The following is a 57,671-nucleotide window of genomic DNA, read 5'->3' as shown; positions in this document are numbered from 1 at the left end:
TGCACTTGCTCCAGCCACTGCCGGGTACTGACCGGGCGACTGATCAGGTAGCCCTGCACCTGATCGCAGTTCATCTCCCGCAGCCGCTGGAGTTGCCTGGCCGTCTCGACTCCCTCGGCCACGACCGTGATGTTCAGTTGCCGCGCGAGGTTCACGACCGCGGTGGTGATCAGCCGTTGCCGCGCGTCGTGTTCGAGGCCCTGCACGAAGGACCGGTCGATCTTGAGCTTGTTGACGGGCAGCTGCTGAAGGACTGCCAGTGAGGAGTACCCGGTGCCGAAGTCGTCCAGTGCCACGCTGAGGCCCTGGGCCTGCAGGACTCCCAGGGTGTGTGAGACGCCCGGCAGGTCGTGAATCAGGGCCTGCTCGGTCACTTCGAGTTCCAGGTAGTGCGCGGCCTGCGGGTGGTGGGTCATGAACCGGCTGACGCGTTCCCGAAAGTCCTCGCTGTGCAGTTCGGCGGCGCTGAGGTTCAGGGCGACGCGGAAGTTCCGGCCCAGCAGGTCGCTGGTCGTGCGGGCCACGCGGTAGGCGCGCAGCAGGACCAGCCGGGTCAGGGCCGGCATCAGGTTGAGTTCCAGGGCCAGCGGAATGAACTCGGCGGGCGGGACGGGCCCGCGTTCCTCGTCGGTCCAGCGGGCCAGGGCCTCGGCGCTGCGCAGTTCGCCGGTGCGCAGGTCCACGACCGGCTGGTAGTGCACGGACAGGCGGCCCCGCTGGAGGTCCCGGCGCAGCCGCTGCCCCAGCCGCAGCTGCTCGGTGTGCTGCCGCGCCCGTGACTGGTCGATGATCAGCGCGCGGTTCAGGCCGCTCTGGGCGGCGCTGCGGGCGGCGGCTTCCGCGTCGGCTAGGGCCTGCGAGGAGGCCGCCCCGTCGCTCCAGAGGCGCTCACCGGCCGACAGGTGCGGGTGAACCTCGGCAAACGACAGTGGGAGCGGCTGCGTCAGGACGCGCAGCAGGTCGCGGCTGCCGGGCGGCGTGGGGGCTGGGTCCTGTGCTGGCGCGGGCGCGAAGGCCAGGGTGTTCGCGCTGACGCGCCCCAGCAGCGTGCCGGCTGGCATCAGGGCCGCCAGCCGTTGCGAGAGGGCCAGCAGGTACTCCTCGAACGCGGCGTCCCCGTACAGCGAGCGGACCGGGCCGCCGTCCATCAGGCGCAGCGCCGTCATGGTCCGCGCCGGCGCGGGGGAGAGGTGCGAGGTCAGGCTGATGAACTGCGCGCGGTTGGGCAGCCCCGTGACGGTGTCGTGCTGCGCGTGAAAGTCCAGCTGGACCTGCAGGGCGCGGGTGCCGGTCACGTCGGCCAGGGTCAGCAGCGCGGCGGGCTGACCGTCCAGGCCGGTCACGCCGCGCTGAGATACCTGAAGCCACACGTCACCGGACGGGCGGCGCAGGGCGATCAGGATCAGCGACACAGGGCCGGGCTGAATGCCGTTCAGTCCATGCTGGATGATGTCCCCGGTCAGGACCCGGCCGTCTGCCGTCAGGATCTCCCACGGGAGGCGCTGGAAGTCCAGGGCGTCCAGGTCGGCCGGGACGCCCAGCAGTTCGGCCGCGCGTCCCGAGAGCGTCTGAATCCGGCCGCTTCTGGAGATCATCAGGACGCCGTCGTTCAGGGATTCCACGATCAGGCGGTGCTGCGCCTCGCTGCGCTGCAACCGGTCCTGAAGGTCCGTGTGCGCGGCCGTGGTGGCGCGGCTGAGTTGACGGGCCAGTTCGCCGCCCAGCGCCAGCAGGCGCCGCTGCGTCACGGACGTGCCGGGCCCGGCCGGGCGGCTGGCCCTGTTCCCTGCGCTTTCTTCTGCGGCGTGGGTGCCCGGAGGCTGCGGCGCGGGTGGCGGGCGTGGCTGGGCGCTTCTCAGACTCCAGTTGGTGTACGCGCTGAGGATCAGGGCAGCCAGATCCTCCTCGGTGTCTGGTGGCCCGGCCGCCTGCCCGAGCAGTGCTGACAGGTCGAGGAGCAGGGTGTGCAGCGCCGCGACCGGGTCGGTGTCCGCGCCCGTGACGCGCCGCTGCACCATGCGTTGAACGACGGTGAGCAGTTCGGTGCTGGCGTCAGTGTCGTCCAGCGGCCGGGAGTCCAGTGTGCCTGACACCGCCAGGGGCGGGTTCTGGAAGTTCAGATGAACGGTTTCGCCGGGCAGGGTCAGCAGGGCGTGCACCCTGGCGGGGTCTGTGGGCGCGTGCGGGCCGCTCAGGGTGGCGCGGATTCCCGGACCCTCCGACGCTGGCCGGCTCAGGTCGTCGCAGAATTCCTGCAGAACGCGGCGCAGGGCGTGGTCTGGCGCGGCGTGCAGATGCCCGTGCAGTCGGATCAACCCGGTGATCAGAGGGACGGTGACAGTCGTCGGGCGGCCAGGCATGAATGTGCTCATGATGACACCGTTTGAGGATGAGAGCGTCAGTACGGCGGCGCAACCGCACGGTCCACAGGCCCAGGGCACGACCGGTAAGGGATGCAGAAAAACCATCTGCTGAACCCTGATGTAATTTGTCATCGAAAATCTGAACGCATCGTTTGAAACGATGGCCCTAACCAGAATCCTGTCGATTTTCTCTGCATATCGCGCAACAATCTGGAAACGATATGCAGCCTGCTGTGAGGCGAGACTGTGGTGCAGAAGTGGATTTTGGTCGAACAGCACGATCGTACACCCCTGCGCGGCGTAAACAGAGAAATGAATATTTATTCGTATTATTATTCATTTTCGACTGCCCGCGGCTTCCTTTGACCAACAGGACAGAGTGTCAAAATATGCGCCAGAAGCAGAAAAATTGTCGACTCTTCCGGAGGCGGCCTGTCTTGACGACAGAGTATAAACATCCGCCAAGTGATTGACTCTATGCAGAGTGACGGCCTACAATCATGATCATTCGGTTAAATCTGCTCCCGAGAGGGCCGAACCGACCCCGCCCCCACGTCACGCGATGCGAGGTCAGTCATGGAATCAGCTCCCAGTTCCCCCCCAGCCGCCCACCCCACCCCGCCGCAGGAACTCCTGCCGCCCATGACCGCGCACGAGGCCGCTGTCGAGGCCGACCGCTGCCTGTACTGCTACGACGCGCCCTGCCTGCAGGCCTGCCCCACCCACATCGACATCCCTGGCTTCATCCGCAAGATCAGTACCGGGAACCTGCGCGGCTCGGCCCGCACCATCCTGGAAAGCAACTTCCTGGGCGGCACCTGCGCCCGCGTGTGCCCCGTGCAGGAACTCTGCGAGGGAGCGTGCGTGCTTGGCGCGGACCACACGCCCATCCAGATCGGCCGCCTGCAACGCCATGCCGTCGACCACGTGCAGGAACGCGGGATTCAGCTGTTCACGCCCGCGCCCGCCACCGGGCACCGGGTCGCCGTGGTCGGCAGTGGCCCCGCCGGGATCAGCGCCAGCGCCGAACTGGCAAAGGCCGGGCACGAGGTCACGCTGTACGAGAAACGCGAACTGGGGGGCGGCCTGAGCACCTACGGCATCATCGTCCTGCGCGAACCGGTCGAGGTGGCGCTGCGCGAGGTGCAGGCCGCGCGTGACCTGGGCGTGAACGTCGTCCAGGGGCATGAACTCGGCAGCCGCGCGGGCCTGGACGAACTGCTCGGCACGCACGACGCCGTGATCCTCGCGCTGGGCCTGGGCGCCGTGCCCGCCATCGGCATTCCCGGCGAGGAGTACATCCTGGACGGCCTGGACGTCATCGAAGCCAGCAAGATGGAGCGGCCCACCGGCGTCGGGGCGAGCGCCGTGATCATCGGAGCGGGGAACACCGCCATCGACGCCGCCACCATCGCCCGACGCTCCGGGGCGGACACCCTGATGGTGTACCGCCGCACCGAGCACGAAATGACCGCTTACCGCCACGAGTACGAGTTCGCGCTTCATGAAGGCATCCGCTTCAGCTTCCTGACGCAGCCCGTGGAAGTCCTGCACGAGAACGGGCAGGTGACGGGCCTGAAGTGCGTCCGCATGCGCCTGGGCGCGCCCGACGCCTCGGGGCGCGCCCGCCCGGAACCCATGCCCGGCAGTGAATTCGTCATCCCGTGTGACACGGTCATCAGCGCCATCGGGCAGGAGAAACCCGCGCTGGCCGCCGCGCTGGGCCTGGAACTGGACGGCGGGTACATCCGGGTGGACGACGCCCTGCAGACCAGCCTGCCGCGCGTGTATGCCGCCGGGGACTGCGTCCGCGCACGCGGGAACGCCAGCACCGTCATGGCCGTGCAGGACGGCAAGATCGCCGCCGCCAGCATCGAGCAGGCCCTGGGCCGCACGCCCCGCGTCACCCTGAAACCCACGCCGCCCGCCGAGGTGCGCGACCACCCGCTGTACCTCGCGGCGCACGGCCCAGTTCCGAGAAACGCGGCCCCGACCGGCCCAGGCCAGACGCCCACGGGCCACGCGCCCGCCACGGAGGCCCACCATGGCTGACCTCAGTATCGACTTCGCCGGCATCCGCTCCCCCAACCCCTTCTGGCTGGCCTCGGCTCCACCCACGAACAGCGGCGCGCAGATCCACCGCGCCTTCGAATACGGCTGGGGCGGCGCCGTCTGGAAGACCATCGGCGCGCCCGTCCTGAACATCAGCAACCGCTACGGCAGCCTGAGTATCGGCGGGCAGCGCATGCTCGCCATCAACAACGTCGAACTGATCAGCGACCGACCCCTGGACGTCAACCTGCGTGAGATCGCCGAGATCAAACGCCTGTGGCCCGACCGGGCCGTGATCGTATCCGCCATGGTGGACGCCGACCCACAGGCCTGGAAAGACATCGTCATGATGATCGAAGACACCGGCGCCGACGGTATCGAACTCAACTACGGCTGCCCGCAGGGCATGAGCGAACGCGGCATGGGCGCCGCCGTCGGACAGGTGCCCGAGATGTGCCAGCTGAACACCCACTGGGTCACCAGCGTCACCCGCCTGCCCGTCATCGTGAAACTCACGCCGAACATCACTCACATCGTGGACCCCGCCCACGCTGCCCTAGCCGGGGGCGCCCACGCCCTGAGCCTCATCAACACCATCAACTCCGTCACCCGCGTCGACCTGGACACGCTGCTGATCACGCCCAGCATCGGCGGGCGCGGCACGCACGGCGGGTACGCCGGCCCGGCCGTCAAGCCGATTGCGCTGAATATGCTGACCGAACTCATGACCGATGAAGGCGTGCTGCGCAGCGGCGTGCCCATCAGCGGCATGGGCGGCATCGCCACCTGGCGCGACGCCGCCGAATTCCTGCTGCTGGGCGCCAGCAGCCTACAGGTCTGCACGGCCGCCATGCAGCACGGCTACCGCATCATCGATGACCTCACCGACGGCCTGAGCAACTGGATGGACGACCACGGCTTCGCCACCATCGCCGACGTGACCGGCCGCAGCCTCCCGCAGATGAGCACCTTCGGCGGCCTGGACCTCAGCCACCAGTCCGTCGCGCGCATCGACCAGAACAAATGCATCGGCTGCGACCTGTGCTACGCCGCCTGCAACGATACCGCCCACCAGTGCATCGACCTCGTCAGCCCCGGCGGCGTCACCGTCGACCCCGGCTACGACATGAGAACCAACGGCCGACAGGTCGCCGACACCCGCCCCCGCCCTGTCGTCCGCGAAAGTGACTGCGTCGGCTGCGCCCTGTGTGCCAACGTCTGTCCCGTCGACGGCTGCATCACCATGGTCACCGTCCCCAGCGGCAGAGAGAGCGTCACCTGGGACGAACTGACCGCCCAGCGCCCCGAAATCGCGCAGAGCTGGGCCGCCATGCAGGCCTACCGCGAAGAAGTCGGCATCGAGATCCACTGAGTATGGAAGAGAGGTCGTTTGAATTTCTAATTCAGGACGCCGAAAACGGCTGGTTTGAATGGAGTCCGGCCCGCTACCCAGAGCTGTTGAGGTTGCCGCAGACCCCCTCCGCCGACGGTCCCGGCCCGGGACACAGCCTTCAGGTGGATGATGCCTCTCTGCGGTTTTACGACGAGATGGTCGGTATTCAGGTCATCGTGTCCGGGAACGTTACCTATGAGCGGGCACATGCCCTGGTCACCGAAGTGGCTGACCATCTGGTCCGGCTCACTCAGCAGAGCGTCACCGTGTTTGAAGTCGAGGTTGAGTTTAAGGGACGACCTGTCCGGTTCGTCAGCCAAGAGGAGTGAACTGCATGATCCTACTCATTCAACACGGCGAGATTGTCACGGATGGGAAACGCTTCAGGGCGGACGTGCTGGTGGAAGGGGAGACCATCACGCAGATCGGGGAGAACCTGAGCGTGCCGGACGGCGCGACCGTGATCGACGCGAGCGGGAGGTTCGTGTTCCCCGGTTTCATCGACCCGCACGTGCACATCCACCTGCCGTTCATGGGAACGTTCGCCAAGGACACGCACGCGACCGGGTCGCAGGCGGCGCTGATCGGCGGGACGACCACCTTCATCGAGATGCTCGCGCCGGGCGGCAGTGAGAACCTGATGGACGGATGGCGCACCTGGACAGGCATGGCGGAAGGAAACAGCGCCTGCGATTACACCTTCCATATCGGCGTGACCCGCTGGGACGCGGAGACGGAGGCGACGCTGCGCGAGCTGGTGGGGGAGGGCATGAAGTCCTTCAAGGTGTTCCTGGCGTACAAGGGCGCGTTCGGAATCGACGACGCTGCGCTGTACGGGGTATGCCGGCTGGCGGCGGAACTGGGTGTGGTCGTCACGGCGCACTGCGAGAACGCCGATCTCGTGTCGGAACTGCAACAGAAACTGATGGCGGAGGGGAAGACCGGCCCGGAGTGGCACGAGCCGAGCCGCCCTGAGAGCGTGGAGGCGGAGGGCACCGCGCATTTTGCGACGTTCGTGGAGATGACGGGCGCGCACGGGTACGTGGTGCACCTGAGTAACGCCCGCGCGCTTCAGGCGGCGCTGGACGCCCGGTCGCGCGGCGTGAACCTGGATGTGGAGGTGGTGATTCCGCACCTGACGCTGGATAAGACCTACGCGGAGCGGCCCGGCGTGGAGGGCGCGAAGTACGTCATGTCCCCGCCACTGCGCGACAAAGGCAATCAGCCTCCGTTGTGGGCGGCGCTGGAACGCGGGGACATTGCCACGGTCGGCACGGACCACTGCCCGTTTGATGTGGCGCAGAAGCACATGGGCGACGGGAACTTCACACTCATCCCGAACGGCATTCCAGCCCTGGAGGACCGCGTGAACGTCCTGTACACGCAGGGCGTCAGCCGCGGAACTTTGAGTGTGGAGCGTTTCGTGGACGCCGCAAGCACCCGCGCCGCGCAGATTTTCGGCCTGTACCCCCGCAAGGGCACGGTCAGCGTGGGGAGCGACGCGGACCTCGTGATCTACGACCCGGCGTACCGGGGCACCATCAGCGCCGGGAACAGCCACATGAACACCGACTACAGCGGCTACGAGGGCTGGGAGATCGACGGGCGCCCCGAGGTCGTCACGGTACGCGGTCAGGTGGCCGTGCAGGGCGGTGAGTTCGTGGGCGACCCGGCGCGCGGACAACTGCTGCGGCGGTAAATCGTGAGTGACAGTTCGCTGATACAGAGTCTGAAGGAGGAATCGTGACGTACACCAGCCCGACCCCGCAGGCCAGTCCACCACAGAACGAGCCGCCCATCGTGTCCATCCGCGACCTGCAGAAAGTGTTCCCGGTGCCCGGCGGGCAGACGGTGGCCCTACAGGACGCGAACCTCAGCATTCAGAAGGGTGAGTTCATCAGCCTGATCGGCCCGAGCGGCTGCGGGAAGACCACGCTGCTGCGTCTGATGGCCGACCTGGAACAGCCGACCGGCGGGGAACTGCTGATCGCGGGCCGCACCGCCGACGAGGCCCGCCGTGAGCGGCAGTACGGGTACGTGTTCCAGGCCCCGGCGCTGATGGAATGGCGGACGGTACTGAAGAACGTGCTGCTGCCGCTGGAGGTCATGAACGTGCCCGGCGACCGCCTGGCCCGCGCCCGCGAGATGCTGAAACTGGTGGGGCTGGAGAAGTTCGAACGGAACTACCCCTGGCAGCTGTCCGGCGGGATGCAGCAGCGCGTGAGCATTGCCCGCGCGCTGGCGTTCGATCCGCCGCTGCTGTTCATGGACGAACCGTTCGGGGCGCTGGACGAGATCACCCGCGAGCATCTGAACCTGGAACTGCTGCGGCTGTGGCGCGAGACGGGCAAGACCGTCATCTTCGTCACGCACTCCATTCCGGAAGCGGTGTTCCTGAGTACGCGCGTGGTCGTCATGACCGCCCGCCCGGGCCGCATCGAGGGCATCGTGGACATCGACCTGCCGCACCCGCGCAGTGACGACACCCGCGAGGACCCGCGCTTCTTCACGCACGCCACCGAGATCCGCGAACTGCTGAAAAAGGGTCACGCTTGAACCGGGGACAGCCGTGACTGCTGCCCGCCCCTCGTGGCTGGCGGGCCTCGGGCCGATGCTGATCGTCGCGCTGATCGGCGCCGTGCTGTACTGGCCGCTGATGCTGGCCGCGAACGTCGGCCCGGCCGGACGCACCCTGGCCAGCGGCGCGGAACTCGACTGCCGGACCGCGCTGGCCTGCGCCTCGCAGCTGCGCAACCCTGTGGTGCCCGCCCCGGCGCAGCTCGCGCAGGGCTTCGCGCGCCTGAGTACGCCGGTCACGTCGCCGCTGGCGCTGCCGTACAACGTGGGCGTCACCGCCGGGGAAACGCTTCTGGGGCTGGTCCTGGCGACCGTGACGGGACTGGGGCTGGCGCTGCTGCTGGTCGCCAGCCGCTCGTTCGAGCGGGCCACGCTGCCGTGGCTGGTTGCGTCTCAGACGGTGCCGGTCGTGGCGATCGCGCCGATGCTGGCAGTACTGCTGGGGCAGTACGGCGTGCAGGGCTTCCTACCGAAAGCGATTATTGCGGCGTACATCGCGTTCTTTCCCATTGCGATCGGCATGAGCCGGGGCCTGCGCAGCGCCGACGCCCTGCACGTGGACCTGATGCGCACCTACCATGCCAGCGGCGTGCAGACCTTCCGCCTGCTGCGCTTTCCGGCCAGCCTCCCTTACCTGTTCACGGCGCTGAAGGTGTCGGTCACGGCGGCGCTGGTGGGCAGCATCGTCGCCGAGATCAGCACCATCTCGTTCTCCGGGCTGGGCAAGATGCTCGCCGAGAACTCGCGCGCCAGTGACACGGTGGCCCTGTGGGTGATCATGGGGTACGGCGCGCTGCTGGGCGTCACGCTGGTCGCGCTCGTGAACGCGCTGGAGAGGTGGGTGACCCCGTGGAGCAGACGATGACCCCCGCCCGTCCCCCCGCCCGCACGGCGGCCGCCCGCCCCGGCGCGGCGCTGCTCACCGCCGCCGCGCTGCTCGTTGGCGTGGGGGGCCTGCTGCTGGTGTGCCTGACCCTCCCCGCCCCTGGCGAGGGCACGGCCCCAGATGCGCGGGCGTGGCTGACGGGCATCCTGGCGCTGCTGGCCGTGGGGGCGCTGGGCGTGCGCGGCGCGGCGCAGGGAATGTCACGCGCCGCGCGGGTCGCCCCGCCCCTCCTGACCGGCCTGCTGGCCGTCCTGGCTGCCGAGGGCCTGCTGCGCGCCTACGCCGTGCCTGCCGGGCTGATCCCCACGCCCACCCGCGTGCTGGCGGCCCTGTGGAACGCCCGCACGGTGCTGCTTCAGGACACCTACACCACCTTCGTCCTTGAGGCGCTGCTGGGCTTCCTAGCGGGCACCGTGCTGGGGCTGGCGCTGGCGCTGCTGGTCGTGCGCTTCCGGTTCCTGGAACGCGGGCTGCTGCCGTACGCGGCGCTGTTCAGTTCCATTCCCATCGTGGCGCTGGCCCCCGTGATCGTGAAGGCCATCGGCCTGGACTGGCCCAGCAAGACGGTCGTCGTGGCCGTCACGGTCCTGTTCCCGGTCGTGGTGGGAGCGGTGCGCGGCCTGCAGAGCGCCTCGCCCCTGCACCTGGACCTGATGCACACCTACGCCGCCGCCCCCACCCGCACCTTCCTGGACGTGCGGGTTCCCACCGCGCTGCCATTCGTGTTCGGCGCGCTGAAAGTCGCCAGCACCCTGGCCCTGATCTCCGCCATCGTCGCCGAGTTCTTCGGTACGAACGGGCACGGCCTGGGTTTCCGCATTCAGATCGAGGTGGGCCGCTTCGGACTGGACGTCGTGTGGGCCGCCATCGTGCTCGCCAGTATTGCCGGTATTGCCTTCTTCTCGCTGGTCAGCGCCGCCGAAACGCGGTTCCTGCCGCGCCGCTCCTGACCCCCGTTTCACCCGAACGCGCCCCCCCACTCCCCGGAGGTTCCCATGAAACGCAGCACCCTGATCCTGGCCGCCCTGCTCCTGACCGCCGCCTCCAGCGCCTCCGCGCAGAAACTCGTGCCCGTCAAGGTGCAGCTCAAGTGGTTCCCGCAGGCGCAGTTCGCCGGGTTCTTCGTCGCGCAGGCCAAGGGGTACTACAAGGCCGAGGGCCTCGACGTGCAGTTCCTGCCGACCGGCGACCAGAGCCCCATCCAGACGGTCGCCACCGGCACCGCCGACTTCGGCACCACCTGGATCACCGACCTGCTTACCGCCCGCCAGCAGGGCATCCCGGTCGTGCACATCGCGCAGCTGTTCCAGAAGAGCGGGTACACCCTCGTGTCCCTGAAATCCGCTGGCCTCAAGACCCCGGCCGACTTCAAGGGCAAGCGCGTGGGCGTGTGGCCCAGCGGGAACGAGTACCCCGCCGTGGCCCTCCTGAAGAAGTACGGCCTGACCACCAGTCTGGATAGCACTGCCAGCAACCCCAGCGTGCAGGCCGTCACGTACCCCTTTGATCCCAGCATCGTCTTCCCTGACAAGGTCGATCTGGTGTCCGCCATGACCTACAACGAGGTCGATCAGATCGTCGGCCTCGGCTACCCGCTCGACAAACTCCAGATCTTCAACGCCAGCGATTACGGCATCAACCTGCTCGAAGACCTGATGTTCACTACCGAACGCACCCTGGCGAACAAGAACTTCAAGGGCAGCGGCCAGAGCGGTGAGGACATCGCCGCCAAACTCGTGCGCGCCACCATCAAGGGCTGGAACTACGCCGTCAAGAACCAGAAAGAAGCCGTGCAGACCGTCCTGATCAACTGCGGCAACACCTGCAAGGGTTCGGGCACCCGCTCCAGCGCCGCCGGACACCAGACCTGGCAGATGACCGAGGTCGCCAAGCTGTACAACGCCGGCCCCACCCTGAAGGGCCGCGCCGGGTACCTCGACCCCGCCACGTACAAGGCCAACGTGACGCTCCTGAAAAGCCTCGGCATCCTCAAGAGCGACCCCAGCCCCGCCGCCGTCACGTACAAGGTGTGGGAAAAAGCCACCGGCAAGAAGTAGATGGTTGATGGTTGAAAGTTGATAAGTAACTGCCGGGTGATGATTGCATCATCACCCCGAGCGGAGCGAGAAGGCAATAGGAGCTCTGGGCGGAAGTGGAGCGGGTTCGGGCGCTTCTCCCGGACACGTGTAACTGAAGCCCAGAGCTCTTAGAGGGTGGTTCTCCATCACCTATCGACTTTCAACCTTCAACTGTCTTCGAAGGAGACGCATGCTTGATCCACAACGCACCATCGACGAACTCAAGGCCCTTCGTGAATTGACTGGGGACGAGCAGGGCGCGCAGCGGGTGGCGTTCACGGACACCTGGGTCGCGGCCCGCGCGTTCCTGAAAGAGCGGCTGGACGCCCTGCCTGTCACGCAGCACATGGACGCCGCCGGGAACTGGTGGGCGACCCTGCCCGGCGAGAGCGAACGCGCCCTGCTGATCGGCGGGCACCTGGACAGCGTCCCGAACGGTGGGTGGCTGGACGGGTGCCTGAACGTCCTGGCGGGCCTGGAAGTCCTGCGGCGCGTGAACGAGCAATACGGGGGCCGCCCGCCCGTCACGCTGAAACTCGTGGACTGGGCCGACGAGGAAGGCGCCCGCTTCGGCCGTAGCCTGTACGGGTCCAGCGCCGCCGGGGGCAACCTCGACGTGACCGAGATGCGCAAACTGAAAGACCGCGACGGCGTGGGCCTCGAAGACGCACTGGCCCGCGTGGGCGTGACCCTGGCCGACGCCCCGAACGCCCGCACCGAACTGGAGAACGCCGCCGCGTACCTCGAACTGCACATCGAGCAGGGACCCGTCCTCGAACACCTGGATCTTCCGCTGGGTGCGGTGCTCGGCACGGTCGGCGTCGAGCGGCACACCGTCACCTTCCACGGGCAGGCCGCGCACAGCGGCAGCACGCCCATGAACGTCCGCCGGGACGCCTTCCTCGCCGCCGGACGCTTCGGGCAGGCCATCTACGACATCGCCGCGCGGCACGGGGGCGTGTGCACGGTCGGCAGCGTGAAGACCCTGCCCGGCATCGTCACCAGCGTCGTCGAGACCTGCGAACTCACCCTCGACCAGCGCCACCTCAACGCGGGCAGCCTCGCCGCCATGTGGCAGGACGCGCAGGACGCCGCCACGCAGTTCGCGCAGGATGCCGGGTGCACCGTCACCTTCGGGTACCTCTGGAATATCGAACCCATCCCCTTCCATCCCATGCTCATCGACGCCGCCGAGGCCAGCATCCTGACCGTCACGCCCGCCACGCACCGCCTGCCCAGCGGCCCCCTGCACGACGCCGCCGAGGTCGCCCGCGCAGGAATTCCCACCGTCATGCTGTTCGTGCAGTCCCTGCGCGGCATCAGCCACAACAAGATCGAGGACACCCGCGAGGACCACCTCGCCCTGAGCGTGCAGGCCCTCGACGACCTGACCACCCGCACCATGGACTGGATTGCCCGGAGCTCCTGACGTCCGGGCCGGAAAGGCGCACACTGAAGCCACCATGACGCCTGTTCGACTGGAGGATCCGATGTTGCCGACGCTGGCGGAACTGTTGACGCTTCCGGCGTTCGCGGGCGCGGAGGTCGTGAGCGGGCAGGCGCACCTGCATCAGCCTGTGACCTGGGTGCACGTGTCCGAGGTCGCGGACGCCGCGCGGTTCCTGACGGGCGGGGAGCTGCTGCTGTCCACGGGCTCACTGCTCGCGCGGATGGGTGACGGCGAACTGGAGGGCTTCGTGGCGTCTCTGGCGCAGCGGGGCGCGCACGGGCTGGCGCTGGAACTCGTGCAGGTGTTCCGTGAGGTGCCCCCGGCGCTGCTGGGCGCGTCGCGCCTGCACGGGCTGCCGCTGATCGTGTTCCGCGAGGAGGTGAGTTTCGCGGCCCTGACCCGCGCGGCGCACGCCCGCATCCTGAACCACGGCGGCCCCGCGCTGGACCCGAGCCTCGCGCCGCTGCTGGACGCGCTGGCCGAGACGGGGCGCAGCGTGGCGTTCCTGCGTGCGCAGCTGGGGCCGCTGCTGGCACTCCCGGCCCGCCCGCGCTCGACGCTGCTGGGCACCCTGGACGCGCTGCTGAACACGAACTTCAACATGGCCGAGGCCGCGCGGCGCCTCGGCGTGCGCCGCCAGACGGTGTACTACCGCCTGGAGCAACTGCGCGCCATGCTGCCGGACCTGGACGAACCCCGCCGGCAACTGGGCCTGCATCTGGCATTGGAACTGACCCGTAGCGAGGCGGGCGAGGCCCTCAGCGCCGCCGAGCGGACGTAAACCACGCGACTGGACAGACTGTCTCTTGCCGCTCCAGCACGCAAAAAACTACACTCCGGGCAACATTCGGTTTCCGCTTTGCTTTCTAAAACCTGCTCCCTGCACACTGCCGGGTTCACCCTGTCATTCCGGAGGTTTCACCCATGCCAGACGCTCACCCAGACACGCACGAGGTCATCCAGCAGAACCGCGAGCACACCCTGTTCTCGTGGAGCGTGCAGACGCAGACGAACCCCATTCACATGACGGGCGGCAAGGGCAGCCACTTCTATGACGGGGACGGCAACACGTGGTTGGACTTTTCCAGTCAGCTGATCAACATCAACGTCGGGCATCAGCACCCGGCCGTCCTGAACGCCATCAAGGCGCAGGTGGACACCATGTGCTTCGCCGGGCCGAGCTTCGCCACCGACGTCCGCGCGACGCTGGGTAAGAAATTGCGCGAGGTGACGGGCCTCGGCAAGAGCTTCTTCACGCTGGGCGGCAGCGAGGCGAACGAGAACGCCATGAAGATCGCCCGCCTGTACACCGGCCGCGACAAGATCATCACGCGCTACCGCAGCTACCACGGCGCCACCATGGGCAGCATGACCGCCAGCGGCGACCCCCGGCGCTGGCCGGTCGAGCCCGGCGTGCCCGGCATCGTCCGCGCCTTCGACCCGTACTGCTACCGCTGCCCCTTCGGCCAGCAGGTTGAGAGCTGCAAGCGCGAGTGCGTGTCCCACATCGAGGAGATCATCCAGATGGAAGGGCCGCACACCATCGCCGCCATCATGGTCGAGGGCATCACCGGCAGCAACGGCCTGCTCGTCCCGCCCGACGACTACTACCCCAAACTCCGTGCCCTGTGCGACAAGTACGGCATCCTGCTGATCGACGACGAGGTCATGAGCGGCTTCGGACGCACCGGCACGTGGCTCGCCACGCAGCATTACGGCATTAAGCCCGACATCGTCACCTGCGCCAAGGGGCTGACCAGCGGGTACATGCCGCTCGGCGCGGTCGTGGTCACGGACGCCATCGCCGATTTCTTCGAAACGCACTTCCTGGCGGGCGGCCTGACCTACAGCGGCCACCCCGTCTCGCTGGCCGCCGCCATCGCCAACCTGCAGGTGTACGAGGACGAGGGGCTGTTCGAGCACACCCGCGAACTCGGCGAGTACCTCGGCCAGCGCCTGGAAGCCATGAAAGCGAAGTACGCCTGCGTGGGCGACGTGCGCTACAAGGGCCTGTTCAGCGTCATCGAACTCGTGAAGGACAAGGCGACCAAGGAGCCGCTGGCCCCCTTCAACGGCACCTCGCCCGAGATGGGTCGCCTCGCTGCGCATCTCAAGAGCAGGCACGTGTACGCCTACAGCCGCTTCAACTTCCTGTGGGTCTGCCCGCCCCTCGTGGTCACCCGCGAGGAACTCGACGAGGGCCTCGCCGCGTACGAGGAAGCCCTCGCGCTCGTGGATCAGCTGATCGGCGCGCCCGTCGCCGCTGACTGACGCCGCCCGCCTGTCCCAACCTGCCTCATCTCCCACTGCCCCAGGAGTCCCCATGACCGACACCGCTATCAAACCCGCGCCCATCAACCACTGGCTGAACGGCAAGCTGACGCCCGGCACGTCGGGCCGCACCACCCGGGTGTTCAACCCTGCGACAGGCGAAGTGCAGGGCCTCGTGGATCTCGCCAGCGTGGAAGAGATCGGCGCAGCCGTGGAGGCCGCCAGCGCCGCCGCGAAGGCATGGAGGACCGTGCCGCTCAGCAGGCGCGCCGAGATCATGTTCCGCTTTCGGGCGCTGCTGGACGCGGGCCGTGACGATCTGGCCCGCATCCTGACGCGCGAGCACGGCAAGGTGCACGGCGACGCCCTGGGCGAGATCGCGCGCGGCATCGAGAACGTGGATTTCGCGTGTGGGATTCCCAACCTGCTCAAGGGCGGCTATTCCGAGGGTGCGAGTACCGGCGTGGACGTGTACTCCATCCAGCAGCCGCTGGGTGTGGTGGCGGGCATCACGCCGTTCAACTTCCCGGCGATGGTGCCGCTCTGGATGATCGCCAACGCGCTGGCCTGCGGGAACGCCTTCATCCTGAAACCCAGTGAGAAGGACCCCAGCGCCAGCCTGTTCATCGCGGACCTGTTGCAGCGCGCGGGCCTGCCGGACGGTGTGTTCACCGTCATTCACGGCGACAAGGTCGCCGTGGACGCCCTGCTGGAACACCCGGGCATCGCCGCCGTGAGTTTCGTCGGATCCACCCCGATCGCCCGGTACATCTACCAGAAGGGCACCGAGCACGGCAAGCGCGTGCAGGCGCTGGGCGGCGCGAAGAACCACATGCTGGTCCTGCCGGACGCGGACGTGAACATGGCCGCCGACGCCGCTGTGAGCGCCGCGTACGGCAGTGCCGGGGAGCGCTGCATGGCGATCAGCGTGGTACTGGCCGTGGGGGACGTGGCGGACGAACTGGTGGACGCCATCGCGTCGCGCCTGCCGGCCCTGAAGGTCGGGCCGGGCAGCGACGCCGCGAACGAGATGGGGCCGCTGATCTCCCGTGAGCACCGAGACAAGGTCGCCGGGTACATCGGCAGCGCCGCCGAGCAGGGCGCGAAGATAGTGGTGGACGGCCGGGAACAGCAGTTCAGCGGGAACGGCTTCTTCCTGGGTGTGTCGCTGCTCGACCACGTCACGCCGGACATGGACGCGTACCGCGACGAGATCTTCGGGCCGGTCCTGTGCGTCGTGCGCGTCCCCAGCTACGAGGCGGGCCTGAAGCTCATCAACGACAACGAGTTCGGGAACGGCACGGCCATCTTCACGCGGGACGGCGGCGCGGCCCGGCAGTTCCAGTTCGAGTGTCAGGTCGGCATGGTCGGTGTGAACGTCCCCATTCCCGTGCCGGTCGCGTACTATAGCTTCGGCGGCTGGAAGGCCAGTCTGTTCGGTGACACGCACATGTACGGCCCGGACGGCGTCAAGTTCTACACGCGCACGAAGGTCATCACGTCCCGCTGGCCCGACCCGGCAGGCAGCAAGGTCGACCTGGGCTTCCCTCAGAACCGCTGACCGATCCCGCCGCCTGAAGCGGCTGAGCGCGCCGCTGACTGTATCGTTGGCGCGCTCAGCCGCTTCAGGCGGGCCGGGTGTCGCCGGCGCGGTAGGGCACGCTGAACTGCACGGCCGTGCCTCCCGCCGCAGGTTGTGACAGCCAGATGGTCCCGCCGCGTCCCTCGACGATCTTGCGGCACAGGGCCAGCCCGATGCCGTTCCCGGCGTAGTGGTCGCGGGTGTGGAGGCGCTGGAAGATCACGAACACCCGGTCGTGGTACTCGGGTTCGATGCCGATGCCGTTGTCGGTGACGGTGAAAATCCAGCCGTCCTCGCTGGCGTGGGCCTGCACCTGCACGACCGGCGGCTGGTCGGGGCGGCGGAATTTCAGGGCGTTTCCGATCAGGTTCTGGAACAGTTGCGTGAACTGCGTGGCGTCCACCATCAGTCTTGGCAGCGTTCCGACCTGCACCTGACCGCCGGTCTCGTCGATCAGGGCCTGAAGCTGCGCGGTGACGTGCCCGACCAGGGTGTTCAGGTCGGTCAGGGTGGGGATGCTGGGCTGGGTGTTCAGGCGACTGACGGCCAGCACGTCCTCGATCAGGGTGGACATGCGCTGCGCGCCCGCCACGGTGAAGTCGATGTAGCGCCGCGCCCGGTCGTCGAGTTGCGGGCCGTACCGGTTTTGCAGTAGTTGAGTGAAGGAACTGATGGTCCGCAGCGGTTCTTTCAGGTCGTGGCTGGCCACGTACGCGAACTGTTCGAGCTCGCGGTTGCTGCGTTCCAGGGCGGCGGTGCGGGCCTGCACGCGCGCTTCCAGGGTCTGGCGGTGTTCGCGGTCCGCCTCGTACAGCGCCGAGCGGGTCAGGGCGTGCGAGAGCATCTGCGCCAGCGTCAGCAGCAGCGTGCGGGTGTCGTCGCTGTGCTCGGCGTCCTGCGGCGGCTGGAAGGCCAGCACGCCCAGCAGGTTCCCGGTGAGGTCGTCCGTGCTGGCGGCGTTGCCCGGCTGCCCGGCAGTCCCGCGCGGCCGGGTCAGGGTCAGGGTGGTCCAGCCGTCACCGCAGGATCCGATCTGCTCGGGTTGCACGGCCTGTTGCAGTCCGGCCTGCAACGCGGCCGCGCCGGGCAGGGCGGTCAGCGCCTCGACCGGCCCGTCCTGCCCGGTCAGCAGCCAGTCGCCGGCGGCGTCCGGCGTGGCCAGGATCACCAGCGGACTGCGCACCAGTGCCTGGGAGACCTGCACGATGGCGGTCAGGACGTCCTGCCGTTCACGGACGGTGTTCAGGGTGGCGGCGGCGTTGTACAGGCCCTGCATGCGCCGCGAGTGCCGCTGCTCGCGCTGCTCGGCCTCGCGGCGGGCGGTCACGTCGTACAGGTACATGGTCAGGCCCGTGCGGGACGGGTACAGCCGCGCGTGCAGCCAGCGGTCCTGCTCCGGCAGGCGCAGTTCGGCGGTGGTCATCTCCGCGCTGCGCCGGGCGCGTTCGATGGCCGCCGTGAAGTCCGGGTTGCCGTGCCAGGGGGGCGGGGCGCGGCGCAGGGCGTTCAGGGTGGTGCCCAGCAGGATTTCGGCCGCGCCGTTGAGTTCCATGACCTGCCCGGTTTCGTCCAGTGCGACGAACCCGTCGGTGATGGAATTCAGGATCGCGGCCGTGCGGGCCTGCGAGCGCCGCAGTTCCCGCGCCATGTCGTGGGTGTTCAGGGCGCGCAGCAGCGTCTGCCGCAGCAGGTCGGCGTTCAGGCGGCCCTTCACCAGGTAGTCCTGCGCGCCGGCGCGGATGGCCTGCACGGCCACCTGCTCGTCCCCCACGCCGGTCAGCATGATCACCGCGCAGTCCGGGCGGGCCTCGTTCAGGAATTCCAGGCCGGTCATGTCCGGCAACTGGTAGTCCAGCAGGATCACGTCCGGCGCGCCGCGTTGCAGGGCGTCCAGCGCGTCTTCGCCCAGCGCGGTGGCCTGCGCGTGCACCTCGCGCCCGGGCCAGTGCCGCAGGAAATGCAGGTACGTTTCGGTGTCCTCGGGGCTGTCGTCCACGATCAGGATCCGCAGCGGGAGAATGGCCTGCGGCTGCGTGACCTCCGCGCCGCGCGCCTGACTGCCGGACTGCGCTTCAGTGCCTGTCATGGCCCCTCCGCCGATTCGGGCAGCTGCGCCAGGCCCAGCCAGAAGTCCAGAGTGATGCGCAGCTGCTCGGTGTACTGCGCGAAGTTCACGGGTTTGATCAGGTAGGCGTTCGCGCCCAGCTGGTAGCAGTCGTTCACGTCGCGTTCACTGGCCGAGGTGGACAGGATCACGACCGGCAGGGACCGCAGGTACGGCGTGCTGCGGATGAAGGCCAGGACCTCGCGTCCGTCGGTGCCGGGCATGTTCAGGTCCAGCAGCACCAGTTTCGGCCAGGACTGCGCGCGGTCCGAGAGGCGGTCCAGGGCGTCGTCCCCGTCGGTGCAGCGTTCCAGCAGATCGGTGCGTTCCAGTTTCTGCATGGCCCACAGGGTCGCCTGGTAGTCCTCGTCGCTGTCCTCGACGACCAGCACAGGCCTCGGGGACACTTCAGGCCTCCAGCGTGAAGTAGAACACGCTGCCCTGACCGTACTCGCTGCTCACCCAGATCTGACCGCCGTGCCGCTCCACGAGCTTCCGCACGATGGTCAGGCCCGCGCCGGTCCCACCTCCGAACTGATCGCGGGCATGCAGGCGCTTGAAGATCCGGAAGATGTTCTCGAAGTGCTTCTCGCGGATGCCGATGCCGTTGTCGCGCACGAACAGCACGCAGGCGTACGCGGGCACGCCGTCCGGCACGCGCAGGTCCGGGTGCGCGGCGCGCCCGTCGGGCAGGATCGCCCCGACCTGCACCTGCGGCTGCGCCTTGTCGTTGTACTTCATGGCGTTGGTGATCAGGTTGCTCAGCACCTCGCCCACCCGCACGCGGTCGATGGTCAGGACCGGCAGGTCCGGCTGCACCTGCACCTGCACGTTCAGCTGCTCCAGGCGCGGCGCGATGACTTCCAGCACGTCGGCCATCAGATTGTTCAGGTCAGTGGGCTGGAAGCTCAGGTCCACGCGGCCCACCCGTGAGTACAGCAGCAGCGAGTCGATCAGGTCATCCATCCGCTGCGTGAGCCGCACCAGCGTCCTGAGTTTCGCCGCGCCGTCCTCGTCCAGTTGCTGCTCGTACACCTCAAGCAGGTACACCGAGTAGTTGTGCAGGCCCCGCAGCGGCTCTTTCAGGTCGTGGCTGGCAATGTACGCGAAGGCGTCCAGGTCGGCGTTGCTGCGTTCCAGGTCGGCGTTGCTGCGCTCCAGATGATCGTTCAGCTGCCCGAGTTCCTCCACGCGGCGCAGCACGACCGCCATGATCGCCCGCCGCAGCGCCCGCGCGGCCAGCAGCTCTTCTGTCTGCCAGGCCGCGCTGCGGCCCCGCACGGTTTCCTGCCACGCCGCGAACGACTGCCGGGGCGTCAGGCGGTCCGTGCCGTCCTCACTGACTTCCACGGGTTTGTTCGGGTCGCCGCCCCAGGTGACGGTCTGCAACTCCTCGGGCCGGAACCACATCACGTAATCGTGACGGCTGTGCGAGAGTTTCACGGCCAGCAGGCCACTGGCGCGGCCGGCGTACTCCTGCGCCGGGCCGTGCAGTTCTCCCAGCGTCTGGGTGTGCAGGATGTCCACGTCCGCCTGCGTGTCCAGCCACCCGGTCAGCGCCGTCACCTGCGCCCGGGACGGCGTGGCCCCCAGCAGGACCACCTCGCCGTCCAGGCACACGGCCGCGCCCGGCGTGTCGATGAAGTGCAGCAGGTTCATGCCGCTGCCCACCAGCGCCTCGAGCAGGTCGTTCTCCTCGGCCATGCGCTCCACGAGTTGCGTCTGCGCGGTCTTCAGTTGCAACTGGTACGACTGGTCGCGCTGCTCCTGGCGGGCGCTGATCTGCACGCTGGCCACCTGCCCCAGCAACTCGCAGGCGGACCTCACGTCGTACGGCAGGTGCCGGGGTTCGGTGTGATGGCAGGCGATCAGGCCCCACAGCGCCCCGCCGCGCACCAGACTGACGCTCATGGAGGCGTTCACGCCCATGTTCTTCAGGTACTGAAGGTGAATGGGGGAGACGCTGCGCAGCACGCAGTAACTCATGTCCAGCGGCGCGGCCACCTCGTCCGGGACGCCCTCGCCCTGGCGCGCGAACATCGGGACCGGTTCGTACGTCACGTCCGCGATGATGCGCAGCATGTTCTGCACGTACAGCGCCCGCGCCTGCTGAGGGATGTCCGACGCCGGGTACCGCAGCCCCAGGTACGGGGTCAGGTCGCCGCGCAGGTCCTCGGCGATCACGGTGCCCGTGCCGTCCTCCGCGAACTGGTACACCATCACGCGGTCGAACCCGGTCAGGCGGCGCACCTCCTCGGCCGTGGCCGCCGCGAACTCCGTGAGGTCCACGGTGGCGTTCAGGCGCGCCACCGAACGCTTCACCTGACTGTAACTGTCGACCGGAGGCCGGCCGGGCCGCGCCGCCTCGAATTCCAGGATCACCTGCTGTCCGCGCCGGTGCGCGATCAGGTCGAACAGCCCCCGCCCGCGCACTGGCGTGGTCAGCAGGTACAGCGGATTGTCGTTCAGCGACTCGGTCGCCAGGGCCCCCTGCACCCGCGCCAGGGTTTCTCCGTCCAGCAGGGCGCCCAGGCCGCCACTCAGGACCTCGGGCACGCCCAGCCCGAAGTGCGTCTCGGTGTTCCCGCTGACCTGCGTGGCCACGTTGCCGCGCAGGACCAGCAGCACCCCGTGCGGCTGCACCGACCCGGGAATGTGGATGGGCTCGCGGTCGCAGTTGGTCAGGTCTGCCGGTTCACCCAGGCGCGCCACCTGCACGCTCAGCGCGGGCGTCTCAGCGGCGCGGCCCTGACCGTCCGGCCCGGTCACAGCGTCCCCCCGGCCTGCCCGTGCCGGAGGGCCGGTAGAACCTCCGGCACGGACAGGCCGCTGATGAACAGCCCGAACGTCTGCCCGGCCGACTGCACGGCCCGCTCCGCGAACGCCGCCGGGTCCGCATCGGCCGCGCCGCGCGCCTCCAGCGCCGCGCCGAACGCCTTCCAGCGCGGCCCGACCAGTTCGCCGTAGCTGCTGTAGAACGCCGCGCCCCCCGCGCCCAGGTCCAGCTGCGTGCCCAGGTGGCGGCGCAGCAACTGCCCGCCCAGCGTGGCGCCTTCGAGCACGTACGCCGCGCCCCAGGCGTCCGCCTCGGCCTGCAGGAACTCCAGCCTGTCCCCAGCCCCGCCCGGGGCGTCCGGCAGCGGGCTGCGCAGGTCCCGCAGGTCGCGTTCCAGCAGTGGGCGTTTCAGGCGCGCCGGCCAGTCCAGCGCCGCGCGCCCGGCCGGTCCCAGCAGCGTTCCCAGACGGTCTTCCAGCGGAACGTACAGCGTCCACATGCGCCGCAGCACCTGCACGTACCGCTCACGGGTCAGGTGAGGGTTCATCAGGTCCAGACTGGCTTCCGCCTGCTCATGCTGCACGCGGGTACGGGTTTTCAGTTGCGGCAGAATCACGCCTCTGTTTTATCAGACCCACGCATGTGCGCGTGTGCGCCCGCACGTCCCGGTGGGTGCCCCCACGCCCCCGTCAGGAAGCAGCCGGGAAGCAACCATGAAGAAACTTCCGGGCCAAACGGCCTGTCCTGCGAGAATCCAGTCAGGTGCGGGGCAGTATGCTGCGCCGGTATGACGGCCTTCACCTCCTCCCTGTTCGAACGCTGGCAGGAGGTCACCAGCGCCCTGGCCGCCGCCAGTACGCCCCCGCAGGTGCGTGACGCCCTGCGGGGCTTCGGCGGGCACGTGGACCTGCGCTTCGCGGGCGACCCACACGATCCGAACGCCGAACCGTTCCCGGACGGAGAGACCATCGAGATCAACCTGGGCACGGCGGTTCCTGGCCTGCCGCTGGCCCGGCTGCACCTGCGGCCCGGCACGCCCCTGACCGAGCAGGACCGCGCGCTGCTGCGCGCCACCGGGCCGCTGATCTGCGCCGCGCTGACCCGCACGCCCCGGCTGGGCGGTGGCCTGAGGGGCCAGGACCGCGAGACCGTCTTGCGCGCCTTCATGACACTGACCGAGCAACTGGGCGCCGATCTGGAACCCGACGCGCTGATCCGCAGCGCCGAACAGGGCATCCGCCGCCTGATGCCCGGTATGACCGTCGCGTACCTGGAACGCCGCACGGATACCTGGAGCGTGCGCTTCCTGTCCGGGGACGCCCACCCGGATATCCTGGCCCCCGACCAGGCGGGTCTGCCGTCCTCATCTCCGGTGTTCCTAGACGCCATCCGCAGCGGCCTGCCGGTCTTCGTGGATCACTGGAACGCCGCCGAACAGCACCTGCCCAGCACCCACGCCTACCGCGCCGTGGCCCTTCAGGCCTTCCACCGTGATGGGCAACTGGTTGGCCTGATCGGCGTGGGCACCACCAGCCACGACGCCTGGACGGCGCTGGAACGCGGGATCTTCGCTGCCGCCTGCCGCAGCCTGCACCTGGCTCTGAACCGCGCGTGGCACGTGCAGCAGCTGGCCGAGGAGCGCGCCGCGCTGGCCGCGTTCGTCAGTTTCGAGGAGCAGGCCATGAACAGCCGCGACCCATCGGAACTGGCCAGCTGGGCCGCTGACGTGCTGGGCGCCACCCTGCGCAGCGTGGCCGTGGGATACTTCGTGCCGCGCGGTGAGCAGTGGTTCCCGGCGGCGCTGCCAGACGACCTGCCCGCCGACCTGACCGGGCAGTTGCGGGCGGGTGTCAGCATGGACGCTCCCAGCTCGCACCAGCTGATGCAGGCGCGTACGGCCGTGTTCATTCCCAACTGGGACGGACCGGCCGACGGATTCAGCAGCAACCATGGGTTCCGGGCTATGGCGATGTACCCCATGTACAGCGGCCCCCGGCTGGTGGGTCTGCTGGTCATGGCGCACCGCGCCGCCCGCGACTGGAACGAACGGGAAAGCAGCGTGTTCCGTGCGGTGGGCCGCAGTCTCAGCATGGCGCTCGAGCGCAGCGCGAACGATGAACTGCTGCGCGACCAGAACGCCGCGCTGCACGCCCAGACCCGCTCGCTGGAAGCGTTCGCGCAGCTCAGCGCCGACCTGGGCGCACAGGAGGACCGCTACGCCCTGATCCGCCGGGCGCAGGAGGTCGCGCTGTCCCTGCTGGCCGACGGGTTCGCGGTGTACTACGAACCCGAAGGCGGCCTCTGGAGGCTGCGCGCCCAGGTCGGCAACCTGCATAACCCCGGGTTGCAGGCCGCCGTGGACGCCGGACTGGACTTCGAACGCAGCCTGAACCTGATCACGCCCTGGCGCAGCGGTGAAGCCTACTACCAGAGTGCCTACGACGCGGAAACCGATGGCCTGCCCGAAACCGAGAGTGTCGTGGGGGCGTCCGCCTGCCTGCCCATCACGCTGCTCGGGGAGCCCATCGGCGTGTTCTGCATCGGGCAGTTTCACGCCCGGCAGTGGAGCGCCGCGGACCGCTCGCTGCTCAGCAGCGTCACGCACAGCCTGTCCCTGGCGCTGGACCGCGCGCAGAGCGTCATGGACCTGCGCCACTACAGTGACAAACTGGAACGCAGTAACGCCGCCATGCACGCCGCGAACGAGGAACTCGAAGCGTTCGCGTACTCGGTCAGTCACGACCTGCGCGCTCCCGTGCGGCACATCGCGGGCTTCTCGGACCTGCTGCGCAAGGCGCTGGGCGACACGCTGGACGGGAACCCCAAGGCGGGCCGCGCCCTGAAGGTCATCTCGGATTCCGCCGCGCACATGAACGAGCTGATCGACGCGATGCTGAACCTCTCCCGCACCGCCCGTCAGGAACTGCGCGTGGACGAGGTGAACCTCGCCGCGCTGACCGAGGACGTGCGCCGCGACCTGACGCCCGACATGCAGGGCCGGGCCATCCAGTGGAACGTGGCGCCGCTGCCCAGCGTGAAGGGCGACGCCGCCCTGCTGCGGCAGGTGCTGTTCAACCTGATCGGGAACGCCGTGAAATACACCTCGCAGCGGGAACGGGCCGTGATCGACGTGTGGGCCGAACCCCAGGGCGGCAGCTGGGCTGTTCACATCCGCGACAACGGCGTCGGGTTCGACGGCCGCTACGCTCACAAGCTGTTCGGCGTGTTCCAGCGTCTGCACCGCCCCGAGGAGTTCGGCGGGACGGGCGTGGGTCTCGCCAACGTGCGTCGCATCCTGATGCGCCACGGCGGCAGCTGGGCCGCCAGCGGCGAACCCGGCCAGGGCGCGACCTTCACGTTCACGCTGCCCGCCAGCGGACCTGTCCTGGCCCCGCCGGCCTGAACCGCCCGCAGCAGGACGGCCTGCCGGACCAACACGGCCTGCCGAACGGACAGGACCTGCCGGATGACCGGGACGCTCCCGCGCGCCCGGCGCTAGACTGCGGGCGTTTCCCACCCCTGAACCGCCCCACTTCCCGACTGGAGGACGCCCGTGTCCGACCTGCCCGCCGATGCCGATGATCTGACTGCCGCCCCCCCCTTCTTCCAGCCGGACCGGGAGGCGATGCCCACTGCGTCCCTGCGCGCCCTGCAACTGGCGCAACTTCAGCAGATGCTGGCCCTTCAGGACGCGCGGGTCCCTGCGTACCGGGAGCGGTTCGCGCGGGCGGGCCTGACGCCCGGCGACCTGCGCAGCCTGGATGACCTGCGGGCCTTCCCATTCACGCGCAAGGACGATCTGCGCGCACACTACCCGCTGGGCCTGTGCGCCGCGCCCCGCCCCGACCTGCGCCGCATTCACGCCAGTAGCGGCACCAGCGGTAAACCCACTGTCGTCGCGTACGACCGGCACGACCTGAATGTCTTCGCGGAGGTCGTGGCGCGCAGCCTGCACGCGGCGGGCGCGCGGCCCGGCATGACCTTCCACAACGCCTACGGGTACGGGCTGTTCACGGGCGGCCTAGGCACCCACGCCGGGGCCGAGCGGCTGGGCCTGTGCACCGTCCCGGTCTCGGGCGGCGGCACCGAACGGCAACTGGACCTGCTGCTGGACCTGCAACCCGAGGTGATCGCCTGCACGCCCAGTTACGCGCTCGTGCTGGCCGAGGGACTGGAGCGGCGGGGCGTCCTTCCCGGTGACCTCGCGCTGCGCTACGCGGTGCTGGGCGCGGAACCCTGGGCGGAAAAGACCCGCCGGGCCGTGCAGGAGCGCCTGGGCGTGCGCGCCACGAACATCTACGGCCTGTCCGAGATCATCGGCCCCGGCGTCAGCAACGAGGACGTCCGCGAGCAGAGCGGCAGTTACGTCTGGGAGGATCACTTCTATCCCGAGATCGTGGACCCCCAGACAGGCGAGCCCCTGCCGGACGGCGAGTGGGGCGTGCTGATCCTGAGCTCCATGACCCGCACGGCCCTGCCACTCGTGCGCTACTGGACCGGCGACATCACGCGCCTGCTGCCCGGCCCGAACGGTACCGGGCGTACCCTGCGCCGCATGGACGCCGTGCGGGGCCGCAGTGACGACCTGATCATCCTGCGCGGCGTGAACGTGTACCCGGCGCAACTGGAGGACGCGCTGCTGCGCCTGGGGCAGACCAGTCCGCACTACCACGTCACCCTGACCCGCACCGGCCTGCTGGACGAACTGACCTTGCAACTTGAGGTGCCGGCCCCGGCCGTGTCAGCGGCCGCCTTGGCCGCCGAGGTCGAGCGGCAGGTCAAGGAGCAGGTGGGCGTGACCATCCGCTGCCAGCCCTGCGAGCCCGGCAGCCTGCCGCGCAGCGAGGGCGGCAAGCTGCGCCGCGTGACCGACCTGCGCCAGCAGCGCTGACGCGCACAGCCCCGCGTTCAGGCGCGGCTGAGGTCGCGGTCTGTGCGGGCGGGCGTCCCGACGTGGTTCAGGGCGCCCAGCACGTCGTCGATCAGGTCGGCGGGGTCTTCGATGCCCACGCTCAGGCGGACCAGTCCGGGGGTCACGCCCTGGCGGCGCAGGGCCTCGTCGCCCAGCAGGTGGTGGGTGGTGCTGCCCGGATGGCACGACAGGCTTTCCACGTCGCCCAGGCTGACCGCCTGCGTGAACAGCGTGAGGCTGTTCAGGAACGCGAACGCGGCGGCCTGGGTGCCCAGGTCGAGGCTCAGCAGGCCTCCGAAGGCGCGCATCTGGCGGCGGGCGACCTCGTGGCCCGGGTGGGTGCTCAGGCCGGGGTAGTGCAGGGCGTGCAGGGCCGGGTGGCCTTCCAGCGCGGCGGCCAGTTCGGCGGCCCCGGCGCAGTGGGCGTCCATGCGCAGCGGCAGGGTCTTCAGGCCTCGCAGGAACAGGTACGCCTCGAACGGGCCCAGGGACGCGCCCACGTGGCGCAGGCCCACGCCGCGCAGTTCGGCCAGCAGGTCGGCGGGTCCGGCGAGGACGCCGCCGATGGCGTCGCCGTGCCCGCCGAGGTACTTGGTGGCGCTGTGCATGACGAGGTTTACGCCGTGCTCGGCCGGGCGGGTCAGGGAGGGGCTGCTGAAGGTGTTGTCCGCGACGCTCAGCGCTCCGCAGGCGCGGGCCATGCGCGAGACGCGCGCGAGGTCCACGATGTTCAGGGCGGGGTTGGTGGGGGTTTCCACCCAGATCAGGCGGGTGCGGGGGCTGCACAGGGCTTCGGCGGCATTCTCGTCGGCGGCTTCGTGGACGGTCACGCCGAATTTCGCGGCGACCTCGGTCAGGAAGCCGGTGGTGCCGCCGTACAGCGGCGCGATGAAGATGACCTCGTCGCCGGGTTTCAGCAGGGTCAGGCACACGGCAGACACGGCGCCCATGCCGCTGGCGAAAGCCACGGCGTCCGGCAGGCCTTCCAGGCTGGCCACTTTTTCCTCGAAGGCGCGGACGGTGGGGTTGGTCAGGCGGGAGTAGAAGTACCCCTGTTCCTCGCCCGCGAACAGGCGCGCGCCGCGTTCGGCGCTGCCGTAGCCGAAGGTGCTGGTGGCGTAGATGGGCGTGGCGTGCGCGCCGGTGGCGGGGTCGAGGCCATGTCCGGCGTGAACGGCGCGGGTCCGGAAGCCCCGCGGGCGGGACGGGTCTGGATTGTGGGTCATGCCCCACTGTAGCGGATGGCCCTAACGAACGTTCGTTGCGTATGGGGGGAAACGTCGGTGGTGTCCAGCAGGGCGGATCACCCGCCTGCCGCCGGTTCCGGCACACCCCCCCACCCGCCGGTACACTGGCCGGATGCCGACCGATTCCCCTGCACCTTCCCCCGCGCCGGCACCCGCCCAGCCCCCCAGCGAGACCGGCACCCTGCTGCGCCTCGCCGCGCCCGTGATCGTCTCGCAGTTCAGCGTGAACGCCCTGTCCCTGATCAGCACCGCCGTGATCGGCCGCATCGGTCCGGCCGAACTGGCCGCCGTCGCCTACGGAAACGCCGCGTACTACCTGGGGTTCATCGTGCTGCTGGGCATCATGCTCTCGGTCGCGCCCCGCGTGGCCGCCGCGCACGGCGCGGGCGACCCGGCCGGCGTGGCCCGCGCCGCGCGGGCCGGACTGCTGCTCGCCGCGCTGCTCTCGGCGGCGTTCCTGCCGCTGGCGTTCCTGGCCGCGCACCTGCTCCAGACCCACGCCCCCGAGGGGCTGCGCGGCGACCTCGCTGGCCTGTACCTGCGCCTGTACGCGCTGGGCATGCCGGCCACGCTGGCGTTCAGCGCCCTGCGGGGCGCGCTGGAAGGCACCGGGCAGCCGCGCCCTGTGACCGCCATCGCGCTGGGCGGCGCGCTGCTGGCCGCCGTCCTCAGCCCCGCCCTGACCTTCGGCTGGGGGCCACTGCCGGCGCTGGGGCTGCCCGGCGCGGCCCTGACCAGCGTGCTGGTGTACTGGCTGAGCGCCGCGCTGCTGGCCGCCGTGGTCCGCACCCGCCTGCCCACCACACCCACCGAGCCGGGCGCGGTGCGCGCCGAACTGCGCGTCCTGGCCCGCCTGGGCTGGCCGATCGGCCTGACCCTGGGAGCCGAGGGGGGCCTGTTCACCGTCACCTCACTGCTGATGGCCCGCTTCGGGCCGGACGCCCTGGCCGCGCACAACGTGGCCCTCCAGGTCATCACGGCCGTGTTCATGGTCCCGCTGGGACTGGCAACCGCCACCGGCATCCGCGTCGCCCACCACCACGGTGCGGGCAACCCGCTCGCGGCCCGCCGGGTGGGCCTGCTGGGCGGCGGGATCGCCGTGCTGATCATGCTGCTCGTCAGCCTCTCGTATGTGTTCACGCCCCGTGCAGTCATCGGTGTATTCGTGAACGTGCAGGACCCCGCCAACGCCCGCCTGATCGCGCAGGCCGCCGCGTTCCTGCTGATCGCCACGCTGTTCCAGGCCTTCGACGGCCTTCAGGTCAGCATGGCCGCCTCGCTGCGCGGTCTTCAGGACACCCGCGTGCCCATGCTGATCTCGCTGGGCGCGTACTGGATCGTGGGCTTGGGCAGCGGCGTGCTGCTGGCCTTCGGCCTGGGCCTGGGCCCGCGCGGCCTGTGGTTCGGGCTGTGCGTGGGACTGATGTGTACCGCCGCGCTGCTCCTGGCCCGCTTCCTGCACCACACCCGCACGCCACTGGACGCCCTGAGCGCACCACGCTGAGAGGCGCCGGCCGGCAGGCCACGCGGATCAGAGGTTCTGTTCGCGTGGCGTGGTACTGGCTGGCGCGGTGGGGACTGGCCGGGTCTTGCCGGCCGCGTCGGAAGGCGCGCGGGCGTACAGGGCCGGGCCGAGTTGCACGCGGTCCCGCCCGGCGTCCTTGGCCTGGTACAGGCGGCGGTCCGCGATGCGTAGCAGGTCGCTGACCGAGACGACCTCACCGGAACTCGCCACGCCCAGACTGGTGGTGACAGCCGGGAGGCCCAGCACGCCGCCCGTGCGTACGGCGTGCCAAGCCTGCCCGGCGACCGCGCGGACCACGGGTGGGTCGCTGGTTTCCAGCAGGATCAGGAATTCCTCACCGCCCCAGCGGGCCACGCTGCCCTGATGGCCGACCTCGCGCTGCAGGACGCTGGCCACGCGTTGCAGCACCTGATCGCCCACGTCATGCCCGAAGGTGTCGTTCACGCGCTTGAAGTAGTCGATGTCGGCCAGCATGACCGTGAACTCCGCCCCCTCGCTGTTCAGGCTGCGTGAGAACGCCTGCTGAATGCGTTCGTACATGCCGCGCCGGTTCTCCAGTCCGGTCAGGACGTCGGTGCGCGACAGGCGGTACTGCTCCTCGGAGCGGGCGCGTTCGGCGCTGACCTGCCGCCCGAAGTACGACAGGTGAGCGATCAGCAGGGAAGCCAGCGTCAACTCGCCCAGCAGGACCACGTCACTGCCCGTGGCGACCGACAGACCCGCGAAGATGGCCAGCAGCGCAGCCGTGTAGGCCAGCGCGGCGCGGACTGGCAGCACGCTGAATGCCGCGATCACCAGGAACACGCCGGGAAAGTACGTGCGCAGCGGGATGGGTTCCTGGGTGCCCAGCAGGTGCAGCAGTTGCGTGACCACGATACCCGACGCGCCCAGCAGCACGGTGTAATCCACCAGCAGCCACGGCAGGCGCGAGAACTGTAGCAGGCCCGCCACGCCCAGGCACAGCGCCAGTCCGGCCGCCGTGCCGGGCTCGACCTGACCGCGCCCCAGATCAGTCAGGACGATCACCAGCAGCGCCGCCGCGGCCAGCAGACACACGGCCACGTATACCCGGCGGCGCAGCGGTTCCTGCGCGCGGGAGGTCGGTTGATGCGGCGTCTGCGGAAGCATGAGTACCGCAGCATACCCAAGCGGCAGACAGGATGTTGCCCTGCCTGCCGCACGCTACTGGGTGCGGGGTCATATGGGCTCCGCCTGAAGGATTGAACTGTTGTCCAAACCCGGCGGATGCGAACAGGAGAGAAGTGGATTCCGGCCTTGGAGATGGGCAGCCTGGTGCTGTGCCGGGTCGTCAACGAAACAGACGGAATCCGCAACAGGTGACGGGGCACGCCGCTGTCCGGCACGGTGAAGGCGACGGACCATGCCTGATCCGCCGCCCTCCTGTCTTTCTTTCCACCCTGGTCGCTGCCAGGGGGCGGTCCTGCCGTTGCTCGCAGGGCCGGTCAGTTCAGCACGTACCCGCTGGCCAGTTCCCTGTACGCCTGAACCTGCGCGTCCTGCCACGCGGCGTCCCGGCCGAGTTCCTCGGCCAGGATGGCTGTCACGCGCGGCGCGGCCTCGATGCTGGCACGGGCGTTCAGCAGCAGGGCGCGCAGGCGGCGCGACAGCACGTCCTCGGCGGTGCGGGCCTGCTCGGCGCGGGCGGCCCAGCGGACCTCCGCCTCGGTGTAGGGCAACTCCGGGTGCAGGGGCGTGTCCGCGCCGGGCAGCGCCTGGATGTGCGCGGCGTCCGTGCCGTACACCTGCCAGTGATCTGCCTGATGCGTGTCGGGCGCGGCGGCCCCATGCAGTTTCAGGCCAGCCGTGAGGCTCAGGCGCTGGGGCAGTCCGGCCTGCGCGGCGGCGCGGTTCACGGTGTCCTCGCCCATGCGGCGGTACGTGGTCCACTTGCCGCCGGTCAGGGTGATCAGGCCGCCGTCACTGATGCGGATCACGTGATCACGCGACAGGCTCTTGGTGTCGGTGCCCTCGGCCGCCTTCACCAGGGGGCGCAGGCCGGCGTACACGCTGCGCACGTCGGCGCGGGTGGGGGCCGGGTCCAGGTACTGCGCGGCCGTCTTCAGGATGAACTCAACTTCCTCGGGCAGCGCGCGGGGCTCCACGCTCGCCTCGGGCAGCGGCGTGTCGGTCGTGCCGATCACCACGTGATCGTGCCAGGGCACGGCGAACAGCACGCGGCCGTCGTCGGTGCGGGGCACCATGATGGCGCTGTCGCCCGGCAGGAAGCGGCGGTCCACGACCACGTGCACGCCCTGACTGGGCGAGAGCATGGGTTTCACGGCCGGGTTCTCCATGCGGCGCACGTCGTCCACGAACACGCCCGTGGCGTTCACGACGGTGCGGGCGTGCACGGCGTGCTCCTGCCCGGTTTCCTGGTCACGGAAGCGGGCGCCCGTGATCTTCCCGCCTTCCCTGATCAGGCCCACGACCGGCGCGTGGTTCAGGGCCACGCCACCGTGGTTTTCCAGGGTGCGCAGCAGGGTGATGGCCAGCCGGGCGTCGTCGAACTGCCCGTCGAAGTACAGGATGCCGCCCTTGAGCGCCTGCTTCTTCAGGGTGGGCGTGCGTTCCAGCGCCTGGGCCTTGTTCACGTACCGGCTGGCTTTCAGGTTCAGTTTCCCGGCCAGCAGGTCGTACATCTTCAGGCCGATGCCGTAGAAGGGCGCGGCCCACCACTTGTACGCGGCGATCAGGAAGCCCAGGTCATGCACGAGGTGAGGGGCGTTCTGCTTGAGCAGGCCGCGCTCGTGCAGCGCCTCGCGCACCAGGGACACGTTCCCCTGCGCGAGGTACCGCACGCCGCCGTGTACCAGTTTGGTCGAGCGGCTGCTGGTGCCCTTGGCGTAATCGTGCGATTCGAGCAGCAGCACACGGTACCCGCGTGTGGCCGCCTCGACGGCGGTGCCCAGGCCGGACGCGCCGCCCCCGATGACCAGCAGGTCCCAGGTCTGATCGGTGGTAGCGGCGCGCAGTGCGTCGGTGCGGGGGTCGGTGATGCGGGGTTGGGTGGTCATGGGTTCAACCTTCTTTCTGGAGCGTGTGGTTCGGGAAGAAGCTCAGCGTGGGTGGGAACGTACGGGCCGCTCCAGCGGGCACGTCATTCCTGATATGAACGTATGTTCGCATATCTAGAACATTTGTTCAGTAGCGTTGACTACACCATCCGGTATGGATCTCGGGCGAAGGATGGGACGAGGCTCGCCACCTGGGTAACACCGGGAGAGGGAAAGCATGTTCCGGGCGTGGAGTGAACAGCCCGGTTCTCTGCCGAGAGGAGGGCTGAACAGCTGGCCTCCCTGCGAGGCAGGTTGAGCCGGACCTGCCCCTTGAGACGCTGCTTAGCGCAAACGTCTGTCCCGGACCGCCTGCTGCCAGGGGTCCGGGACAGACGTTACCGTTCCGTCAGGTCCGGCTCAGCTGTCGGCTTCTGCCCACTCGCGGCTGCGCTCGACTGCCTTGCGCCAGCGGCGCATCAGGCGCGCGCGCTCGTCCTCTTCCATCTGCGGCTCAAAGGTGCGGTCCACCTGCCACTGACGGGTGATGTCGTCCGTGCTCTTCCAGTACCCGACGGCCAGACCCGCCAGGTACGCGGCGCCCAGCGCGGTCGTCTCCGTGACCTTCGGACGGACCACCGGCACGCCCAGAATGTCGGCCTGGAACTGCATCATCAGGTTGTTGTTGCTGGCCCCGCCGTCCACGCGCAGCTCCTTGAGAGGCGCGCCGCTGTCCTGCTGCATGGCGTCAAGCAGTTCCGCCGACTGGAACGCAATGCTTTCCAGGGCCGCGCGGGCAATGTGCGCGGCGGTCGTGCCGCGCGTCAGGCCCACCATGGTGCCGCGAGCGTAGCTGTCCCAGTACGGCGCGCCCAGCCCCACGAAGGCTGGGACCAGGAACACGCCGTCACTGTCGGGCACGCTGGTCGCCAGGGCTTCAACCTCGGTGCTCGAGCGGATGATGCCCAGCCCGTCACGCAGCCACTGCACCACGGCGCCCGCCACGAAGACCGAGCCTTCCAGTGCGTAGGTGCGCTGGCCGTCCAGCTGCCACGCAACGGTGGTCAGCAGCTTGTTCTGGCTGGGAACGGCTTCCTGCGCGGTGTTCATCAGCATGAAGCAGCCGGTGCCGTAGGTGTTCTTCGCCATGCCGCGTTCCAGGCAGGCCTGCCCGAAGGTCGCGGCCTGTTGATCCCCGGCGATCCCGGCAATCTTCACGCGGGCGCCCAGCAGGCCTTCGGCGGTCTCGCCGTACACCTCCGAGGAGTTCCGGACTTCGGGCAGCAGGGCGCGCGGCACGTTCAGCAGCGCGAGCAGTTCGTCGTCCCACTCGCCGGTGTGGATGTTGTACAGCAGCGTGCGGCTGGCGTTCGTGGCGTCCGTGATGTGCAGTTCGCCCCCCGTCAGGTTGAAGATCAGCCAGGAATCCACCGTCCCGAAGGCCAGTTCGCCGCGCTCGGCCCTTTCGCGGGCGCCGTCCACGTGATCGAGAATCCACTTGACCTTGGTGCCGCTGAAGTAAGCGTCGATCAGCAGGCCGGTCTTCTGCTGGATCATCTCGGCGCGGCCGGCGGCGCGCAGGGCGTCGCACTCGCTGGCGGTCCGGCGGTCCTGCCAGACGATGGCGTTGTGGATGGGTTTGCCGGTCGCGCGGTCCCACACGACCACCGTCTCGCGCTGGTTGGTGATGCCGATGGCGGCGATATCACTGGCCTTCAGGCCCGCGCCGCTGATGGCTTCCTGCGCCACGCCGATCTGGGTGCTCCAGATCTCGTTGGCGTCGTGTTCCACCCAGCCGGGCCGGGGGAAGATCTGCCGGAATTCCTTCTGCGCGGTGCGGACGATGTTGGCGTCCTGATCGAAGACGATGGCGCGGCTGCTGGTGGTGCCCTGGTCGAGGGCGAGAATGAATTTACTCATGATGGACTCCTGTGCGGCTCCCTGGGGGCCTGAAAAGGGGCGGGTCTGTGGGCCGGGCGGGGGCCGGCCCCGGGTTCAGCGGCGCGTGTCGGCGTTGTAGGCGGGATCGGCACCCTGGAGGCCCTGGTGGGCCTCACCCGCTTTCAGCAGGGGTTTACCGATGAACGTGTCGTAGATCAGGGCTCCGATCACCGCTCCGACGAGCGGCCCGATCACGGGGACCAGCCACACGCCGTTCTCGAATCCGGTGTTGCGGAAGCCTGCGATCAGGGCGAACAGGCGCGGGCCCAGGTCGCGGGCCGGGTTAATGGCGTAGCCGTGCATGCCGCCGAAGCTGATGCCGATCGCCATGACCACGAACGCCACCGCCAGCCCCCCCCAGGCCGCTCCGGCCGGGTTGTTCAGTTTGTCGCCGATGGCGAGGATCAGTGCCATGAGCAGCGCGGTGCCGACCACCTGATCGATGAAGCCGGGCCAGAAGCCGGGCACGGCCGGGAAGGTGCTGAAGATGCCGGTGGTGTTGTCGAGCTGCGGGTCGAATCCCAGCCACTTGGCGTGATAGACAGCGAAGACGATGGCGGCGCCTAGGAACGCACCGATGAACTGCCCGGCGATGTAGTGGGGCGCCTTGGCCCACGGGAAGCGGCCGGTGACGGCCAGCGCCACGGTGACGGCCGGGTTCAGGTGCGCTCCGCTGATGGTGCCGGAGATGAAGATGCCCATCAGGACCGCGAAGCCCCAGCCGAGCGTGATGTTGGTGTATCCGCCGTTGACGATCTGTCCGGGGATCGCGGGGTCGGTCGCCTGGAACAGGACGACCATGGCGACCACACCACAACCGAAGAGGATGAGGACCATGGTGCCGAGTAATTCAGCCATGAACTCCTGAGACGCTTTGAATACCATGCCTTCCTCCTGTACGGGCAGTCGCCGTCAACAGGTGCCCTGAGGTCGTTCAGACCGTATGGGACGCCTGTGGTGTGCGGACTGTGACCGCAATCAATTGTTGATGCGGTCATGTTGCCCGACGGATGAACGATTGTCAACATCTTATGAACGTTTGTTCAAGCCTGTTCCGGGCCCGGCAGACTTCTTGCCCCACCCGACCCTCAATCAACCTGCCGCGTATGCTGCGGGGCGTGAACGACGCCATCACGGACACCCAGGCCGCGCGGGTCGCCCGCCTGTACTACGTCCAGGGCCTGACCACCGACGCCATCGCCCGCGAACTCGGCCTGTCCCGCCCCAAGGTGTCGCGGCTGCTCTCGCACGCCCGCCGCACCGGACTGGTCGAGATCCGCATCCACGACCCGCAGGCGCAGCCGCAGAGCCTCGAAGCGCAGCTGCGCGCCGCGTACCCCTTCCTGACCCCGCACGTGGTCAGCGTGCCGCCGGGCAGTCCGGAATCCGTGTGGCTCGAGCGCGTCTCGGTCGCCAGTGCCACCCTGCTGGGGCAGACGCTACGGCCAGGTCAGACCGTCGGGCTCGCCTGGGGCACCACCCTGGACGCCGTGTCCCGCTGCCTGACTCCCCGCCACATTCCCGACCTGCAGTTCGTGCAGCTGAACGGCAGCGCCAACGCCCGCGACTTCATGAGCGGCTTCGTGACCGACACCGTCACCCGCTTTGCCAGCAACTACGGCGCGCGCGCCCACCTGTTCCCGGTGCCCACCTTCTTCGACGATCCCGCCACCCGGCAGGCCATGTGGCGCGAACGCAGCGTCCGCCACGTCCTGGACCTGCAAGAAGGCGCAGACGTGCTGCTGTACTCCGTCGGCGCGGCCGGCGCGAACCTGCCCAGCCACGTGTACGTCGCCGGGTACCTCGACCCGGCCGATCAGCAGGCCCTGACCGAGCAGGGTGTCGCCGGTGACATTGCCACCGTGTTCTTCCGCGCCGACGGCACCTTCGGCGGTATTCCCATGAACGCCCGCAGCAGTGGCCCGGACCTGACCCTGACCCAGCGGGCCACGCAGTCCATCTGCATCGTCAGTGGCCTCGGCAAGGTTCAGGCCCTGCGCGCCGCACTGGCCGGCGAGCTGATGAACACCCTGATCGTGGACGAGATCACGGCCCGCGACCTGCTGGGCACCCACGCCACCTGAGGGCAGCACATGCGGGCAGCCACCGGCCGGAAAAGACCGGTCCTCCTGCCCCGGCCTTCCCATCCGCCGGGGGCGCCTGCGGCTGCTGATACGGACTCCGATTGAATGGTTTGCAAAACCGTTCAAGCCGAGCGGACTTGTAGAGCTGCGCCGCAGAGCGAGTGGGAGACAGACGGAATCCGTAGGACCTGACCGCCGTGGAATGCCGCACAGACGCTCCGGCGAGTGCGCGATACTGTGGACCATGAATCTTGCCCCGACCGACCGCGGCGCTGATGGAACCGTGGTACCGGACCGCGAGAAGGACGCGCGGGACCTGCTGAACCTCACGGCTCTCGCCCTGGGTGCCCGTGACATCGCCAGTGGCGTCACGCCCACCCTGGAAAAACTGGTGCGGGACACCGCCGCCGGCGGCTCGGCGTACTTTCAGGCGGACCGCCGCCTGCTGGCTTTCCGGGTGCGCGCCGCGACCGGCGAGATGCCGCAGACGCCCGGCATGCAGGCCGTCGCCGCGCACGGCCTGCCCGGCGACACTCCACTGATGGTGGCCTTGCAGGGCAGCGCCTCACCCCTGTTCTACGACGACACCCGCCTGAGCCCCGACACCCTGGGATTCCCGGAACTGGGTGTCGCCAGCCTCGCGGCCGCGCCCGTCCGGGACGCGCAGGGGCAGCTGCTCGGCGCGTTCCTGATGCATACCTTCGAGGCGCACGTGTGGCAGCGCGAGGAGGCCACGCTGTTCAGCATGATCAGCAGCACGATTGCCGCGCTGGCCGGCCGCCTGGTCGCCGAGGAGGAAGTGCGGGTCACGCGCGAGTCGGCCCTGCGGGCGCTGGGGCTGGCGCTGGAAGCGCGCGACGGTGAAACGCAGGGGCACACGGACCGGGTGACCAGTCTGGCCGTCCGCTTCGCCGACCGGCTGGGCTGGACGGAACAGCAGCGGGAGGCGCTGCGCTGGGGAGCGTACCTGCACGACATCGGCAAGATCGCCATTCCTGACGCCGTGCTGCTCAAACCCGGCCTGCTGGACCCTGAGGAGCGCGCCTCGATGTGCTCGCACGTTCAGGCGGGCGTGCGGTTCGCGCATGCCCTGCAGTTCCTGCCGCCCGGCGCCCTGTCCGTTATTCAGGACCACCATGAACGCTGGGACGGCAGCGGCTACCCGCGCCGCGTGGCCGCGCAGGCCATCAGCCTCCAGGGGCGCCTGTTCGCGCTGTGCGACGTGTACGACGCCCTGACCAGTCCCCGACCCTACAAGGCCGCCTGGACGCACGAACGGGCCATCAGCGAGATCCGCACGCAGGCCGGACGGCAGTTCGACCCGGCCCTCGTGGAACCCTTCGTGGAACTGACCGAGACGGTGTCGACCGGTCCCGGCCAGGACGCCTGACCCGACCGGACATCGGCCCGGACACCAGCTCAGTCGCCGTACTGCGCGCCGGCGTACCGGGCGGCGGCGTCGGCGTGCTCGCGTTGCTGCACGTTCACGCCGGGCAGCGCGCGGCCCAGCGCGGCGGCCATCAGCGGTGAGCGCAGCGCCCCCCCAGTCGCGGTGACGGGCAGTGCGCCCACCTGCTCCTGCACGCGCCGCGCGAGTTCGGCCAGCGCCTGCGCGGCCTCCTCGATCAGGTGCGCGGCGACCGGGTCGCCCTGCTCGGCGGCGCGGGACACGGCCGGTGCCAGCCGCGCCACGGCCGCCGCGCCCGGCTGTCCGTACGTGAAGGCCCGCAGCGTGTCCCAGTCGGTGCCGCCGCTGATGGCGTGCACCTCGCGCGCCAGGACCGAGTCGGGTTCCTGCCCCCGGTCGAGCGCCTCGGTCAGGACGCGCAGCGCCGCGCGGCCCAGGCTGAAGCCCGCGCCGTCATCCCCGATGCGGTAGCCGCGCCCGCCCGCGCGGACGACCTCACCGCTGCGGGCCACGTGGTACGCGATGCTGCCCGTCCCGGCGTACAGCAGCACGCCCGCGCCGGGCGCGAGGTGCGCGCGGTACGCGAGGTCCAGGTCGCCTTCCAGGCTCAGGTGCGCGGCGTTCATGCCCAGCGCGCCCGCCAGGGCGTCCCGCACGGCGGCGGCCTGCTCCGTCCCGGCGCTCAGGCCCGGCACTCCGGCGTGCGCGGCGTCCGCGCGGCCCGGCACGGCCGCTTTCAGTTCGGCCAGGGCGTCGTCCCCGGCGGGCGTGCCCACGAGCGGGGCGGTGAGGGGCGCGGTGCGGCCGTCCGCCACGCGCTGCCCGGCGCGGAACAGCACCCACTTGGTCCCGCTTCCACCGGCGTCCAGGCCCAGCAGCAGGGGAGGGCGGGTCAAGAATTCACCAGAGAGCGTTGCATCGCAGGCATTGTGACACTTCCGCCCCGTGCCTGTGCGTCCGGTCGCCCGCTGAACCGGGTGCAGGCCGCGTGCTACGGTCGGGGACGTGCCTCCTGACCGCGCCCACCACGAGGTCCGTGCCCCCGACTCCCGGCGCTGGCTGGCCCTGGGCCTGCTGGCCGCCGCCGTGGTCCTGAGCATGTCTCCGTGGTTCTCGGCCGCCGCGGTGATCGGGCAGCTGCGCGCCGAGTGGAGCGTGACCGACCGCGCCTCGGCGTGGTTGACGCTGGCCGTGCAACTGGGATTCGTGCTGGGCGCCGTCCTGAGCGCCGCACTGAACCTGCCGGACCGGATCGATGCGCGCCGCCTGATCGCCGCCGGTTCCCTGGCCGCCGCCGCCGCGAACGCCGCGTTGCTGCTCGCGCACGGCCCGCTGGCGGGCACGTTGCTGCGCGCCCTGACCGGCGCGGCTCTGGCGCTGGTGTACCCCGTGACCCTGAAACTCATGAGTGCGCACTTCACGCGTGGGCGTGGGCTGGCGCTGGGCGTGATGGTCGGCGCGCTCACGCTGGGCAGCGCCCTGCCGCACCTCGTGAACGGCCTGGGCGGCGCGGACTGGCGCGCCGTGATCACGGTCACCAGCGTCCTGGCGGCCCTGGGCGGCCTGCTGGCCCTGACTGTGCCCCCCGCACCCGGCGGGGCGCAGGCCAGGGCGGCCCCCTTCCAGCCGGGCCGGGCGTGGCAGGCCGTCACGCGCGGCGGCGTGGGCCTGAGCACCCTGGGGTACCTAGGGCACATGTGGGAGCTGTACGCCATGTGGACGTGGTTTGCCGTGTACTACGCCGCGCAGTTGACCGGACCCGGCGGCGCGGCCCGCGCGGCTCTCGCCACGGCGCTGGTCGTGGGCGTGGGCGCACTGGGTTGCGTGCTGGGCGGCGTACTGGGCGACCGCTGGGGCCGCACGCGCCTGACCACCCTGGCGATGTTGCTCTCGGGCGGCTCGGCGCTGATGCTGGCCGCCCTGACCTTCCTGCACGCCGCTCCCGCCCTGATTCTGACCGTCAGCGTGTTCTGGGGCCTGTGGATCATCGCGGACAGCGCGCAGTTCAGTACGGTCGTCAGCGAGATCGCCGATCCCCGTTTCGTGGGCACCGCCCTGACCGCGCAACTGGCCCTGGGCTTCACGCTGACCGCTGTGAGCATCGCGCTGGTGCCGGTTTTGGTCAGCGCGGCCGGGTGGCCCGCCGTGTTCGCCGTGCTGGCCGCCGGGCCGCTGCTGGGCGCGTGGGCTATGCAGCGGCTCGCCCGCCACCCGGACGCCCGGCGAATCGCCGGTGGGCGCGGGTAGCCGGGCCGAACCGGCAACCCGGTCAGCGGCTCCGTCAGCGGCCGGGCGTCAGGACGTCCACGTTGCGCACGGTCACGTAGGGGACCAGTCCGGCGGCGCGGGCGCGGGCGTACAGCTGCGTGATCAGCGGCTCGCGGTCGGCGTACTCGATGGTGAACACGGGCTTGCCGCGCGCCTTCCACTGCGCGTAGTCGGCCAGCAGTTGCGTCTGCCGTTCGGGTTCGGTGGGCGTGTTCATGGCGTACATGAAGGTCTCCTCGTTGCCCAGGGCGTCCACGCACGGCACGTAACGCGGGTCGCGGATCAGGCCCGAGGCGTTCTGCGGAACGATCAGGAAGTCCGGGTCGCGGGCGTGGGCGTGCGCGGCGATGCGGCACACCCACGTGACCATGTCCGCCTGCGCGTCCGGGTTCTGCGGGTTGCGGTAGTAGGCGTCCACGAGGTCCATGTACACGCCGTCGAACCCGGAATCCATCAGGCGGTCCAGGCTGCGCAGCACGGTCGCCTGCCAGTCCGGGTGCCAGTACGCCACGTTGAAACTGCCCGGCCAGTCCGGGTCCTCCTGAAGCAGCCACGCGGGCGGATTGGTCTTCCAGCCGGGCTGCCAGTACGGGCGGTAACTCTCGGCCGCGCCGATGCTCAGGTACCCGAGCAGCAGGCGGTCATCCTGGCCGGCACGGGCGGTGGCGGTCCGCAATTCGGCGGTCGGCCACGGCACGCCGTAGTCGTCCCCGGCGTCCACGACCACCAGATCGAAACTGGAAGCCGCAACCGGCTCCAGGCGCGCCGGAATATAGTTGGTGAGCTGGTACCCCCAGCTGCGGGCGGCGTGCAGGCGGGCCTGCCGGGTCGTGCTCCCGGAGGCAGGCGGCGTGGGCACAGGCGGAGCGGTAACTGGTGGAGTGGTGACCGGCGGTGTGGCGCTGGGCGGCGTGCTGGGCTGGTTATCCGCGCCCGCTCCGGCGGCGCAGGCGACCAGCAGCAGGCCCGGCAGCATCCGGAGTGCCAGAGCCAGCAGGGACGGGCGGGTCAGGTGTGGTCGGTACATGGCGGCCCTCCGGATGTCAGGACTGGGTGGGTGGGCGTGGGTGCGTGCGGGTCGGCTGGCCGGGAGAGGGTCCGGTCGGTCACGAAGGTGCTCAGGCCGTACGCGGTGGCGCGGGCGTGCGCGGCGGCCGCCAGTTCCGGCGTGTCCGCGTAGTCCAGCGCGTCCACCGGCAGGCTGTGGCGGCGCACTTCCCGCAGCCAGTGCGCGGTGTACGCCATCCCGTCCGGCGGGTGCAGGGCCGGGGCGGGGGCGTGGGTGGTGCTGAACGCCTCGAACAGCACGCCGTCAAGCAGCGGCGCCAGTTCCGGCAGCAGTGCGAAGCCCCGGTTGCCGGTCAGCGTCGCGTGCGGCCAGTGGGCGCGCAGGGTCCGGATCAGCGCCAGTGTCCCGGTCGGGTCGGCGCTGTCCAGGGTGTCCAGCAGCAGGCCGTCCGTGTGCGCCAGGGCCTGCGCGGCCCGCTCCAGCAGCACCTGCTGCCACTGCGGGTGGCGGACGTCCACGCTCACGCTGCCCCAGGCGGGGTTCACCTGAAGGTGATACGGGGCGGTGCCGGGCACGCAGGGCCACTCGCCCAGCGGGTGGTCCTCGCCCACGCTCAGGTACCCCAGTACCTGCGCCGTGCGCCGCAGCGCCCGCAGCTCTCCGGGGCTGTATAGCCCGGCCTGAACGGCCACACGTTCATGGCCGGCCAGGGCGCGCAGCGCGGTGGGCGTGGGCGGCCCGTAGTACACCGCCAGCGCCGTTCGCTGCGCCGCGCCGACCGGTTCAGCCGGGGACGGGGGGGCCGGGAGGGACACGCTCAGCGGGGCGTGACGGGCACGGTCGTGCCAGCCGAACCGACCGTGAACTGCGCCATGCGCCGCCCGGCATACACCTCGGTCTTCTGGGTGGCACTGGCCGCCGCGCCGCTCAGGAACACGAAGCGGCTGGCCGCGCCGCTGCGCTGCACCTGCACGGTGTTCAGCTTACGGTCGAAGACCGCCACGACGCTGCCCTTGTCCCCCTCGTAGCGGGTGCGGGCGTCCACGTACAGGCCCAGCGAGTTCCAGTTCAGGGTGTTCAGCGGCAGCGTCGAGTACCCCGAGTACGTGTCCAGCAGCGCCCTGACCCAGTCGGTCGCGAGGCTGCGACCCGGCGCGTACTCCTTCAGGTTGCCCTGGTGCATGTAGTGCGGCCACGCCGTGCCACTGAGCAGGTGAATCACGCTGATGCCCACGTCCTGCGCCAGGAACTCGTCGTAGTTCAGGTTCTTCGGCCAGTACGGGGCGGTCCCGCTGGGGCCGAACACGGCGTTGTACTGCCCGGTCGCCTCGTCGGGCGCGGTGGTGTTGTACGCCACGCTGTTCGGCCAGCGGGGCACCAGCAGCGTCAGGGGGTTCAGGGGGCTGGTCACGCCGCAGTTCGGGCACTGCGGGTCCCACTGGCTGGGCACCGAGTGGTTCGAGGCGACGTACCGCATGCCCATCAGGCTGGTCGCCTGCATCAGCTCGCGGTTGCCGGCGTTCAGGCCGTAATCCACCTTGTTCTGCCCGGCGGCGGGCGAGTACCAGCCCAGCCCCGAGTGTTCCGGCGTGACCACGGCGCGCAGGCTCATGGGCAGGCGCATGTACGAGCCGATCAGGGCGTTCTGGTACAGCTGCGTGAACGCGTCGCTGCGGTTCATGGTGTCCATGTTCAGGTGGTCACGCGAGTGGTTCACCCAGTCGAAGGAGTTCGCCAGGCACTTGGTCACGGCGCTCAGCGGGTCCGCCACGCTGGCGGCGGGCGCGCAGGTGTTCGGGGCGGTCACGTCGGCTCCCAGGCCGTTGAAGGCCTGCGCGTACCGGAAGTTCGGGGCGGCCGGGTACTGCGTGCGCACGGCACTCTGCTGGTCGCGCAGGCTCAGGGCGTCGCTGCCGCGCAGGCGGAAATCGCGGGGCACGATCTTGCCCGTGGTCGGGTCGAACCGGTCGGCGTACAGGAACCAGTCGTCGATGTCCACCTGCAGGAAGCGGCGGTACTCGCCCAGGTGCACGCCGCGCGTGAGCCACTGGATGAGGCCGTCGCCCAGCAGTTGCGTGTGCAGCAGGTACGGGTTCTGCGCCATGGTCAGCAGCATCCGCTCGCGTCCGTCGGGGCTGGTGCTGGTCGCGGCCAGGACGTTGCCGCCCGCGTCGGTCAGGACGGGCGTGGTGGTCACGCCGGGCACCGCCTCCAGGCGGGAGGGGTAGTTGTACGCGTAGCGCACGGGCACCGCGCCGGTCAGGTCCGCGAATACGGCCTTCCCGGCGGGCGTGACAGTCAGGTCAGCTGCACTGCTCGCCAGTTCTGGCGCGGCCCGCAGGCCGTAGTCTTCCGGCGAGGCCTGCGGGTACCCGAACAGCGCCAGTTGCCGCGCCCCGAAGGTGCGTTCGTACTCGAACAGCGTGCTCCACTCGTCGGTGTTCAGGGCGCTCTCGTAGTAGCCGGGGCGGGTTTCGGTGGTCAGGGCGTTACTGGTCAGCACGACCGCCTGATACCGGCCGGTGCCGTCCGGGGCGACCAGCGCGGCGGCGTCCAGCGGCGCGGTCGTGGCGTCCAGCGTGGTGAAGGGAATGCCGTGCGCCTGCAGCAGCGCCCGCGCGCTGGGCAGTCCGAAATCGGCCGCTCCGGCGTGCAGGATCAGCACCTGAAGTTGCGTGCGGTCCGGGGTCAGGGTCACGCCGCTCAGGCCGCTGGGGGCTGCCTGGGCACGCAGCGAGCCCGGCACGCGGGTCTCGCCCAGCCGGGCGCTGGCCGCCGCCTGCTGCGCCGAGTCGCGCAGCTGCTGACCGGCGATCAGCGTGGGCGCGTAGGGTTCGTCCGGGAGGTCCACGTCGGGCTGCACGTACGCGCCGTCCCCGCTGGCCGTGACCGGGTCGCCGTAGTGCGTGATCTCGGAGAGGTCCACGTTCCCGGAGGTCAGTTTCGCCTCGATGGCTTCCGGGGTCAGGGCCGCCGTGTCCGGGACCGGCGCCGGTGCCGGCGCGCCCTGCTGCCCTCCCCCGCAGGCACTCAGGGTCAGGGCCAGCAGCAGCAGGGCGCTGCGCGGCCCCAGGCGGCGGGGACGGGGGGGATGGGCGCTACGGTCGGTGGGGCGGACGGGCTTGAGGGTAGGCATGGGTTCAGAACTCCGGGGAAGGGGGCAAGGGGGCGGGCGCGTGACCTTCATGGTAACCGGCCGGTCAGTGCGGGGGGCCGCAGGTCAGCGGGGCGTGACGGGCACGTCGAGGCTGCCGCTCAGGTCGTAGCGGGCGGCGCGGTCGGTGCCGTACAGCGTGCCGCTACTGGCCCCGCTCAGCGTGACGGGAACGGTCCCGGCGCTGCTGGTCAGGCGGACGGTTCCGGCGCTGCGGTTCCATGTGCCGCTCAGGGTTCCGGCGGCGCTGGCTTTCACCTCGGCCGTGTGACGCCGCACCTGGGCTCCCAGGTCATCCCAGCGCAGCGTGTTCAGCGGCAGTTTGCTGTAGGTGCTGTACTTGACGAGGGCGGCCTGCACCCAGTCGGTGGCGAGGCTCTTGCCGCCCGCGTACTGCCGCAGGTTCGGCTGGTGCATGAAGTGCGGGAACGGCGTGCCGTTCAGGATGTGCGTGAGGGCCTGATCGCTCTCGCGGTCCAGGAATTCCGCGTAGGTCAGGTTCCGGTCCCAGTACGGGAACAGGCCGCCCGGCCCGTACAGGCTGTTGTAGAAGGCGGTCGCCTCGTCGGGCGTGGTCACGTGGTACGCCACGCTGTTCGGCCAGCGGGGCACCAGGAACACGCCGGGGTTCAGCGGGTGAGGCACGCCGCAGGTGGGGCACTGCGCGTCCCACTGGCTGGCGACGCTGTGATCGGACGCCAGGTAGGTCACGCCGCTGCTGACGGCGGCCGACAGCAGGTTGGGGTTGCTGCGGCCCAGCCCGAGGTCCTGTTTGGGGCCGGCGGTGCCGTCGTCGTTGCGGGTGCCGTCGTCGGTGGGGTCCATGAAGCCCAGGCCGCTGTGCTCCCCGGTGACCAGAGACGCGCGGCTCATGTTCAGGCCCAGTTTCGTGCCCACGCTCAGGTTCTGCTGAATCTGCGTGGTGGCGGTGGAAAGCGGCATGACGTCCATGCGCTGGTGGTCCAGGGTGTGGTTTACCCAGTCGAACTGGGTGTTCAGGCAGCGGGCCACGCTGCTGAGCAGGTCACGGGTCAGCCAGGGCGAGTTGGTGCACAGCGTGGGCACGGCCGTGTTCGCGCCGCCCCCGTTGAACATCAGGGCGTACCGGAAGTTCGGGGCGGCCGGGTAGTTGCTGCGCAGGCGGTCCTGCTGCGTGCGGACGTTCAGCAGGTCGGAGCCCGACAGGCGGAACGGCGCGGTGAGGGTCAGGGCGCTGGTCAGGTGATCGCCTTCGAGGAACACGTCGTCGATATCCACCTGCAGGAACCGGCGGTGCTCGCCGAGGTGCACGCCGCGCGTGAGCCACTGCGCCAGGCCCCGCCCCAGCAGCTGCGAGTGCGTCAGGTACGGGTTCTGCGCGCTGGTCAGGATCAGGCGCTCGCGGCCGTCGGCGCTGGTACTCGTGGCGGCCAGGACGCGCCCGGACGGGTCGGTCGCCAGGACCTGCGTGCTCACGCCGGGGACGCTCTGCAGCGCGGACGGGTAGGTGTACGAGTACGTGACGGGAATCGCGGCGCCCTTGAGGTCACTGAACACGGCCTGCCCGGCGGCGTTCAGGCGCAGCGAGGTGGTCGCAGTCTCGGCGCCCGCCACGTACCGCAGGCCGTAATCCTCGGGCACGCTGCCGGGCGCGCCGTACAGCGCCAGTTGCCTGACCCGGAAGGTCCGTTCGTACTCGAACAGCGTGTCCCACTCGGCGCTGTCCAGCGCACTCGGGTACGTGCCGTTCCCGGCGTCCATGATCAGGGCGCTGTCGGTCAGGATGACGCCCTGGTAGCGGCCGCTGCCGTCCGGGGCGATCAGGGCCGCCGTGTCCAGGGGCGTACGGCTGGCGTCCAGCACGTCGTAGGGAATCCCGGACTGATCCAGCAGGGCGCGCGCCGTCCCGATCCCGTAATCGCTGGGGCCGCTGCTGAGAATCAGGACTTTCAGGGCCAGCAGGTTCGGCTGCACGTTCGCCGGGAGCGTCTGCACCCGCAGGCCGGGCGCGACGGTCGCCGGGCCCAGGACCGCGCGGCTGGGCAGGCGCGACCGGTCCGGTCCGGGCGCGGCCAGCGCGTGATCCCCATGACCCGCCGCGCCGTTTCCCCCCGCGCCGTGTCCCCCCGCGTCGGCCACGCTTCCGGAAGAGGTATCGTCGGTGGAGACGGCGGGCGTGCTGGCGGGGCGTCCGCAGGCGGCCAGTGTCAGGGTCAGGAAGGTCAGGGCCAGCGTGGTGGGTCGGTTCATGGGGCGTCTCCTGTGAGGCGGTGCGGGAATGGCCGGTGACAGAAGGGGGGGGCTGGAGAAAACGTGGCGCAGTCGAACGCCGTCAGGCGGGCATGGGTTCCTGCAGCAGGGCGCGCAGGCTGTCCCCGAAGGAGTGCCGGGCGCGGAAGCCTGAGGCGTGCAGGCGGGTCAGGTCGGCCCGCTGGTAAGGCACGTCGCCGCTGCGGGGGCTGCCCGGCGCGTCCTCCAGCAGTTCGCCGTGGTACCCGAGTTGCGCGGCCAGTCCGGTGACCAGATCACGCACCGGGCGGGCCTCGCCGCTGCCCACGTTGATCACGTCGGGCAGGGTCGGCACCTCTGCATGCAACTGGGCCAGCAGGTGCAGGGCGGCGCGGGCGGCGTCGCGGGCGTCCACGAAGTCACGCCGCGCGCCCAGCGGCCCGAACCGTACCGATTCCAGGCCCAGCCGCGTGGCCTGACGCAGTTCGCGCGCCGCGCGGCCCGGCAGGGTGCCCTCGCCGATGCCCTCGCCGAGCGGGTTGGTCAGGCGCAGCGCGGCGGCGCGCACCTGCCCTTCCTGCACGGCGCGTTGCAGCGCCTGCGTGCCGCGCAGTTTGCTCTGCCCGTACGGCGCGAGCGGGCGGGCCTCGTCGGTTTCGTGGGCGGCGTGCCCGTCTTCCGTGCGGCCGTACTCGGCGGCCGAGGCGAAGGTCACGAGCGGCACGCCCGCGCGCCCGGCGGCGCTCAGGGCGGCGCTCAGCAGGTGCACGTTGGCGGCCTCCAGTTCCTGCTCACTGCCGGCGGTGCGTCCGGCCGCGTTGATCACGCCGCCGCTGCCGCGCAGCAGGTCGTCCCAGGCGGCGCGGTCCAGGCCAGTCAGGTCAGGACGTCCGGCTGCGTGCGGACTGGGCACCCGCACGGCCTGACCCGCCCCGCGCAGCGCCGCGACGACGTGCCGGCCCAGGAATCCACCGGCGCCCAGCACCACGACCGGCCCGGTCATCAGTCGGCCGCGCTGAGGTTCATGTGGGGCAGCAGCACGTGCTGCATGGTGCTCCACTGCTCGTTGGCAGTGTCGTAATCCTCGGGCCGGCCGATGTCCAGCCAGTACCCGCCGAACAGGTCGCTGCCCGGCAGTTCCCCGCTGTCCAGCAGGTCCAGCATCAGGGTATCGAAGCCCAGCACCTGCCCCGGCTCGTAGCGGCGCAGGGTCTCGCGGGTCATGGCGTACACGCCCATGCTGACCTGGAACGGCACGCTGGGCTTCTCGCGGAACGCCACGATCCGCTCCCCGCTCTCGTCCACGTCCAGCACGCCGAACTCGCTGCGGATCTCGCGGCGGTACGTGGCGACCGTGACCGGCGCGCTTCCCTGGGCGTGGCGTTTCAGGAACGCGCCGTAATCCAGGTTGGTCAGCACGTCGCCGTTCATGATCAGGAAGGTCTCGGGCAGGCTGCCTAGCAGGTTCAGGACCGGGCCGATGGTGCCCAGCGGCGTGACCTCGTCGGTGTAGTCCACGTTCAGGCCGTAGCGGCTGCCGTCCCCGACGAACGCGCGGATCAGGTGGCCCATGTGCCCCACGGCCAGCGTGACGCGCGCGAACCCGTGGGCGCGCAACTGGTGCAGCACGATCTCCAGGATCGAGTACGTGTCGCCGATCGGGACGAGCGGTTTGGGAACGCAGGTGGTGTAGGGGCGCAGGCGGGTGCCTTTTCCTCCGGCGAGAATGACTGCGTGCATGGGGGCACTCCTTGTCCCACGGGGTCGCGGTGGGCGCGGCGAGAGAGGCGGGCGCGGTCAGGCGGGCGGATCAGTCCGGTCAGTTCAGTCAGTTCAGTCAGATGGTGTACTCGCCGACGCGGTAGCGGGCGAGGTTGGCGGCGTTCGTGAACCACTCGGCGGTCTGGCGCAGGCCCTCTTCCAGCGGCACGCGCGGCTCCCAGCCGGTCAGGGCGGTCAGTTCGCTGTGATCGGCCAGCAGGCGCATGACCTCGCTGCCCTCCGGGCGCAGGCGGGCGTCCTCCTGCGACACCTGCAGCTCGGCGCCCATGACCTGACCGATCAGGCGGACGGTGTCTCCGACGCTGATCTCGCGGCCCGACCCGGCGTTCAGGGTGCGGCCCAGCACCTCGGGGCCCGCCTCGCCCACGGCGCGGAAGGCGCGGGCGGTGTCGGCCACGAAGTTGAAGTCACGGGTGGGGCGCAGGTCGCCCAGGCGGATCTCGCGCTGCCCGGCCGCCACCTGACTGATGATGGTCGGAATGACCGCGCGGGCCGACTGGCGCGGGCCGTACGTGTTGAAGGGCCGCAGGGTCACGACCGGCAGCCCGAAACTCAGGTGGTAACTCTCGGCCAGTTTGTCCGCGCCGATCTTGGTGGCCGAGTACGGAGACTGCCCCTGAAGTGGGTGCGTCTCATGGATGGGTACGGTGCGGGCCGTGCCGTACACCTCGCTGGTGCTGGTGTGCACCACGCGGGCCGTGCCGAGGTCACGGGCGGCTTCCAAGACGTTCAGGGTGCCGGTCACGTTCGTCTCCACGTACGAGCGGGGCGCGACGTACGAGTATGGAATGGCGATCAGCGCCGCGAGGTGGTACACGGTCTGCGCGCCGCGCATCAGTTCCCGCACGCTCCCGGCGTCCCGCACGTCACCGAGCTGCACCTCGACGTGTTGCATGACGTCTGGGCCGACCTGATCGAGCCAGCCGTACGAGCCCTGCGAGTTGTAGATCGCCATGGCGCGCACGCGGTACCCGGCGCGCACGAGTTCCTCGGTCAGGTGCGAGCCGATGAAACCGTCCGCGCCGGTCACGGCCACCAGCGGGCGGGAAGAGGCGGAAGTCTGCGGGGCGGCGGGGGCCATCTGGGTCATCGGTAACTCCGGGGGTCAAGAAGGGTGCGCAGGGACAGGGCGGTCAGGAACGCACAGACGGCCAGCAGCGTGCCGGCCAGCAGCGGCGAGGACAGCGGGATCAGCGGCGAGGCGAGCAGCGCCGCGAGCAGCAGCCACAGCCCGGTCAGCAGCGGCAGTTGCCGGTGGTTGGCCAGCCACGCGCTGAGCAGCGTGGCCGCGCCGTACGTGGGCACCAGCGTCCAGGCGTCCGGGTGCGCCTGCGCCCACGCGGGAATGGGCAGGTTGGCCGCGAGGTACACCCACGCGCCCAGCACCAGCGCGTAGGTCGCGGCGGCCACCAGCAGGGTCGGCAGGCCGCTGCGGCGCAGCGCGCGCAGACTCAGGCTCCGGCGGGCGGCGTGCTGAAGGCGTTCCTGCACGTGCCACACGCCGGCTTCCAGCAGCCCGGTGCTGAGTACCAGGGGCAGCAGCGTCCACGCGCCCAGCCGCCCGGTCAGCAGCACGAAGGTCAGCGCCAGGGACCAGCCGTACGCGGCGTGCCGCAGGTGCGGGCGCAGCGTGGCCCAGCGGGCGGGCAGCGTGCCCGGCGCGCGGGTCACGTTCAGGGCGGTCAGCAGCGGCACGAAGGCCAGCAGCAGCAGCGCGACCACCGCGCCCGGCCGGGACGGTTCGGCGTACACGATCCCGGCCGCCAGCAGCGGACTGGCGAACGCACCGGCAAACTGCCCGGTGCGCCGCAGGGCCAGCAGCACCCCGGCCGCGCCGGTGGAGAGCGCCACGGCCCCCCCGACGGCCGCGCCAGACGCGATCACGCCCGGACTCAGGGCGTCCGCCCCGGCGCTCAGGGCCGCCACGACCGCGCCGCCGATCAGGCCGATCACGCCGCTGAGCAGCGTCGCCAGGCGCAGCGCGCGGCCCGGCACGGCCAGCGGCTCGGCGTAGCGGACGCCCGCGATCAGCATGGTCCAGCCCCACCCGAACGCCGCGGCGAACGCGAACGCGGCGCCCGCCCCGCTGCCCATCTCGCGCGCGACCAGCAGGCCCGACAGGCCCGGCAGCAGGTACAGCGGCCCACGCAGCAGGGTGTGCCACGGGAACGCCGGAACGGACTGCGCGGCGGGCCGGTGCAGGGCGCGTCCGGTGCCGCGCTGCCGGTACAGGCGCTCGGCCGCGTCGAACAGCCCGCCCGTGCCGTAGCGTTCGCGCAGGACCTCGTCGCCCAGCCCGTCGGCTTCCAGGTACGCGGCGATCTCCTCGGCGTCGATCACGCGTTCGCGTTCCGGGGCGAGCGTCAGGTCGATCTCGCGCAGGCGTTCGGGCAGCGTGCCCGGCGACGGCGCCGCGCCCCACAGGCCGGAGCCTGCACGCACCGCGCCGGGATCGGTCTGCGTGTCGCTGCCCGGCGTGTGCCCGGTCTGGGTATGCCCGTGCAGCGTGTGCCCGGAGAGGGTCAGTGAACCCGGCGTGCCGCCGATCAGGGTGCGTTTCACGTTCGGGTACCCGCCCTCGGGCGGCAGCGCCTGTCCACTCACCGGACTCCCCCTGCCAGGGCCGCCGGGTACGCGCGGCGGTACGCGATCAGGCAGCCGTCCAGCGTGAACAGTTCCATGACCCGCTCGCGGGCGGCCGCGCCCAGCCGCTGGCGCAGCGGCGCGTCGTCCAGCAGGCGGCCCAGGGCGCTGGCGACGCCCATCACGTCGCGGGGCCGGACGATCAGCCCGGCGTTCCCGACCGCCTCGGGCACGCCGCCCACGCGGGTCGCGACCGGGGGGCGGCCCATGGCCATCGCCTCGATCACGGTGTACGGGAAGCCCTCGCTGACACTGGTCAGGGCCACGACCTGCCCGGCGCGGTAGGCGTCCGTGATGTCCGCCACGCGGCCCTCGAAGGTCACGCTGCCCTGCAGGTTCAGCTGGTTGGTCAGGTTCACGCAGCCCTGCGCGTAGCCCTCGTTTCCGGCGGGCGTGCCGCCGAACAGCCGCAGTTTCGCGTCGGGCCGCTGGCGGCGCACCAGATCGAAGGCGCGGATCAGGGTCTCGATGTCCTTCAGGGGGTCGATGCGGCCCACCCAGCTGACGACCGGCTCGTCGGGTTCCAGTTCGGCGGGCGGGAACACGTCCGGGTCGATGCCGTTGTACACGCACTCGATGCGGTCCGGGTGCGCGCCCAGGCGCTCCTCCCAGCGGCGGTTGTACTGCGAGCCGGGCAGCACCAGCGCCGCCTCGCGGTAGGTGAGGCTGCACAGCAGGCGGTAGAAGCGCAGCAGCATGCCCTTGAACCCGGCCGAGTACCCGGCGCGGCGGAACTCCAGGTAGCGCTCGCGCATGTACACGCCGTGCTCGGTCAGGATGAACGGCGTGCCGTGCGTCCACAGGCCGTTCAGGGCCAGCAGGCCCGCGAAGCCGTTACTGACGGCGTGCCCCACCTGCGCCAGCGGCGCCGGGCTGCTCAGGGGCCGCAGGGCGTGCTCCAGCCACACCTGCACGTCCAGCACGTCGGCCACGCTGGGCGTGGGGAGTTGCGGGTCGCCGGGCGCGCGGTCGCGGCGCTGCCGGGCCGCGTGGTCACTCCAGAGGTCCAGGGTCAGGGTGGTCACGCGGCTACCTTCCAGCGTGGCCGTGAACCCGCCGCTGCGTCCCAGGACGCTCAGGGCGTGCAGCGCCGCCCCGAAGCGGTCGAGGTCCAGGGTGCACAGCGCCGTGATCATGGACGCGTACGCCTCGGTCAGGCGGCGCTGCCACGCCGGGTCACGCGGCCCGGCGCGCGGCGCGTCGCCCCACAGGGGAATCTGCGCGGCGCGCACGTTGCCCGGCAGGTCCAGCGCCGGGCGGTCGTACGGCAGGCCCGAGATGGCCCGCACCTCGAAGGTGTGATCCTCCAGGCCGCGCACCAGCTGGTCCACCCATACGCTGACCCCCCCGTGCGCCTGCGGGTAGGTTCCCTCGGTGTACAGAGCGACACTCAGGGCAGAATTGACAGGTTGACTCATCACGTTGAACTCTCCGGACTGGAGACGGTGCGCCACCTTCCACACGGTGTGAGGAAGCGAACAGACTCCCGCCTCTGGTGAGGAAAATCATACACTTTTCTGGGCGTTTCGTGAAAAAAGCGCAGTTGCTCATTGCTGATGCCCCCAGTGGGGGAGCAGCACCCACACGGAATAAATAGGCTGCCGGTCAGTCTTGGCTGGCTGCCTCCCGGGTGAACCTGTGACGGTCATGAGAAGCTGGCCGTATCCTTCACGCCGCCGTGAACCCCGCCCGGCTTTGTCTCAGGATTCGCGGCCTGCTGCGCCTGCGGCAGCTGCCGGTCCCAGCGGCGGGGCGGTAGAGGCCCGCACGATCAGCTCGGTGGGAAAGGGCGCGGGCGGCCCGGCGGGCGGGTCCTGACCCTCTGCGAGGCGCACGATCAACCGGACCCCCTCGGCCCCCATCTCGCGCAGGGGCTGGCGGACGGTGGTTAGGGCCGGGCGGGCCTGCGCGGCCATCGGCAGGTCGTCGAAGCCGATCACGGACAGGTCCTCCGGCACCCGCAAGCCCAGGTTCTGAAGGGTGTGCATGACCCCCACGGCCATGGCGTCCCCGGACGCGAAGATCGCGGTGGGCGGGTCCGGCAGGGCCAGCAGGCGGTGCGTGGCGTCCTCGCCGCTGCGTTTGCTGTAATCGCCGCTCTGCACGTACCCGTCCGGGACGCTCAGCCCCGCCGAGCGCATGGTCTGCCGGTAGGCGTCCAGGCGTTGCGGGGCGTCCTCGCCCACGCCGGGGGGGCCGTACGGGACGGCGGAACCGGCCAGACGGCGGTGGTGGGCGTCCATGCCGCTGATGAACGCGATACGGGTGTGCCCCAGTGAGATCAGGTGCTGCGTGGCGGCCCGCGCGCCGCTGGCGTTGTCCACGGTCAGGGGCCAGTCGGAGGGGCCGTCCACGCTGACGAGGTGGGCGGGCAGGTGCGGGAAGCGCTCCCGCACGTCCGGCGGCGGCTGGATCAGCAGCGTTCCGGCGGACAGGCTGGCCATGGGGGAGAGGTCGCTGGCCGTGCCGGACCCGGCCATCAGGACGATCAGGTCGTAGCCGTACTCCTCGGCGGCCTGCGCGGCGCCCATCAGGACCTCGGTGGCGTACGGGAGGTTCTGCTGGCGGGTCAGGACGCTCAGCAGCCGGGCCCGGCCGCCGGCGAGGGCGCGGGCCAGCGGGTTGACCTGATACCCGGTCGTTTCGATGGCGGCCAGCACGCGCGCGCGGGTCTGTGGGCGTACGTTGGGTTTGTTGTTGATGACGTTCGAAACGGTCATGGGCGACACCTGGGCGTGCCGGGCGACGTCGGCGAGGGTGGGGCGTGAGGGGGTCAGGGAGGGCCTTCCTTGGCAGTGAGAGGTGATTTGCGTTCCGGCGGGGACGGGGAGTAGATTATAGCGGTACAAATACCCCGATCCCGTCTGGACCCACCTGCCCGGTGCCCGTGGTCCACGCCCCGAATCCCTCCGGGGACCCCCGGCCCGCTCACAGAATTGTAGCGCTATAAACTACCCCGGCAGACCGCTTTCCCTCTCCTTCACCCTCCGTTCCCCCGCCCACCCGGCCTTCCATTCCGCCCGACCAGAGGACCCCCCATGCCTGACTTCCCCAACCCTGCCGGTCCTACCCTGGACCCCGACACCCTGCTGGACCAGATGACGCTGGAAGAACAGGTCTCGCTGCTCTCGGGCGCGGACTTCTGGCGGACCGTCCCCATTCCCCGCCTGAACATCCCGGCCCTGAAAGTCAGTGACGGCCCGGCCGGCGTGCGCGGCGGCGGCCCCCTGGTGGGCGGCATGAAAACGGCCGCGTACCCGGTCGGTATCGCGCTGGGCAGCACCTGGAACGTGGACCTGCTGCGCGAGGTGGGCGCGTCCCTGGCGCGCGAGGCGCTCGACAAGGGCGCGGGCGTGCTGCTCGCCCCGACCATCAACGTGTTCCGTTCGGCCCTGAACGGCCGCAACTTCGAGAACTACGCCGAGGACCCCGTCCTGACCGGCCGGCTCGCCACCGCTTACGTCCAGGGGCTTCAGGACAGCGGCGTGGCCGCCACGCCCAAGCACTTCGCCGGAAACGAGTCCGAGTACCAGCGCGGCACCATCAGTTCCAACATCCCCGCGCGCGCCCTGCGGGAACTGTACCTGCGGCCCTTCGAGATGGTCGTCCGGGACGCCGACCCCTGGGCGATCATGACCGCGTACAACCGCCTGGACGGCGTCTACTGCTCCGACCACCCGTGGCTGCTGGACACCGTACTGAGGAAGGAATGGGGCTTTACCGGGCTGGTCATGAGCGACTGGGGCGGCACGCACTCGGCCGGCCTGAGCGTGCGCGCCGGCCTGGATCTGGAGATGCCCGGCCCCGCCAAAGCCCGCGCGGGCCTGCTGGAAGAAGCGCAGCACGACCCCGCCACAGCCGCCGCCGTGCGGGAACGCGCCCGCGCCGTGCTGCGCCTCATCGAGCGCACCGGCACCTTCGCTGCGCCGCGTGACGTGCGTGACAGCGCCGAGAAGGACACCGAGTACCCCGAGACCCGCGCCCTGATCCGCCGCGCCGGGGCCGAGGGCATGGTTCTCCTGAAGAACGCGGGCCTCCTGCCCCTCCCGGCTGGCGCGAGCGTGGCCGTGATCGGCCCGAACGCGGCGGTTGCGCAGGTCATGGGGGGCGGCAGCGCGCAGATGAACGCGCACCGCCGCGTCTCCCCGCTGGACGGCCTGCGTGAAGCCCGGGGCGCGGGGGCCGTCACCACGGCTGTGGGCTGCGAGAACGACCGGTACCTGCCGGTGCCGCAGGTGCCGGTGCACATCACGTACCGCGCGCAGGACGGCACGGACGTGACCGCCACCGACGCCCGCGAGCAGGCCGAGGTGCTGTGGTTCTCGTACCCCGAGGGCGTGGACCGCCAGCACTTCCACGCCACCCTGACCCTGACCGTGCAGGCCCCCCAGGACGGCATGTACGAGTTCAGCCTCGCCAGCGCGGGCCTCAGCCGCCTCAAGGTGGACGGGCAGGCTGTCGTGGACAACTGGGACGCCTGGGCGCCGGGCGCCACGTACTTCGGCTTCGGTTCCGACGAGGTGCGCGGTGCGCGCTCCCTGACCGCCGGGCCGCACGAACTGACCGTGACCTTCGTCCCCAACGACTTCGACAACGGCATCGCCGGCTTCAACGCCGTGCGCATCGGCTTCCGCGCCGAGCCGGACGAGGGCAGCGTCGCGCAGGCGATTGCCGTGGCCGCGCAGGCCGACTACGCTGTGGTGTGCGTCGGCACGAACGGCGACTGGGAAACCGAGGGCGTCGACCGCTGGGGCCTGGACCTGCCCGGCCGCCAGAACGAACTGGTGGACGCCGTGCTGGCCGCCAACCCGAACACCATCGTGGTGCTCCAGACCGGCGGTCCCGTCACCATGCCGTGGCTGGACCGCGTGCCTGCCGTGGTGCAGGCCTGGTTCCCCGGGCAAGAGGCCGGGCACGCCATCGCGGACGTCCTGTACGGCCACGCGGAGCCCGGTGGGCGCCTGCCGCAGACGTTCATCGCGTCCCTGAAAGACGACCCCACCCATCCCCTGAACCCGGACGTGCAGTACCCCGGTGTGGACGGCCGCGTGGAGTACGTCGAAGGCCTGTACACCGGTTACCGGCACGTGGACCGCTCAGGCATCACGCCGCTGTTCCCGTTCGGCTTTGGCCTGAGCTACACGACCTTCGAGGTCTCCAACCCGCAGCTCAGCGCCGCCCGCATCGCCCCCGGCGAGACCGTCACGGCCAGCGTGCAGGTGAAGAACACCGGGGACCGCGCGGGCAGCACGGTCGTGCAGCTGTACGTCCACGACCGCGCCAGCCGTCTGGAGCGCCCCGGGAAGGAACTCAAGGCCTTCGCCAAGGTGCACCTGAACCCCGGCCAGATCGCGGCCGTCACCCTGCCGCTGGGCATGCGCGACCTCGCGTACTACGACGACACGGCCAACGCCTGGGTGGCCGAGGCCGGCGATTTCGACGTCCTGATCGGGCAGAGCAGCGCTCACCTGCCGCACACCGTCCGCCTCTCGCTCAGCACCGACTGGAAGGAACCCACGCAATGACCCAGCCCAGCACGGTCCAGCCATCCACGACACCAGGAACACTGTCCGTCCAGCTGTACACCTTCCGCGACGCCTACGCCGCCGACCCCGCCGGCACGATTGCCCGCATCGCCGAACTGGGCTTCCGGTACATCGAGCCCTTCGGCATCGGAAACCACGGCCTGCGCAACGCCGACAAGGTCAGCCGGGCGCAGGAGCTGCGCGCGCTGCTGGACGCCCACGGCCTGAAGGCCCCCACCGCGCACACCGCCGCGCCCATGGGTGAGAACGCCGAGGCCGTGCTGGACGCCATCGGGGCGCTCGGCGCGACCCTCCCCGTGATCTCGTGGCCGGGCGAGGTGCCGGGCTTCGAGCGCGACGTCATGGACACGAAGGACGGCACGGAACGCTTCGCCGACGCGCTCAGCGAGGCGTCCCGTCACGCGCAGTCGCGCGGCCTGAGCCTCGGCTACCACAACCACTGGTGGGAGTGGAGCTGGTTCGGGGACCAGTCCGCGTACGACCTGCTGCTCTCGCGCCTCGACCCGGCCGTGTTCCTGGAGATCGACACGTACTGGGCGCACACCGCCGGGCAGGACATGCCCGCCCTGATCCGCCGCCTGGGTGAGCGCGTCCGGGCGCTGCACCTCAAGGACGGCCCCGCCACGCCCGACGCCGACCAGACACCGCTGGGCACCGGGACGGTCGATTACGCCGCCGCCATCGCCGCCGCGCCGCAGGCCCGCTGGCACATCCTGGAGATGGACCGCACCGCCGGGGACGTGTTCGCCGAGGTGGGCCAGAGCGCCCAGAAACTCATTCAGGAGGGACGGTCGACATGGGAGTAAGTGCATCAGAAGGGCCGCAGATCATTGGCATCATCGGTACCGGGAACATCAGCGCCGCGTACCTGAAGATCGCGCGTGACCTGAACCTGTTCCGCGTGAAAGCCGTGACTGACATGGACTCGGCGCGGGCCGCCGAGGTCGCCGCCGAATACGGCGTCCAGGCCATGACCCTGGAGGGCCTGCTGGCCGACCCGGAGATCATCGCCGTCGTGAACCTCACGCCGCCCGGCGCGCACGCCGACGTGAGTCTGAAAGCCCTGAACGCCGGGAAGCACGTGTACTCCGAAAAACCCCTGGCCGTCGAGCGCGAGGACGGGCAGAAGATCATGAACCTCGCCGCAGCGAAGGGCCTGCGCGTCGGCTGCGCGCCCGACACTGTCCTCGGCGCGGGCATCCAGACGGCCCGCGAGGTCATCGACGCCGGGCGCATCGGGCGGCCCGTCGCCGCGAACGCCTTCATGATGGGCAGCGGCCCGGAATCCTGGCATCCCAACCCGGACTTCTTCTACCAGCGCGGCGCGGGGCCCCTGTTCGACATGGGCCCGTACTACCTGAGTGCCCTGGTCACCCTGCTGGGCGGCGTGCAGAAGGT

Annotated in this window: 42 protein-coding genes (2 of these 42 cut by a window edge); 21 read left to right on the top strand and 21 right to left on the bottom strand. The window is 70.1% G+C overall.

The annotated features are described in order from the left end of the window. A protein-coding gene (locus M8445_RS15475; RefSeq protein WP_273991192.1) for a putative bifunctional diguanylate cyclase/phosphodiesterase crosses the window boundary here: on the bottom strand, nucleotides 1-2,372 show its 5' portion. It extends 55 nt beyond the left edge of the window; the window shows 2,372 of its 2,427 coding nt (coding positions 1-2,372); the start codon lies at nucleotides 2,370-2,372; its stop codon lies off the left edge, out of view. A 567-nt stretch (nucleotides 2,373-2,939) separates the two neighbouring features. Between M8445_RS15475 and M8445_RS15470 the strand changes: the two genes are divergently transcribed. The 12 genes from M8445_RS15470 to M8445_RS15415 all read left to right on the top strand — a co-directional run bounded on the left by M8445_RS15470 (nucleotide 2,940) and on the right by M8445_RS15415 (nucleotide 16,631). Continuing rightward, the gene (locus M8445_RS15470) at nucleotides 2,940-4,415 is read left to right on the top strand and encodes an NAD(P)-dependent oxidoreductase (RefSeq protein WP_273991191.1); all 1,476 of its coding nucleotides are present in this window, start codon (nucleotides 2,940-2,942) and stop codon (nucleotides 4,413-4,415) included. Then, complete coding sequence (gene preA / locus M8445_RS15465) at nucleotides 4,408-5,787, top strand: NAD-dependent dihydropyrimidine dehydrogenase subunit PreA (protein ID WP_273991190.1); 1,380 nt, start codon at nucleotides 4,408-4,410, stop codon at nucleotides 5,785-5,787. Before M8445_RS15470 ends, preA begins: the two co-directional genes overlap by 8 nt. Before the next feature lie 2 nt (nucleotides 5,788-5,789). Further along, entirely contained in the window at nucleotides 5,790-6,137 is a 348-nt protein-coding gene (locus M8445_RS15460; protein WP_273991189.1) for a hypothetical protein, read from the top strand. Nucleotides 6,138-6,142: 5 nt separating this feature from the next. Continuing rightward, nucleotides 6,143-7,507 carry a dihydropyrimidinase gene (hydA, locus tag M8445_RS15455; RefSeq protein WP_273991188.1) on the top strand — a complete coding sequence of 455 codons (1,365 nt, stop codon included), beginning with the start codon at nucleotides 6,143-6,145 and terminating at the stop codon, nucleotides 7,505-7,507. Nucleotides 7,508-7,551: 44 nt separating this feature from the next. Next, nucleotides 7,552-8,364: an ABC transporter ATP-binding protein gene (locus M8445_RS15450; protein WP_345386218.1), complete on the top strand. Its 813-nt coding sequence runs from the start codon at nucleotides 7,552-7,554 to the stop codon at nucleotides 8,362-8,364. A 55-nt stretch (nucleotides 8,365-8,419) separates the two neighbouring features. Further along, nucleotides 8,420-9,250, top strand: coding sequence for an ABC transporter permease (locus tag M8445_RS15445; RefSeq protein ID WP_273991288.1), 831 nt, complete (start codon nucleotides 8,420-8,422; stop codon nucleotides 9,248-9,250). Continuing rightward, the gene (locus M8445_RS15440; RefSeq protein WP_273991187.1) at nucleotides 9,223-10,221 is read left to right on the top strand and encodes an ABC transporter permease; all 999 of its coding nucleotides are present in this window, start codon (nucleotides 9,223-9,225) and stop codon (nucleotides 10,219-10,221) included. The genes M8445_RS15445 and M8445_RS15440 overlap by 28 nt, the downstream gene beginning before the upstream one ends. A 45-nt stretch (nucleotides 10,222-10,266) precedes the next feature. Next, on the top strand, nucleotides 10,267-11,328 hold the full coding sequence (locus M8445_RS15435; RefSeq protein WP_273991186.1) for an ABC transporter substrate-binding protein: 1,062 nt from the start codon (nucleotides 10,267-10,269) through the stop codon (nucleotides 11,326-11,328). Between the two features lie 211 nt (nucleotides 11,329-11,539). Continuing rightward, nucleotides 11,540-12,778, top strand: coding sequence for a Zn-dependent hydrolase (locus tag M8445_RS15430; RefSeq protein ID WP_273991185.1), 1,239 nt, complete (start codon nucleotides 11,540-11,542; stop codon nucleotides 12,776-12,778). A 34-nt stretch (nucleotides 12,779-12,812) separates the two neighbouring features. Continuing rightward, complete coding sequence (locus M8445_RS15425) at nucleotides 12,813-13,580, top strand: PucR family transcriptional regulator (RefSeq protein ID WP_273991184.1); 768 nt, start codon at nucleotides 12,813-12,815, stop codon at nucleotides 13,578-13,580. Nucleotides 13,581-13,723: 143 nt separating this feature from the next. Continuing rightward, entirely contained in the window at nucleotides 13,724-15,070 is a 1,347-nt protein-coding gene (locus tag M8445_RS15420; protein ID WP_273991183.1) for an aminotransferase class III-fold pyridoxal phosphate-dependent enzyme, read from the top strand. 52 nt (nucleotides 15,071-15,122) lie between these two features. Next, nucleotides 15,123-16,631, top strand: coding sequence for a CoA-acylating methylmalonate-semialdehyde dehydrogenase (locus M8445_RS15415; protein WP_273991182.1), 1,509 nt, complete (start codon nucleotides 15,123-15,125; stop codon nucleotides 16,629-16,631). A gap of 64 nt (nucleotides 16,632-16,695) precedes the next feature. On the opposite strand, the gene M8445_RS15410 is transcribed toward M8445_RS15415, so the two are convergent. Genes M8445_RS15410 through M8445_RS15395 form a run of 4 tightly spaced genes read right to left on the bottom strand, consistent with a single transcriptional unit; the run spans nucleotide 16,696 to nucleotide 22,148 of the window. Then, the gene (locus M8445_RS15410) at nucleotides 16,696-18,738 is read right to left on the bottom strand and encodes an ATP-binding protein (protein WP_273991181.1); all 2,043 of its coding nucleotides are present in this window, start codon (nucleotides 18,736-18,738) and stop codon (nucleotides 16,696-16,698) included. After that, nucleotides 18,735-19,163, bottom strand: coding sequence for a response regulator (locus M8445_RS15405; RefSeq protein ID WP_273991180.1), 429 nt, complete (start codon nucleotides 19,161-19,163; stop codon nucleotides 18,735-18,737). The genes M8445_RS15410 and M8445_RS15405 overlap by 4 nt, the downstream gene beginning before the upstream one ends. Before the next feature lies 1 nt (nucleotide 19,164). Continuing rightward, nucleotides 19,165-21,525, bottom strand: coding sequence for an ATP-binding protein (locus M8445_RS15400; protein WP_273991179.1), 2,361 nt, complete (start codon nucleotides 21,523-21,525; stop codon nucleotides 19,165-19,167). Then, nucleotides 21,522-22,148, bottom strand: a complete 627-nt coding sequence (locus tag M8445_RS15395; RefSeq protein ID WP_273991178.1) for a biliverdin-producing heme oxygenase — start codon at nucleotides 22,146-22,148, stop codon at nucleotides 21,522-21,524. Before M8445_RS15395 ends, M8445_RS15400 begins: the two co-directional genes overlap by 4 nt. Nucleotides 22,149-22,319: 171 nt before the next feature. Here M8445_RS15395 and M8445_RS15390 point away from each other — a divergent pair, with 171 nt between their 5' ends. Continuing rightward, on the top strand, nucleotides 22,320-24,935 hold the full coding sequence (locus tag M8445_RS15390; RefSeq protein WP_273991177.1) for a GAF domain-containing sensor histidine kinase: 2,616 nt from the start codon (nucleotides 22,320-22,322) through the stop codon (nucleotides 24,933-24,935). 222 nt (nucleotides 24,936-25,157) lie between these two features. Then, the gene (locus M8445_RS15385; RefSeq protein WP_273991287.1) at nucleotides 25,158-26,423 is read left to right on the top strand and encodes an AMP-binding protein; all 1,266 of its coding nucleotides are present in this window, start codon (nucleotides 25,158-25,160) and stop codon (nucleotides 26,421-26,423) included. Between the two features lie 17 nt (nucleotides 26,424-26,440). Here M8445_RS15385 and M8445_RS15380 read toward each other — a convergent pair whose 3' ends face one another. Then, nucleotides 26,441-27,670: a trans-sulfuration enzyme family protein gene (locus M8445_RS15380; protein WP_273991176.1), complete on the bottom strand. Its 1,230-nt coding sequence runs from the start codon at nucleotides 27,668-27,670 to the stop codon at nucleotides 26,441-26,443. A 133-nt stretch (nucleotides 27,671-27,803) separates the two neighbouring features. Here M8445_RS15380 and M8445_RS15375 point away from each other — a divergent pair, with 133 nt between their 5' ends. Then, nucleotides 27,804-29,195, top strand: coding sequence for an MATE family efflux transporter (locus M8445_RS15375; protein WP_273991175.1), 1,392 nt, complete (start codon nucleotides 27,804-27,806; stop codon nucleotides 29,193-29,195). A gap of 27 nt (nucleotides 29,196-29,222) precedes the next feature. On the opposite strand, the gene M8445_RS15370 is transcribed toward M8445_RS15375, so the two are convergent. From M8445_RS15370 to M8445_RS15355, 4 genes are all read right to left on the bottom strand, one after another. Continuing rightward, the gene (locus M8445_RS15370; RefSeq protein WP_273991174.1) at nucleotides 29,223-30,344 is read right to left on the bottom strand and encodes a GGDEF domain-containing protein; all 1,122 of its coding nucleotides are present in this window, start codon (nucleotides 30,342-30,344) and stop codon (nucleotides 29,223-29,225) included. Between the two features lie 335 nt (nucleotides 30,345-30,679). Next, entirely contained in the window at nucleotides 30,680-32,251 is a 1,572-nt protein-coding gene (locus M8445_RS15365; RefSeq protein WP_273991173.1) for a glycerol-3-phosphate dehydrogenase/oxidase, read from the bottom strand. 399 nt (nucleotides 32,252-32,650) lie between these two features. After that, nucleotides 32,651-34,150: a glycerol kinase GlpK gene (glpK, locus tag M8445_RS15360; protein ID WP_273991172.1), complete on the bottom strand. Its 1,500-nt coding sequence runs from the start codon at nucleotides 34,148-34,150 to the stop codon at nucleotides 32,651-32,653. A gap of 75 nt (nucleotides 34,151-34,225) precedes the next feature. Further along, a complete protein-coding gene (locus M8445_RS15355) occupies nucleotides 34,226-35,056 on the bottom strand; it encodes an MIP/aquaporin family protein (protein WP_273991171.1) in 831 nt (276 codons plus the stop codon). Nucleotides 35,057-35,277: 221 nt separating this feature from the next. Here M8445_RS15355 and M8445_RS15350 point away from each other — a divergent pair, with 221 nt between their 5' ends. After that, nucleotides 35,278-36,255 (top strand): sugar-binding transcriptional regulator, encoded by a 978-nt coding sequence (locus M8445_RS15350; RefSeq protein ID WP_273991170.1) that lies wholly within the window; start codon nucleotides 35,278-35,280, stop codon nucleotides 36,253-36,255. Nucleotides 36,256-36,499: 244 nt separating this feature from the next. Continuing rightward, on the top strand, nucleotides 36,500-37,645 hold the full coding sequence (locus tag M8445_RS15345; protein ID WP_273991169.1) for an HD domain-containing phosphohydrolase: 1,146 nt from the start codon (nucleotides 36,500-36,502) through the stop codon (nucleotides 37,643-37,645). Nucleotides 37,646-37,674: 29 nt separating this feature from the next. On the opposite strand, the gene M8445_RS15340 is transcribed toward M8445_RS15345, so the two are convergent. Then, a complete protein-coding gene (locus tag M8445_RS15340; RefSeq protein ID WP_273991168.1) occupies nucleotides 37,675-38,559 on the bottom strand; it encodes an N-acetylglucosamine kinase in 885 nt (294 codons plus the stop codon). Nucleotides 38,560-38,668: 109 nt separating this feature from the next. On the opposite strand from M8445_RS15340, the gene M8445_RS15335 reads away from it, so the two are divergent. After that, nucleotides 38,669-39,910, top strand: a complete 1,242-nt coding sequence (locus M8445_RS15335; protein WP_273991167.1) for an MFS transporter — start codon at nucleotides 38,669-38,671, stop codon at nucleotides 39,908-39,910. Nucleotides 39,911-39,944: 34 nt separating this feature from the next. Here the strand turns inward: M8445_RS15335 and M8445_RS15330 are convergent, their stop codons facing one another. The 10 genes from M8445_RS15330 to M8445_RS15285 form a co-directional block, all read right to left on the bottom strand. Continuing rightward, nucleotides 39,945-40,958, bottom strand: a complete 1,014-nt coding sequence (locus tag M8445_RS15330; RefSeq protein WP_273991166.1) for an MJ1477/TM1410 family putative glycoside hydrolase — start codon at nucleotides 40,956-40,958, stop codon at nucleotides 39,945-39,947. After that, nucleotides 40,940-41,755, bottom strand: coding sequence for an endo alpha-1,4 polygalactosaminidase (locus M8445_RS15325; protein ID WP_273991165.1), 816 nt, complete (start codon nucleotides 41,753-41,755; stop codon nucleotides 40,940-40,942). The genes M8445_RS15330 and M8445_RS15325 overlap by 19 nt, the downstream gene beginning before the upstream one ends. Before the next feature lie 2 nt (nucleotides 41,756-41,757). Then, the gene (locus M8445_RS15320; RefSeq protein WP_273991164.1) at nucleotides 41,758-44,076 is read right to left on the bottom strand and encodes an Agd3-related carbohydrate-binding protein; all 2,319 of its coding nucleotides are present in this window, start codon (nucleotides 44,074-44,076) and stop codon (nucleotides 41,758-41,760) included. Between the two features lie 84 nt (nucleotides 44,077-44,160). Next, nucleotides 44,161-46,323, bottom strand: a complete 2,163-nt coding sequence (locus M8445_RS15315; protein WP_273991163.1) for an Agd3-related carbohydrate-binding protein — start codon at nucleotides 46,321-46,323, stop codon at nucleotides 44,161-44,163. A gap of 82 nt (nucleotides 46,324-46,405) precedes the next feature. Next, a complete protein-coding gene (locus M8445_RS15310; RefSeq protein ID WP_273991162.1) occupies nucleotides 46,406-47,305 on the bottom strand; it encodes an NAD-dependent epimerase/dehydratase family protein in 900 nt (299 codons plus the stop codon). Continuing rightward, a complete protein-coding gene (locus tag M8445_RS15305) occupies nucleotides 47,305-48,042 on the bottom strand; it encodes a nucleotidyltransferase family protein (protein ID WP_273991161.1) in 738 nt (245 codons plus the stop codon). Before M8445_RS15305 ends, M8445_RS15310 begins: the two co-directional genes overlap by 1 nt. Before the next feature lie 97 nt (nucleotides 48,043-48,139). Further along, nucleotides 48,140-49,165 carry an NAD-dependent 4,6-dehydratase LegB gene (locus M8445_RS15300; protein ID WP_420704113.1) on the bottom strand — a complete coding sequence of 342 codons (1,026 nt, stop codon included), beginning with the start codon at nucleotides 49,163-49,165 and terminating at the stop codon, nucleotides 48,140-48,142. A 5-nt stretch (nucleotides 49,166-49,170) separates the two neighbouring features. Continuing rightward, entirely contained in the window at nucleotides 49,171-50,688 is a 1,518-nt protein-coding gene (locus M8445_RS15295) for a hypothetical protein (RefSeq protein ID WP_273991159.1), read from the bottom strand. Further along, entirely contained in the window at nucleotides 50,685-52,145 is a 1,461-nt protein-coding gene (pelF, locus tag M8445_RS15290; protein ID WP_273991158.1) for a GT4 family glycosyltransferase PelF, read from the bottom strand. The genes M8445_RS15295 and pelF overlap by 4 nt, the downstream gene beginning before the upstream one ends. A gap of 282 nt (nucleotides 52,146-52,427) precedes the next feature. Further along, a complete protein-coding gene (locus tag M8445_RS15285; protein ID WP_273991157.1) occupies nucleotides 52,428-53,447 on the bottom strand; it encodes a LacI family DNA-binding transcriptional regulator in 1,020 nt (339 codons plus the stop codon). A 318-nt stretch (nucleotides 53,448-53,765) separates the two neighbouring features. Here M8445_RS15285 and M8445_RS15280 point away from each other — a divergent pair, with 318 nt between their 5' ends. The 3 genes in view from M8445_RS15280 to M8445_RS15270 are tightly spaced (each overlapping or abutting the next) and all read left to right on the top strand, a layout consistent with a single transcriptional unit that may run on beyond the window. Further along, nucleotides 53,766-56,252: a glycoside hydrolase family 3 C-terminal domain-containing protein gene (locus M8445_RS15280; protein ID WP_273991156.1), complete on the top strand. Its 2,487-nt coding sequence runs from the start codon at nucleotides 53,766-53,768 to the stop codon at nucleotides 56,250-56,252. Then, nucleotides 56,249-57,079, top strand: coding sequence for a sugar phosphate isomerase/epimerase family protein (locus M8445_RS15275; protein ID WP_273991155.1), 831 nt, complete (start codon nucleotides 56,249-56,251; stop codon nucleotides 57,077-57,079). The genes M8445_RS15280 and M8445_RS15275 overlap by 4 nt, the downstream gene beginning before the upstream one ends. Further along, nucleotides 57,070-57,671, top strand: partial view of a Gfo/Idh/MocA family protein gene (locus M8445_RS15270; protein WP_273991154.1) — the 5' portion only. Its footprint extends 529 nt past the window's final position; only the first 602 of its 1,131 coding nucleotides appear in the window; it begins with the start codon at nucleotides 57,070-57,072; its stop codon lies off the right edge, out of view. The genes M8445_RS15275 and M8445_RS15270 overlap by 10 nt, the downstream gene beginning before the upstream one ends.

Source organism: Deinococcus aquaticus (genome assembly GCF_028622095.1).
Taxonomy (GTDB): domain Bacteria; phylum Deinococcota; class Deinococci; order Deinococcales; family Deinococcaceae; genus Deinococcus; species Deinococcus aquaticus.
This window is presented reverse-complemented; position numbering and strand designations above follow the sequence as displayed.

Bases quoted from the DNA above. Each gene is read 5' to 3' on its own strand.
- M8445_RS15415 (WP_273991182.1), top strand. From the start codon at position 15,123: ATGACCGACACCGCTATCAAACCCGCGCCCATCAACCACTGGCTGAAC.
- hydA (WP_273991188.1), top strand. From the start codon at position 6,143: ATGATCCTACTCATTCAACACGGCGAGATTGTCACGGATGGGAAACGC.
- M8445_RS15345 (WP_273991169.1), top strand. From the start codon at position 36,500: ATGAATCTTGCCCCGACCGACCGCGGCGCTGATGGAACCGTGGTACCG.
- M8445_RS15380 (WP_273991176.1), bottom strand. From the start codon at position 27,670: ATGACCCACAATCCAGACCCGTCCCGCCCGCGGGGCTTCCGGACCCGC.
- M8445_RS15330 (WP_273991166.1), bottom strand. From the start codon at position 40,958: ATGTACCGACCACACCTGACCCGCCCGTCCCTGCTGGCTCTGGCACTC.
- M8445_RS15435 (WP_273991186.1), top strand. From the start codon at position 10,267: ATGAAACGCAGCACCCTGATCCTGGCCGCCCTGCTCCTGACCGCCGCC.
- M8445_RS15385 (WP_273991287.1), top strand. From the start codon at position 25,158: ATGCCCACTGCGTCCCTGCGCGCCCTGCAACTGGCGCAACTTCAGCAG.
- M8445_RS15390 (WP_273991177.1), top strand. From the start codon at position 22,320: ATGACGGCCTTCACCTCCTCCCTGTTCGAACGCTGGCAGGAGGTCACC.
- M8445_RS15425 (WP_273991184.1), top strand. From the start codon at position 12,813: ATGACGCCTGTTCGACTGGAGGATCCGATGTTGCCGACGCTGGCGGAA.
- M8445_RS15305 (WP_273991161.1), bottom strand. From the start codon at position 48,042: ATGCACGCAGTCATTCTCGCCGGAGGAAAAGGCACCCGCCTGCGCCCC.
- pelF (WP_273991158.1), bottom strand. From the start codon at position 52,145: ATGAGTCAACCTGTCAATTCTGCCCTGAGTGTCGCTCTGTACACCGAG.
- M8445_RS15355 (WP_273991171.1), bottom strand. From the start codon at position 35,056: ATGGTATTCAAAGCGTCTCAGGAGTTCATGGCTGAATTACTCGGCACC.
- M8445_RS15315 (WP_273991163.1), bottom strand. From the start codon at position 46,323: ATGAACCGACCCACCACGCTGGCCCTGACCTTCCTGACCCTGACACTG.
- M8445_RS15470 (WP_273991191.1), top strand. From the start codon at position 2,940: ATGGAATCAGCTCCCAGTTCCCCCCCAGCCGCCCACCCCACCCCGCCG.
- M8445_RS15375 (WP_273991175.1), top strand. From the start codon at position 27,804: ATGCCGACCGATTCCCCTGCACCTTCCCCCGCGCCGGCACCCGCCCAG.
- M8445_RS15420 (WP_273991183.1), top strand. From the start codon at position 13,724: ATGCCAGACGCTCACCCAGACACGCACGAGGTCATCCAGCAGAACCGC.
- M8445_RS15320 (WP_273991164.1), bottom strand. From the start codon at position 44,076: ATGCCTACCCTCAAGCCCGTCCGCCCCACCGACCGTAGCGCCCATCCC.
- M8445_RS15280 (WP_273991156.1), top strand. From the start codon at position 53,766: ATGCCTGACTTCCCCAACCCTGCCGGTCCTACCCTGGACCCCGACACC.
- M8445_RS15310 (WP_273991162.1), bottom strand. From the start codon at position 47,305: ATGACCGGGCCGGTCGTGGTGCTGGGCGCCGGTGGATTCCTGGGCCGG.
- glpK (WP_273991172.1), bottom strand. From the start codon at position 34,150: ATGAGTAAATTCATTCTCGCCCTCGACCAGGGCACCACCAGCAGCCGC.
- M8445_RS15275 (WP_273991155.1), top strand. From the start codon at position 56,249: ATGACCCAGCCCAGCACGGTCCAGCCATCCACGACACCAGGAACACTG.
- M8445_RS15370 (WP_273991174.1), bottom strand. From the start codon at position 30,344: ATGCTTCCGCAGACGCCGCATCAACCGACCTCCCGCGCGCAGGAACCG.
- M8445_RS15350 (WP_273991170.1), top strand. From the start codon at position 35,278: ATGCTGCGGGGCGTGAACGACGCCATCACGGACACCCAGGCCGCGCGG.
- preA (WP_273991190.1), top strand. From the start codon at position 4,408: ATGGCTGACCTCAGTATCGACTTCGCCGGCATCCGCTCCCCCAACCCC.
- M8445_RS15460 (WP_273991189.1), top strand. From the start codon at position 5,790: ATGGAAGAGAGGTCGTTTGAATTTCTAATTCAGGACGCCGAAAACGGC.
- M8445_RS15300 (WP_420704113.1), bottom strand. From the start codon at position 49,165: ATGGCCCCCGCCGCCCCGCAGACTTCCGCCTCTTCCCGCCCGCTGGTG.
- M8445_RS15410 (WP_273991181.1), bottom strand. From the start codon at position 18,738: ATGACAGGCACTGAAGCGCAGTCCGGCAGTCAGGCGCGCGGCGCGGAG.
- M8445_RS15430 (WP_273991185.1), top strand. From the start codon at position 11,540: ATGCTTGATCCACAACGCACCATCGACGAACTCAAGGCCCTTCGTGAA.
- M8445_RS15365 (WP_273991173.1), bottom strand. From the start codon at position 32,251: ATGACCACCCAACCCCGCATCACCGACCCCCGCACCGACGCACTGCGC.
- M8445_RS15285 (WP_273991157.1), bottom strand. From the start codon at position 53,447: ATGACCGTTTCGAACGTCATCAACAACAAACCCAACGTACGCCCACAG.
- M8445_RS15445 (WP_273991288.1), top strand. From the start codon at position 8,420: ATGCTGATCGTCGCGCTGATCGGCGCCGTGCTGTACTGGCCGCTGATG.